The sequence below is a fragment of the Klebsiella sp. 64 genome (genome assembly GCF_018223915.1).
GTDB classification, from domain to species: Bacteria; Pseudomonadota; Gammaproteobacteria; order Enterobacterales; family Enterobacteriaceae; genus Klebsiella; species Klebsiella pneumoniae.
The window spans coordinates 55,654-112,077 of the sequence record NZ_JAGRQZ010000017.1 but is presented as its reverse complement, the minus strand read 5'-3'; the positions used below and the strand labels follow the sequence as shown (position 1 = coordinate 112,077).

At 58.0% G+C, this 56,424-nt stretch carries 55 protein-coding genes, 5 tRNA genes and 2 pseudogenes (2 of these 62 cut by a window edge); 38 read left to right on the top strand and 24 right to left on the bottom strand.

Going from position 1 to position 56,424, the window contains the following annotated elements; genetic code table 11:
• The 4 genes from KHQ23_RS13310 to plaP form a co-directional block, all read left to right on the top strand.
• On the top strand, positions 1-178 hold the end of the coding sequence (locus KHQ23_RS13310) for an SDR family oxidoreductase (protein ID WP_004152513.1). The gene continues 647 nt to the left of window position 1, outside the view; only the last 178 of its 825 coding nucleotides appear in the window; its start codon lies off the left edge, out of view; the stop codon is at positions 176-178.
• 38 nt (positions 179-216) lie between these two features.
• The gene (locus KHQ23_RS13305) at positions 217-1,107 is read left to right on the top strand and encodes a LysR family transcriptional regulator (RefSeq protein ID WP_040176051.1); all 891 of its coding nucleotides are present in this window, start codon (positions 217-219) and stop codon (positions 1,105-1,107) included.
• 237 nt (positions 1,108-1,344) lie between these two features.
• The gene (gene yoeI / locus KHQ23_RS26620) at positions 1,345-1,407 is read left to right on the top strand and encodes a membrane protein YoeI (RefSeq protein ID WP_096335043.1); all 63 of its coding nucleotides are present in this window, start codon (positions 1,345-1,347) and stop codon (positions 1,405-1,407) included.
• Positions 1,397-2,755: a putrescine/proton symporter PlaP gene (plaP, locus tag KHQ23_RS13295; protein WP_004148994.1), complete on the top strand. Its 1,359-nt coding sequence runs from the start codon at positions 1,397-1,399 to the stop codon at positions 2,753-2,755. The genes yoeI and plaP overlap by 11 nt, the downstream gene beginning before the upstream one ends.
• Before the next feature lie 182 nt (positions 2,756-2,937).
• On the opposite strand, the gene KHQ23_RS13290 is transcribed toward plaP, so the two are convergent.
• Positions 2,938-3,249, bottom strand: a complete 312-nt coding sequence (locus KHQ23_RS13290) for a helix-turn-helix transcriptional regulator (protein ID WP_002912109.1) — start codon at positions 3,247-3,249, stop codon at positions 2,938-2,940.
• A gap of 239 nt (positions 3,250-3,488) precedes the next feature.
• Here KHQ23_RS13290 and fusA point away from each other — a divergent pair, with 239 nt between their 5' ends.
• Complete coding sequence (gene fusA, locus KHQ23_RS13285) at positions 3,489-5,591, top strand: elongation factor G (protein ID WP_004180492.1); 2,103 nt, start codon at positions 3,489-3,491, stop codon at positions 5,589-5,591.
• A 223-nt stretch (positions 5,592-5,814) separates the two neighbouring features.
• Here fusA and sbcB read toward each other — a convergent pair whose 3' ends face one another.
• On the bottom strand, positions 5,815-7,239 hold the full coding sequence (sbcB, locus tag KHQ23_RS13280; RefSeq protein ID WP_023159160.1) for an exodeoxyribonuclease I: 1,425 nt from the start codon (positions 7,237-7,239) through the stop codon (positions 5,815-5,817).
• A gap of 180 nt (positions 7,240-7,419) precedes the next feature.
• Between sbcB and dacD the strand changes: the two genes are divergently transcribed.
• The 6 genes from dacD to cobT all read left to right on the top strand — a co-directional run bounded on the left by dacD (position 7,420) and on the right by cobT (position 13,031).
• Positions 7,420-8,583 carry a serine-type D-Ala-D-Ala carboxypeptidase DacD gene (dacD, locus tag KHQ23_RS13275; RefSeq protein WP_004153104.1) on the top strand — a complete coding sequence of 388 codons (1,164 nt, stop codon included), beginning with the start codon at positions 7,420-7,422 and terminating at the stop codon, positions 8,581-8,583.
• A gap of 176 nt (positions 8,584-8,759) precedes the next feature.
• On the top strand, positions 8,760-9,233 hold the full coding sequence (gene sbmC, locus KHQ23_RS13270; protein ID WP_002911889.1) for a DNA gyrase inhibitor SbmC: 474 nt from the start codon (positions 8,760-8,762) through the stop codon (positions 9,231-9,233).
• A gap of 98 nt (positions 9,234-9,331) precedes the next feature.
• On the top strand, positions 9,332-10,390 hold the full coding sequence (locus KHQ23_RS13265; RefSeq protein ID WP_002911885.1) for an FUSC family protein: 1,059 nt from the start codon (positions 9,332-9,334) through the stop codon (positions 10,388-10,390).
• Between the two features lie 167 nt (positions 10,391-10,557).
• Positions 10,558-10,881, top strand: a complete 324-nt coding sequence (locus tag KHQ23_RS13260) for a DUF496 family protein (protein ID WP_040176088.1) — start codon at positions 10,558-10,560, stop codon at positions 10,879-10,881.
• Positions 10,882-11,195: 314 nt separating this feature from the next.
• Positions 11,196-11,936 carry an adenosylcobinamide-GDP ribazoletransferase gene (gene cobS, locus KHQ23_RS13255; protein WP_004180482.1) on the top strand — a complete coding sequence of 247 codons (741 nt, stop codon included), beginning with the start codon at positions 11,196-11,198 and terminating at the stop codon, positions 11,934-11,936.
• A gap of 27 nt (positions 11,937-11,963) precedes the next feature.
• Positions 11,964-13,031: a nicotinate-nucleotide--dimethylbenzimidazole phosphoribosyltransferase gene (gene cobT, locus KHQ23_RS13250; RefSeq protein WP_211776884.1), complete on the top strand. Its 1,068-nt coding sequence runs from the start codon at positions 11,964-11,966 to the stop codon at positions 13,029-13,031.
• A 42-nt stretch (positions 13,032-13,073) separates the two neighbouring features.
• Here the strand turns inward: cobT and KHQ23_RS13245 are convergent, their stop codons facing one another.
• Positions 13,074-14,183, bottom strand: a complete 1,110-nt coding sequence (locus KHQ23_RS13245; protein WP_004200363.1) for an adenosylhomocysteinase — start codon at positions 14,181-14,183, stop codon at positions 13,074-13,076.
• Between the two features lie 198 nt (positions 14,184-14,381).
• Between KHQ23_RS13245 and KHQ23_RS13240 the strand changes: the two genes are divergently transcribed.
• Positions 14,382-15,113: an HPP family protein gene (locus KHQ23_RS13240; RefSeq protein ID WP_002911879.1), complete on the top strand. Its 732-nt coding sequence runs from the start codon at positions 14,382-14,384 to the stop codon at positions 15,111-15,113.
• Between the two features lie 21 nt (positions 15,114-15,134).
• Here KHQ23_RS13240 and KHQ23_RS13235 read toward each other — a convergent pair whose 3' ends face one another.
• Positions 15,135-15,524: a tautomerase family protein gene (locus KHQ23_RS13235; RefSeq protein ID WP_004175282.1), complete on the bottom strand. Its 390-nt coding sequence runs from the start codon at positions 15,522-15,524 to the stop codon at positions 15,135-15,137.
• Between the two features lie 115 nt (positions 15,525-15,639).
• Here KHQ23_RS13235 and KHQ23_RS13230 point away from each other — a divergent pair, with 115 nt between their 5' ends.
• Positions 15,640-16,596 carry a LysR family transcriptional regulator gene (locus KHQ23_RS13230; RefSeq protein ID WP_032426378.1) on the top strand — a complete coding sequence of 319 codons (957 nt, stop codon included), beginning with the start codon at positions 15,640-15,642 and terminating at the stop codon, positions 16,594-16,596.
• On the opposite strand, the gene KHQ23_RS13225 is transcribed toward KHQ23_RS13230, so the two are convergent.
• Positions 16,556-17,296 carry a lipoate--protein ligase family protein gene (locus tag KHQ23_RS13225; RefSeq protein ID WP_004184772.1) on the bottom strand — a complete coding sequence of 247 codons (741 nt, stop codon included), beginning with the start codon at positions 17,294-17,296 and terminating at the stop codon, positions 16,556-16,558. The genes KHQ23_RS13230 and KHQ23_RS13225 overlap by 41 nt on opposite strands.
• A 46-nt stretch (positions 17,297-17,342) precedes the next feature.
• Positions 17,343-18,509, bottom strand: a complete 1,167-nt coding sequence (shiA, locus tag KHQ23_RS13220) for a shikimate transporter (RefSeq protein ID WP_307851067.1) — start codon at positions 18,507-18,509, stop codon at positions 17,343-17,345.
• 459 nt (positions 18,510-18,968) lie between these two features.
• Between shiA and KHQ23_RS13215 the strand changes: the two genes are divergently transcribed.
• A complete protein-coding gene (locus KHQ23_RS13215) occupies positions 18,969-19,466 on the top strand; it encodes a molybdopterin-dependent oxidoreductase (RefSeq protein ID WP_004198821.1) in 498 nt (165 codons plus the stop codon).
• Between the two features lie 10 nt (positions 19,467-19,476).
• The gene (locus KHQ23_RS13210; protein ID WP_004196289.1) at positions 19,477-21,387 is read left to right on the top strand and encodes a bifunctional diguanylate cyclase/phosphodiesterase; all 1,911 of its coding nucleotides are present in this window, start codon (positions 19,477-19,479) and stop codon (positions 21,385-21,387) included.
• Here KHQ23_RS13210 and KHQ23_RS13205 read toward each other — a convergent pair.
• Positions 21,384-21,512, bottom strand: coding sequence for a hypothetical protein (locus KHQ23_RS13205; protein ID WP_014343288.1), 129 nt, complete (start codon positions 21,510-21,512; stop codon positions 21,384-21,386). The genes KHQ23_RS13210 and KHQ23_RS13205 overlap by 4 nt on opposite strands.
• 97 nt (positions 21,513-21,609) lie before the next feature.
• On the opposite strand from KHQ23_RS13205, the gene KHQ23_RS13200 reads away from it, so the two are divergent.
• Both KHQ23_RS13200 and KHQ23_RS13195 read left to right on the top strand, forming a co-directional pair.
• Complete coding sequence (locus KHQ23_RS13200; RefSeq protein WP_032434796.1) at positions 21,610-21,942, top strand: DUF1971 domain-containing protein; 333 nt, start codon at positions 21,610-21,612, stop codon at positions 21,940-21,942.
• 6 nt (positions 21,943-21,948) lie between these two features.
• Positions 21,949-22,284, top strand: coding sequence for a DUF1869 domain-containing protein (locus KHQ23_RS13195; protein ID WP_004148980.1), 336 nt, complete (start codon positions 21,949-21,951; stop codon positions 22,282-22,284).
• 5 nt (positions 22,285-22,289) lie between these two features.
• On the opposite strand, the gene KHQ23_RS13190 is transcribed toward KHQ23_RS13195, so the two are convergent.
• Positions 22,290-23,204 carry a LysR substrate-binding domain-containing protein gene (locus tag KHQ23_RS13190; protein WP_032434794.1) on the bottom strand — a complete coding sequence of 305 codons (915 nt, stop codon included), beginning with the start codon at positions 23,202-23,204 and terminating at the stop codon, positions 22,290-22,292.
• Between the two features lie 131 nt (positions 23,205-23,335).
• Between KHQ23_RS13190 and KHQ23_RS13185 the strand changes: the two genes are divergently transcribed.
• The 3 genes from KHQ23_RS13185 (at position 23,336) to KHQ23_RS13175 (ending at position 26,118) form a co-directional block, all read left to right on the top strand.
• Entirely contained in the window at positions 23,336-23,911 is a 576-nt protein-coding gene (locus KHQ23_RS13185; RefSeq protein ID WP_032434792.1) for a hypothetical protein, read from the top strand.
• Positions 23,912-24,103: 192 nt separating this feature from the next.
• Positions 24,104-24,940, top strand: a complete 837-nt coding sequence (locus KHQ23_RS13180; protein ID WP_040175300.1) for an alpha/beta fold hydrolase — start codon at positions 24,104-24,106, stop codon at positions 24,938-24,940.
• 206 nt (positions 24,941-25,146) lie between these two features.
• The gene (locus tag KHQ23_RS13175) at positions 25,147-26,118 is read left to right on the top strand and encodes a sensor domain-containing diguanylate cyclase (RefSeq protein WP_032434788.1); all 972 of its coding nucleotides are present in this window, start codon (positions 25,147-25,149) and stop codon (positions 26,116-26,118) included.
• On the opposite strand, the gene KHQ23_RS13170 is transcribed toward KHQ23_RS13175, so the two are convergent.
• Positions 26,115-27,218 (bottom strand): AarF/UbiB family protein, encoded by a 1,104-nt coding sequence (locus tag KHQ23_RS13170; protein ID WP_038992469.1) that lies wholly within the window; start codon positions 27,216-27,218, stop codon positions 26,115-26,117. The genes KHQ23_RS13175 and KHQ23_RS13170 overlap by 4 nt on opposite strands.
• Positions 27,219-27,359: 141 nt before the next feature.
• Between KHQ23_RS13170 and KHQ23_RS13165 the strand changes: the two are divergent.
• Positions 27,360-27,446, top strand: a pseudogene (locus KHQ23_RS13165) (type II toxin-antitoxin system PemK/MazF family toxin); the annotation flags it as partial.
• Positions 27,447-27,499: 53 nt separating this feature from the next.
• Here KHQ23_RS13165 and KHQ23_RS13160 read toward each other — a convergent pair.
• A tRNA-Asn gene (locus KHQ23_RS13160) sits at positions 27,500-27,575 on the bottom strand.
• Positions 27,576-27,580: 5 nt separating this feature from the next.
• Here KHQ23_RS13160 and KHQ23_RS26615 point away from each other — a divergent pair.
• From KHQ23_RS26615 to KHQ23_RS13150, 3 genes are all read left to right on the top strand, one after another.
• Positions 27,581-27,733 (top strand): DUF5951 family protein, encoded by a 153-nt coding sequence (locus tag KHQ23_RS26615; protein ID WP_004225945.1) that lies wholly within the window; start codon positions 27,581-27,583, stop codon positions 27,731-27,733.
• Positions 27,734-27,767: 34 nt separating this feature from the next.
• The gene (locus KHQ23_RS13155) at positions 27,768-29,204 is read left to right on the top strand and encodes an EmmdR/YeeO family multidrug/toxin efflux MATE transporter (RefSeq protein ID WP_004151469.1); all 1,437 of its coding nucleotides are present in this window, start codon (positions 27,768-27,770) and stop codon (positions 29,202-29,204) included.
• 128 nt (positions 29,205-29,332) lie between these two features.
• A tRNA-Asn gene (locus KHQ23_RS13150) sits at positions 29,333-29,408 on the top strand.
• Between the two features lie 161 nt (positions 29,409-29,569).
• Here the strand turns inward: KHQ23_RS13150 and KHQ23_RS13145 are convergent.
• Positions 29,570-31,024 (bottom strand): AMP nucleosidase, encoded by a 1,455-nt coding sequence (locus KHQ23_RS13145; protein ID WP_004148975.1) that lies wholly within the window; start codon positions 31,022-31,024, stop codon positions 29,570-29,572.
• A gap of 129 nt (positions 31,025-31,153) precedes the next feature.
• A complete protein-coding gene (gene pmrD / locus KHQ23_RS13140; protein WP_004141189.1) occupies positions 31,154-31,399 on the bottom strand; it encodes a signal transduction protein PmrD in 246 nt (81 codons plus the stop codon).
• 272 nt (positions 31,400-31,671) lie between these two features.
• Between pmrD and KHQ23_RS13135 the strand changes: the two genes are divergently transcribed.
• Positions 31,672-33,294, top strand: coding sequence for a carboxylesterase (locus tag KHQ23_RS13135; protein WP_032434785.1), 1,623 nt, complete (start codon positions 31,672-31,674; stop codon positions 33,292-33,294).
• Here KHQ23_RS13135 and KHQ23_RS13130 read toward each other — a convergent pair.
• The 3 genes and pseudogenes from KHQ23_RS13130 to KHQ23_RS13120 all read right to left on the bottom strand — a co-directional run bounded on the left by KHQ23_RS13130 (position 33,205) and on the right by KHQ23_RS13120 (position 35,935).
• The gene (locus tag KHQ23_RS13130) at positions 33,205-34,137 is read right to left on the bottom strand and encodes a nucleoside recognition domain-containing protein (protein WP_004184763.1); all 933 of its coding nucleotides are present in this window, start codon (positions 34,135-34,137) and stop codon (positions 33,205-33,207) included. The genes KHQ23_RS13135 and KHQ23_RS13130 overlap by 90 nt on opposite strands.
• A gap of 119 nt (positions 34,138-34,256) precedes the next feature.
• A complete protein-coding gene (locus KHQ23_RS13125; protein ID WP_229543882.1) occupies positions 34,257-35,177 on the bottom strand; it encodes an MDR family oxidoreductase in 921 nt (306 codons plus the stop codon).
• Positions 35,110-35,935, bottom strand: a pseudogene (locus KHQ23_RS13120) (TetR/AcrR family transcriptional regulator). The gene KHQ23_RS13125 and the pseudogene KHQ23_RS13120 overlap by 68 nt, the downstream one beginning before the upstream one ends.
• 589 nt (positions 35,936-36,524) lie before the next feature.
• Between KHQ23_RS13120 and KHQ23_RS13115 the strand changes: the two are divergent.
• Positions 36,525-38,159 (top strand): Na+/H+ antiporter, encoded by a 1,635-nt coding sequence (locus KHQ23_RS13115; protein ID WP_032434781.1) that lies wholly within the window; start codon positions 36,525-36,527, stop codon positions 38,157-38,159.
• Between the two features lie 93 nt (positions 38,160-38,252).
• On the opposite strand, the gene KHQ23_RS13110 is transcribed toward KHQ23_RS13115, so the two are convergent.
• A tRNA-Asn gene (locus tag KHQ23_RS13110) sits at positions 38,253-38,328 on the bottom strand.
• 330 nt (positions 38,329-38,658) lie between these two features.
• Between KHQ23_RS13110 and nac the strand changes: the two genes are divergently transcribed.
• From nac to ldtA, 3 genes are all read left to right on the top strand, one after another.
• On the top strand, positions 38,659-39,576 hold the full coding sequence (nac, locus tag KHQ23_RS13105) for a nitrogen assimilation transcriptional regulator NAC (RefSeq protein WP_002911729.1): 918 nt from the start codon (positions 38,659-38,661) through the stop codon (positions 39,574-39,576).
• Between the two features lie 106 nt (positions 39,577-39,682).
• Positions 39,683-40,633, top strand: a complete 951-nt coding sequence (gene cbl, locus KHQ23_RS13100; RefSeq protein ID WP_004180456.1) for an HTH-type transcriptional regulator Cbl — start codon at positions 39,683-39,685, stop codon at positions 40,631-40,633.
• 78 nt (positions 40,634-40,711) lie between these two features.
• Complete coding sequence (ldtA, locus tag KHQ23_RS13095) at positions 40,712-41,653, top strand: L,D-transpeptidase (RefSeq protein WP_032411441.1); 942 nt, start codon at positions 40,712-40,714, stop codon at positions 41,651-41,653.
• A 378-nt stretch (positions 41,654-42,031) separates the two neighbouring features.
• Here the strand turns inward: ldtA and KHQ23_RS13090 are convergent, their stop codons facing one another.
• From KHQ23_RS13090 to mtfA, 3 genes are all read right to left on the bottom strand, one after another.
• On the bottom strand, positions 42,032-42,784 hold the full coding sequence (locus tag KHQ23_RS13090) for a LysR substrate-binding domain-containing protein (protein ID WP_223369425.1): 753 nt from the start codon (positions 42,782-42,784) through the stop codon (positions 42,032-42,034).
• A gap of 352 nt (positions 42,785-43,136) precedes the next feature.
• Positions 43,137-43,212 (bottom strand) — tRNA-Asn (locus KHQ23_RS13085).
• Between the two features lie 100 nt (positions 43,213-43,312).
• Complete coding sequence (gene mtfA, locus KHQ23_RS13080; protein WP_072141170.1) at positions 43,313-44,113, bottom strand: DgsA anti-repressor MtfA; 801 nt, start codon at positions 44,111-44,113, stop codon at positions 43,313-43,315.
• A gap of 90 nt (positions 44,114-44,203) precedes the next feature.
• Here mtfA and KHQ23_RS13075 point away from each other — a divergent pair.
• A tRNA-Ser gene (locus tag KHQ23_RS13075) sits at positions 44,204-44,293 on the top strand.
• A gap of 272 nt (positions 44,294-44,565) precedes the next feature.
• Here KHQ23_RS13075 and ompC read toward each other — a convergent pair.
• Positions 44,566-45,711 (bottom strand): porin OmpC, encoded by a 1,146-nt coding sequence (ompC, locus tag KHQ23_RS13070; protein WP_002911596.1) that lies wholly within the window; start codon positions 45,709-45,711, stop codon positions 44,566-44,568.
• A 538-nt stretch (positions 45,712-46,249) separates the two neighbouring features.
• On the opposite strand from ompC, the gene drpB reads away from it, so the two are divergent.
• The 4 genes from drpB to KHQ23_RS13050 all read left to right on the top strand — a co-directional run bounded on the left by drpB (position 46,250) and on the right by KHQ23_RS13050 (position 49,233).
• On the top strand, positions 46,250-46,531 hold the full coding sequence (gene drpB / locus KHQ23_RS13065) for a cell division protein DrpB (protein WP_004151461.1): 282 nt from the start codon (positions 46,250-46,252) through the stop codon (positions 46,529-46,531).
• 42 nt (positions 46,532-46,573) lie between these two features.
• Complete coding sequence (locus tag KHQ23_RS13060) at positions 46,574-47,281, top strand: phosphohydrolase (protein ID WP_002911594.1); 708 nt, start codon at positions 46,574-46,576, stop codon at positions 47,279-47,281.
• Between the two features lie 76 nt (positions 47,282-47,357).
• A complete protein-coding gene (locus KHQ23_RS13055; protein ID WP_014343261.1) occupies positions 47,358-48,758 on the top strand; it encodes a DNA cytosine methyltransferase in 1,401 nt (466 codons plus the stop codon).
• A complete protein-coding gene (locus tag KHQ23_RS13050; RefSeq protein ID WP_004200342.1) occupies positions 48,739-49,233 on the top strand; it encodes a very short patch repair endonuclease in 495 nt (164 codons plus the stop codon). Before KHQ23_RS13055 ends, KHQ23_RS13050 begins: the two co-directional genes overlap by 20 nt.
• On the opposite strand, the gene yedA is transcribed toward KHQ23_RS13050, so the two are convergent.
• Entirely contained in the window at positions 49,208-50,119 is a 912-nt protein-coding gene (gene yedA, locus KHQ23_RS13045; protein WP_004184683.1) for a drug/metabolite exporter YedA, read from the bottom strand. The genes KHQ23_RS13050 and yedA overlap by 26 nt on opposite strands.
• Positions 50,120-50,302: 183 nt before the next feature.
• Between yedA and KHQ23_RS13040 the strand changes: the two genes are divergently transcribed.
• Positions 50,303-51,214 carry a DUF808 domain-containing protein gene (locus KHQ23_RS13040; protein ID WP_002911591.1) on the top strand — a complete coding sequence of 304 codons (912 nt, stop codon included), beginning with the start codon at positions 50,303-50,305 and terminating at the stop codon, positions 51,212-51,214.
• 115 nt (positions 51,215-51,329) lie between these two features.
• Positions 51,330-53,009, top strand: a complete 1,680-nt coding sequence (gene dgcQ / locus KHQ23_RS13035; protein WP_032434780.1) for a cellulose biosynthesis regulator diguanylate cyclase DgcQ — start codon at positions 51,330-51,332, stop codon at positions 53,007-53,009.
• 299 nt (positions 53,010-53,308) lie between these two features.
• Here dgcQ and KHQ23_RS13030 read toward each other — a convergent pair whose 3' ends face one another.
• The gene (locus KHQ23_RS13030) at positions 53,309-53,530 is read right to left on the bottom strand and encodes a YodD family protein (protein ID WP_002911589.1); all 222 of its coding nucleotides are present in this window, start codon (positions 53,528-53,530) and stop codon (positions 53,309-53,311) included.
• Between the two features lie 134 nt (positions 53,531-53,664).
• Here KHQ23_RS13030 and dsrB point away from each other — a divergent pair, with 134 nt between their 5' ends.
• Positions 53,665-53,856 (top strand): protein DsrB, encoded by a 192-nt coding sequence (gene dsrB / locus KHQ23_RS13025; RefSeq protein WP_002911586.1) that lies wholly within the window; start codon positions 53,665-53,667, stop codon positions 53,854-53,856.
• 32 nt (positions 53,857-53,888) lie between these two features.
• Here the strand turns inward: dsrB and rcsA are convergent, their stop codons facing one another.
• On the bottom strand, positions 53,889-54,512 hold the full coding sequence (rcsA, locus tag KHQ23_RS13020) for a transcriptional regulator RcsA (protein WP_002911561.1): 624 nt from the start codon (positions 54,510-54,512) through the stop codon (positions 53,889-53,891).
• 372 nt (positions 54,513-54,884) lie between these two features.
• Between rcsA and yedD the strand changes: the two genes are divergently transcribed.
• Entirely contained in the window at positions 54,885-55,319 is a 435-nt protein-coding gene (gene yedD, locus KHQ23_RS13015; protein WP_004189223.1) for a lipoprotein YedD, read from the top strand.
• 41 nt (positions 55,320-55,360) lie between these two features.
• Here the strand turns inward: yedD and amyA are convergent, their stop codons facing one another.
• Positions 55,361-56,424, bottom strand: partial view of an alpha-amylase gene (gene amyA / locus KHQ23_RS13010; protein ID WP_004189225.1) — the 3' portion only. 424 nt of this gene lie beyond the right edge of the window; the window shows 1,064 of its 1,488 coding nt (coding positions 425-1,488); its start codon lies off the right edge, out of view; it ends in the stop codon at positions 55,361-55,363.

The window sequence follows — 56,424 nt, the reverse complement described above, 5'->3', positions numbered from 1 at the left end:
CCACCCTGCGCGCGGCCTCTTTTATCCGCAGATGGCCCGCGAGCTCGGTCTGCCGCCGCCGGTGTTCAGCGACAGCCCGGACGGCGGCCAGGGCAAGATTGTGGATGGCAATCGTATCTGCAATGAGCTGGGGTTTGAGTACCAGTACCCCGATCCGCTGGTGATGCCGATGGAGTGATCCGCCAGCGGTGATTCGCATACCGTAAGGGGGTAGCGATGAAACCACTGCTGGATGTCCTCGTGATCCTGGATGCCCTGGAAAAAGAGGGGAGCTTTGCCGCCGCATCGGCAAAGCTCTTTAAAACGCCCTCGGCGCTGAGCTACACCATTCACCGCCTGGAAAGCGATCTCAATATTCAGCTGCTCGACCGCAGCGGCCATCGCGCGCGCTTTACCCCCAGCGGACAGATGCTGCTGGAGAAAGGGCGGGAGGTGCTGCATATCGCCCGCGAACTGGAGAACCGGGCGGTTAAGCTGCAGCAGGGGTGGGAGAATAGCCTTCGTCTGGCGGTGGACAGCACCTTTCCCGTGGCGCTGCTCTCGCCGCCAATCGCTGCATTTTATCAACAACAGCCGCTGACCCGGCTGCACTTCACGCTGAACCCCTCCCTGCTGGACTGGCGGCCGCTGACTGACGGGCAGGCCGATCTGCTGCTGGGGGCGCTCGGCGAACCGCCGCCGCTGAGCGGTTATGACTATCTCCCCCTCGGCGAGCTGGAGCTGCTGCTGGTCGTTGCCCCACAGCATCCGCTGGCGCGACACCGCGCACCGTTGAGCTGGCGAACCCTGCGCCGTTACCGGGCGGTGGCCACCGGCGAGGGCGGGGCGCTACTCAGCGATCAGGAGGCCCTGACGGTGTGTGACGCCGCGGGGCAGCTGGCGCTGCTGCGCCTGGGGCTGGGCTGGGGGTGCCTGCCGCGCTATCAGGTGCAGGGTCTGCTGGACAGCGGCGAGCTGGTCTGCATGACCGTGCGCGGGCTTTCGCCTCGTCAACGCGCGTGGATCGCCTGGAATGACGCCACCTGCGGTTTGGCTGGCAAATGGTGGCGGGAAACGCTATTAGCAAATAGTGCTATTTTTACAATTTATCATACGGAAACCGTATAGATATTAGCACGTTAAAAATTATGCTTACGCAATGAACTTCATAACATCTTGTCAACGCCGTTGAATTTGTTGCAAAATATGCGGCCTGAAAACCAGAGACTAGCCGACGCTTTTTTTTAAAGTGTCGGTTATTTTTTTGGTCGAAAGACACATCATTCAATACCAAGAGGCCGGGCTTCGTACCGGATAGATATTTACTAAAAACCGACAGTCGTTGTCGCTGAGGAATAGAAAGAAATGGGGCAATTTTTTGCTTACGCGCTGGCGTTCACCGTAAAAGGGGATAACTATGTCGCATAACGCTACTCCAAATACCTCTCGCGTGGAATTACGTAAAACGCTTACGTTAGTTCCGGTTGTAATGATGGGCCTGGCCTATATGCAGCCGATGACGCTGTTCGATACGTTTGGTATCGTCTCTGGTATGACCGACGGTCACGTGCCGACGGCCTACGCCTTTGCGTTAATCGCCATTCTGTTTACTGCCCTGAGCTATGGCAAGCTGGTACGTCGTTACCCGTCCGCCGGCTCGGCGTATACCTATGCGCAGAAATCCATCAGCCCGACCGTTGGCTTTATGGTGGGTTGGTCCTCGCTGCTCGACTACCTGTTCGCGCCGATGATCAACATTCTGCTGGCGAAAATCTATTTTGAAGCGCTGGTGCCTTCGATTCCGTCGTGGGTGTTTGTTATCGCGCTGGTCGCCTTTATGACCGCCTTTAACCTGCGCAGTATTAAATCCGTGGCCAACTTCAACACCGTGATCGTGGTGCTGCAGGTGGTGCTGATTGCCGTTATTCTCGGCATGGTGATTTATGGCGTGTTTGAAGGCGAGGGCGCCGGTACGCTGGCCAGCAGCCGTCCGTTCTGGTCCGGTGACGCGCACGTGATCCCGATGATTACCGGGGCGACGATCCTGTGCTTCTCGTTTACCGGTTTCGACGGCATCAGCAACCTGTCTGAAGAGACCAAAGATGCAGAGCGCGTCATCCCGCGCGCGATCTTCCTGACCGCGCTGATCGGCGGCCTGATCTTCATCTTTGCCACCTACTTCCTGCAGCTGTACTTCCCGGATATCTCGCGCTTTAAAGATCCGGATGCGTCACAGCCGGAAATTATGCTCTACGTGGCAGGTAAAGCCTTCCAGGTTGGCGCGCTGATCTTCTCCACCATCACCGTACTGGCGTCCGGTATGGCGGCGCACGCTGGCGTGGCGCGTCTGATGTACGTGATGGGCCGCGACGGCGTGTTCCCGAAAAGCTTCTTCGGCTACGTGCACCCGACCTGGCGCACTCCGGCGATGAACATCATCCTGGTCGGCGCGATTGCGCTGCTGGCGATTAACTTCGACCTGGTGATGGCGACGGCGCTGATTAACTTTGGTGCGCTGGTGGCGTTTACCTTCGTTAACCTGTCGGTGATTTCCCAGTTCTGGATCCGTGAGAAGCGCAACAAGACGCTGAAAGACCACTTCCAGTATCTGTTCCTGCCGATGTGCGGCGCCCTGACCGTTGGCGCGCTGTGGGTCAACCTGGAAGAGAGCTCGATGATTCTGGGCCTGATCTGGGCCGGTATCGGTCTGGTCTACCTGGCCTGCGTGACCAAAAGCTTCCGCAATCCGGTGCCGCAGTACGAAGATGTGGCCTAAGGCATAGCGTGATGTAAATAAGAAAAGCCGGAGGGAAACCTCCGGCTTTTTTTTCGTCTGCGCCGGTTCGACATCGAGGTCTGATTTTTTTGCAGGGCGGCGCTTGCCGGGCCTGGGGGACATAAGCTGACGGGAGGCCGCCGTAGGCCGGGTCAGGCGCAGCCGCCACCCGGCAGAAGAGCTTATCCTGCCTGCACCATAACTTTCAGCAGCGTATCCAGCAGGCCGGGAAAACGGGCGTCCAGATCTTCCCGGCGCAGCGAAATCATGTTCTCCCGTCCCTGAGGCCGTTGCCAGATCACACCGCTGTCGCGCAGGACGCGCCAGTGGTGGGTCATGGTGGACTTGGCCACCTCCTCCTGGCGCAGGGCGTTGCAGCTCAGCTCGCTGCCGTCGGCCAGCGTACGAATGATCTCCAATCGCAGTGGGTTACCGAGCGCGGAAAGGACATTTTCCAGGCGAATTTGTTCTCGTTCGGGGTGATTGGCGATCATAATAATCCTGTGTCGGCGGTGGCGCGGCGCATGGCAGCCGCAGCCCATATCGGCGGCTGGCGGCTACTATACCCAAACTCCGGTTCAGATACCACGCGCGCCGCCGCAACCTGCCCAATCGTAATGATAGCAAAAATAGTTCGAATATACTCGTACAGTTGTACTATGATAGACGCAGTTAAATGAACTGCGGATCATTTCGACCGCAGACTGACCGTCAAAACGACTAAGGACGCATCATGCCCCGACCCATCCCTCTCGAACGTTATCGCAACATCGGTATCTCCGCGCATATCGATGCCGGTAAAACCACCACCACCGAGCGCATCCTGTTTTATACCGGGATGAGCCATAAGCTGGGTGAAGTACACGATGGCGCGGCAACCACCGACTGGATGGCCCAGGAGCAAGAGCGCGGGATCACCATTACCTCGGCGGCGGTAAGCTGCTTCTGGCCGGGGATGGACCGCAGCTTCGAGCCGCACCGGATCAATATCATCGACACCCCGGGGCACGTGGATTTCACCATTGAGGTGGAGCGTTCCATGCGCGTGCTCGACGGCGCGGTGATGGTGTATGACTCCGTCGGCGGGGTGCAGCCCCAGTCGGAGACCGTCTGGCGCCAGGCGAATAAATACCACGTTCCGCGGCTGGCCTTCGTCAACAAGATGGACCGCCCCGGCGCGGACTTCTTCCGCGTGGTGCAGATGATGATCGACCGTCTGAAGGCTAACCCGGTGCCAATTGTGATACCTATTGGCGCCGAAGAACATTTCACCGGCGTCGTCGACCTGGTGAAAATGCGCGCCATCCTGTGGGATGACGCCACCCAGGGCATGACCTTTAGCTATGGGCCAGTCCCTGACGATCTGTTGGCGACGGCGCAGCAGTGGCGGGAGAAAATGGTCTCGGCGGCGGCGGAAGCCAGCGATGAGCTGATGGATAAATACCTGGAAACCGGTGAGCTGGACGAGGCGGAGATCGTCGCCGGTCTGCGCCAGCGCACGGTGAAGGGAGAGATCCAGGCGGTGCTCTGCGGGAGCGCCTTTAAAAACAAAGGCGTGCAGCGCATGCTCGATGCGGTGGTGGAGCTGATGCCGTCGCCGCTGGATATTCCGGCGATACAGGGCGTTGATGAGCAAGGCCAGCCGGCGGAACGCCATCCGAGCGACGATGAGCCGCTGTCGGCGCTGGCGTTCAAACTGATGACCGACCCCTACGTCGGCCAGTTGACCTTTATCCGCGTCTACTCCGGGACGCTGAAGAAAGGCGATGCGGTGTGGAACCCGGTGAAGGGCAAGAAAGAGCGCATCGGGCGTATCGTGCTGATGCAGGCCAACGACCGCCACGAAGTTGACGAACTGCACGCCGGGGATATCGCGGCCTGCGTCGGTCTGAAGGATGTGACCACCGGCGATACGTTATGCGACCCGGATGCGATCATTACCCTCGAACGGATGGAGTTTCCGGAGCCGGTGATTTCGCTGGCCATTGAGCCGAAGACCAAAGCGGACCAGGAGAAAATGGGCATCGCGCTGCAGCGGCTGGCGGCGGAAGATCCGTCGTTCCGTCTGCATACCGATGAAGAGTCCGGCCAGACGATTATCTCCGGCATGGGTGAGCTGCATCTGGAGATCATTGTCGACCGGATGAAGCGCGAGTTTGGCGTCGAGGCCAACATTGGCCGTCCGCAGGTCACCTACCGTGAAACCCTGCGCAAGAAAGTGACGGACGTGGAAGGCAAATTTGTGCGCCAGTCCGGCGGCAAAGGGCAGTATGGCCACGTCGTACTGACCCTGGAGCCGCTGGAGCCGGGCAGCGGTTTCGTCTTCGAGGACGCCACCAAAGGCGGGGTAGTGCCGCGCGAGTACATCCCTTCCGTGGAGAAAGGGCTGCGTGAAGCGATGGGCACCGGCGTGCTGGCGGGCTATCCGGTGGTTGACGTGAAAGCGACCCTGACCTTTGGATCGTACCACGACGTGGACTCCTCGGAGATGGCGTTCCGCATGGCGGCGATCTTTGGCTTCCGGGAAGGCGCGCGCAAAGCGGATCCGGTGATCCTTGAGCCGGTGATGCACGTCGAGGTGGAGACGCCGGAAGAGTACGCCGGGAATATTATGGGCGATCTCTCTTCCCGTCGCGGGATGGTGCAGGGGATGGAAGAGCGCTTCGGCAGCCAGATCATCCGCGCCGACGTGCCGCTGGCGGAGATGTTTGGTTATTCCACCACGCTGCGCTCGATGTCTCAGGGACGGGCAACCTACAGCATGGAGTTCCACCATTACGCGGAAGCGCCGCGTAATGTGGCGGATGAAATCATCGCCAGCCGCGCGAAAAGCTAAGCAACGTTCCCGGGTGCGACGCGAGGCGTCTTACCCGGGCTACTCTGGTACCAGCGCCCAGGCCCGGTAAGGCGAAGCCGCCACCGGGCAAAAAGGTAAGCACGAACTGGGGACGCAATGCCCGGCGGGGCTGCGCTTGCGCGGGCCTACGGTCAGGCGTCCTCCCCGGTCATCGTTTGTAGCCCGGGTAAGGCGTTAGCCGCAACCCGGGTATTTCAGCCAATCAGACAATATCCTGTGCGTACTGCCACAGCGCCTTCAGCTGCGCCAGCTTCTCTTTATCATCCGCATACTGTTGATACAGCATCTGCAGCTCATCGGCATAGGCTTGCAAAAACTCTGGCGTAAACACCTGACGACGGTGCTCTAACCAGCGCTGCTGCTCATGTTCATCGAGCGTGCCGGGGAAGTTGCGCGCCCGGTAGTTAAACAGCAGGCGTTCGATACGCTTATCGGCGAAGGTAATATCCAGCGCCGGCAGATTGCGCGGTTCGGTTTCCAGCACGATTTTCATCGCCGCGCGGTCGGCATCGCTAAAGAACCCATTGTAAAGCTGGGCGTCGACGTTTTCGGACGGCACGAACGGCTCGGCTTCGGCATAGACCGCCACCACTTTCTCCCGCACCTGCGGATTCGCCCGCAGCAGCTGGGCATTCTCCAGACAGCGCTGAATGGAGATCCCCAGCCGGTCGGCATCCTGCGGGCGCAGGGTATTGGCCTGAGCCAGCACCGGACATTTATTGAGATGCACCAGCTTGATCGGCGCCGCCGGCAGATCGCCAAGCTCGGCGCGCGGGGTGTAAAGCCGCTCGCGCAAGGCATCGGCATCGAGCTCCAGCAGCGGCGCCATATCGCCCGCCAGATCGACCATAATCACCGCATTGCGGTTTTCCGGATGCCAGGCCAGGGGCGCCACCAGGCTGGTGTTGCCGCGCGCGGCGCCAAACATGCCGGAGACATGCACCAGCGGTTTCATCTGCGGCACGTCGATGAGCGTCGCCAGCTTGCGCTTATTGCGGTGGCTGTAGAGATAATCAAACAGCCGCGGCTGCCGGGTTTTCACCAGCTTCGCCATGGCGATGGTGGCGTACACATCGGCCATCGCGTCATGGGCGTTCTGGTGTTCAATACCGTTGGCGACGGTCAGATGTTCAAGCCGGAAGCTGGGCAAACCCTCGTCATTCTCCGGCCAGGCGATCCCTTCCGGACGCAGGGCATAGCAGGCGCGCATCACGTCGAGCAGATCCCAGCGCGAGTTATCGTGCTGCCAGCTCCAGGCATAAGGGTCATAGAAGTTGCGATAGAAGATATTCCGCGTCACTTCGTCATCAAAGCGCACGTTGTTATAGCCGACGATACAGGTTTGCGGCACCGTGAACAGATCGTGGATGCGGCGGGCAAACGCGGCCTCATTATCCCCTTTGGCCAGCGCTTCCTGCGGGGTGATCCCGGTGATCATCACCGCCTGCGGCTGCGGCAGATAATCGTCAGCGGGCTTGCAGTAAAACACCTCGGGCTCGCCGATCACGTTCAGCTCCGCGTCGGTGCGGATGGCGGCGAACTGCGCCGGTCGGTCGAGGGAAGGGCTGGTGCCGAAGGTTTCATAATCGTGGAATAAAAATCCGGGCTGGTTGACGCTATCTTGCATAGTCTGTTCATTATCCGTGGTGGCGTGCGACCGATATGGTAAACGATTTGCCCGGTCATCAGAAGGGTCGCGGCAAGCAACTTCCTCTGCTGTGTCATATTTTCTTGCAATTAAACCCTGATATGAAACGCGAAGTTCCGTAAAAAGGACGGCGGATCTGTAAATCTAGAGGATATGCCGTTGAAAGGCCGTTTGTTTATTGCTGTATCTTTGCTCGCTTCGAGCGTTTCCTGCGCATTTGCCGTCGACTTACCTGCTACGGTCGCGCCGCCTTCCATTCAGGCTGGCTCCTGGGTGCTGATGGATTACACCACCGGTCAGGTCCTGACCGCGGGTAACGAACATCAGCAGCGCAATCCTGCCAGTCTGACCAAACTGATGACCGGCTACGTGGTCGATCGCGCCATCGACAGCCATCGTATCACCTTTGACGATATCGTCACCGTGGGTAAAGACGCCTGGGCGAAGGGCAACCCGGTGTTCGACGGGTCATCGCTGATGTTCTTAAAGCCAGGGGATCGCGTCAGCGTTCGCGACCTCAGCCGCGGGCTGATTGTCGACTCCGGTAACGACGCCTGCGTCGCGCTGGCCGACTATGTCGCCGGCGGCCAGCCGCAGTTTGTCGCCCTGATGAATCAGTATGTCGAAAAACTGCACCTGCGGGACACCCATTTCGAAACCGTCCACGGCCTCGACGCTCCGGGCCAGCACAGTTCGGCCTATGACCTCGCGGTGCTCTCGCGGGCGATTATTCATGGCGAACCAGACGTCTACCACATGTACAGCCAGAAAAGCCTGACGTGGAACGGGATCACCCAGCAAAACCGTAACGGTCTGCTGTGGGATAAAACCATGAACGTCGATGGCCTGAAAACCGGCCACACCTCGGGGGCCGGGTTCAACCTGATCGCCTCGGCGGTGGATGGCCAGCGCCGGCTGATCGCCGTGGTGATGGGGGCGGACAGTCCGAAAGGCCGCGAGCAGCAGGCCGCTAAACTGCTGCACTGGGGGCAGCAGAACTTCGACACCGTGCAGGTGCTGCAGAAGGGGCAGAAGGTCGGCACCGAGCGTATCTGGTACGGCGATAAAGAGCAGATTAAGCTCGGCACCGATCAGGATTTCTGGTTAGCCCTGCCGAAGGCGGAAGTGTCGCGCATTAAAGCGAAATATGTGCTGGATAAGAAGGATCTTGAGGCGCCGATCGCCGCCAATCAGCGGGTTGGCGAGATTTCACTGTATGACGGCGACAAGGTGGTGGGGCACTATCCGCTGGTCACCCTCGAAAGCATCAATAAAGGCGGAGTGTTCTCGCGAATGAGCGATTACCTGCATCACGAGCTGTAACCACGCCAACCGCCTCTTTGCAGGCGGTTTTTTTTCGTCTGTCGCTCGTGCTGGCGGGGCGCCTGTTTTTACAGCAGTGTGGTGGCGACTCTGTGAATTCGCGCACATACTGAGGGGGGATCTCCTGTTAAATTAACTGTATATTCATACAGTAATTTATCTCCAAAGGAGGCAAGATGAACTACAGCATTACCACCCTCGGCAAGAAAACCATCGCCGGTTTCCATCTGGTCGGGCCCTGGGATCACACGGTCAAGCAGGGGTTTGAGCAACTGATGATGTGGGTTGAGAACCACCAGGTGCCCGCCCGCGAATGGGTGGCCGTCTACTACGATAACCCGGAGGAAGTGCCGGCGGAAAAACTGCGCTGCGCGACAGCGGTCACCGTGGACGAGGATTATGTCATTCCCGCCAACAGCGAAGGGGTGATCCTGGCGGCGATTGCCGGCGGGGATTACGCCTGCGCCCGCGCGCGGGTGGTGGATTACGACTTCGCCACCCCGTGGATGCAGTTTTTTGACAGCCTGCAGCAGAGCACGGCGTATCGCATCGCCCCCCAGCCCTGCTTTGAGGTCTATCTTAACGACGGCAACCACGACGGCTACTGGGATATCGACATGTATGTTCCCGTTGAGCGCGTCGCGTCGTAGCAGTTTACCCCTGTTCCGGACAAGGTTTTTTACATTCCCGGCATGCTCCGGGCGAAAAAGCAGTTACAATTGGCCTTTTCGTTTTGCCGGAGAGGGTTGTGCGCGCTGATAAATCACTCAAGCCATTTGAGATCCGCTTGTATCGCCATTATCGGGTGGTGCATGGTGTGCGGATTGCGCTGGCCTTTGTGCTCACTTTTTTGCTGGTGCGGCTGCTGAACGTGCCTGAGGGAACCTGGCCTCTCATCACTCTGGTGGTGGTGATGGGGCCGATCTCCTTCTGGGGTAACGTCGTGCCGCGGGCGTTTCAGCGTATCGGCGGCACGATCCTCGGTTCGGCGCTGGGGCTGGTGGCGCTGAAGCTTGAGCTCATCTCTCTGCCGCTGATGGTCCTCTGGTGCGCGGCGGCGATGTTCCTCTGCGGCTGGCTGGCGCTGGGCAAGAAACCCTATCAGGCGCTGCTGATCGGCATTACTCTGTCGGTGGTGGTCGGGGCGCCGCCCGGCGATATGCATACCGCGCTGTGGCGAAGCGGCGATGTGATCTTCGGCTCGCTGCTGGCGATGCTGTTTACCGGCATCTGGCCGCAGCGGGCGTTCATCCACTGGCGCATCCAGATGGCCAGCTATGTCACCAACTTTAACCGCCTCTACCAGGCCGGCTTCTCGCCAAATCTGGTGGATCGACCGCGGCTGGAAAAGCATCTCCAGCAGGCGCTGAACGACGTGGTTAAAATGCGCGGGCTGATCACCCCCGCCAGCAAAGAGACGCACATCCAGAAGGCGATCTTCGAGGCTATCCAGACCGTCAGCCGCAACCTCGTCTGCATGCTGGAGCTGCAGATCAACGCCTGGTGGGCAACGCGTCCGGGTCACTTCGTGATGCTCAATGCGCACACCCTGCGGGAGACGCAGCAAATGACCCAGCAGACGCTATTGTCCATCGCCCACGCGCTGTACGAAGGGAACCCTCAGCCTGTGCGCGCCAACAATGAAAAGCTGACTGAGATCGTCCTCGAACTGCGCCAGCTGCTGAAAGAGCAGGGTGATGACGGCCTGGCGGAAACCCCGGTCCATGGCTATGTTTGGCTCTCAATCGAACTGGCGCGCCAGCTGGAGCTGCTCTCGCATCTGATCTGCCGCGCGTTGCGCAAATAAACACCAGATGCACCGGGTAACCACATGGGTTGTTTCGATTCAGCAGCGTTTAGGGTTATGATAAACGCAAAGGAAAAAACATTGTCATCAGCGGCTGCTAGCAGTTATGTTAGCCCTATAACGCAGTCGCTTTACGAATCCGAATCTCAATTATTAGGGGTGTAAAAATGGAAACAACTAAGCCTTCTTTCCAGGACGTACTGGAGTTTGTTCGTCTGTACCGTCGTAAGAACAAACTGCAGCGTGAAATTCAGGACGTTGAGAAAAAGATCCGTGATAACCAGAAGCGCGTTCTGCTGCTGGACAACCTCAGCGACTACATCAAACCGGGCATGAGCGTGGAAGCCATCCAGGGCATCATCGGCAGCATGAAGAGCGATTACGAAGATCGCGTTGATGATTACATCATCAAAAATGCCGAGCTGTCCAAAGAGCGCCGCGACATCTCGAAAAAACTGAAAGTGATGGGCGAAGCCAAAGTCGAAGGCTAAACCCTGCCGGTCCGGCGGCGTTAAGCGTCGCCGGGCTGTTCCGCGTTTCCCTCTCTTTCCTGCTTTTTTCTGCGAAAACTTTGTTCCGGCAACTGCCTCTCCTCACCGACACTTTGCTATACTGGCCCGCGAAAAACGTATTGATATCGGAAAGGTTTCTCTCATCCTGGCCGGGCATCTGACGCAGCGGCGTCAGGGCGATATCTCAACACCTCTCACCTCTCCGACGATCGATTCGCCAGAAGACAAACTCAGGTGCTGACCGGGCGCGACAGAACTCTTCCGCTGCTTTCGCCGACAGGAGTCAACCTCACGTGATTAAGTCATTCTTTGCTGCACTCTCGTTTATCAGCCGCCTGCCGGTCCCGGCGCGGTTATCTCAGGGCCTGGAGATCGAACAGTACCAGCGCAGTATCGTCACCTTTCCGCTGGTCGGTTTACTGCTCGGCGCCATCGCCGGCGCGGTGGCGCTCCTCCTGCAGCCGTGGTGCGGCGTCCCGCTGGCGGCGCTGTTCGGCGTGCTGGCGCTGGCGCTGCTCACCGGCGGATTCCACCTTGACGGGCTGGCTGATACCTGCGACGGCATTTTCTCCGCCCGCACCCGCGATCGGATGCTGGAGATCATGCGCGACAGCCGGCTGGGCACCCACGGCGGGCTGGCGCTGATCTTCGTGCTGGTGGCGAAAGTGCTGGTGGTTGGCGAGCTGCTGCTGCGTGATATCCACCCCATCGCAGCCCTGGCGGCGGCCTGCGCCGTCGGTCGCGGGATGGCGGTGCTGCTGATGTATCGTCATCGCTATGCGCGGGAAAAGGGGCTGGGCAATCTGTTTATCGGCAAAATTAGCCTGCAGCAGACGCTGGTGACGATGGCGATGGCGATCGCGCTGGCCACCGCCCTGCTGGGGCTGCAGGGGCTGCGCGCCGCGCTGATCACCCTGGTGCTGATTTGGGGTCTGGGATGGGCGCTGAAGCGAACTCTCGGCGGGCAGACCGGGGATACCCTCGGGGCGGCGATTGAGCTGGGCGAATTACTCTTTTTACTGGCGCTGCTGTAAGGCCTGACGCCAACGGTGAGGAACAGAATGGTAACACTTTCGGCGTTACTGGCTGCCATTCCGCAGCCCGATGTGGCGGGCATGGCGCGCGCTCAGCAGCATATTGATGGCCTGTTAAAGCCGCCCGGCAGCCTTGGCCGTCTGGAGACGCTGGCGGTGCAGCTGGCCGGTCTGCCTGGCTTGCAGGGGCAGCTGGCGCTGGCGGAGAAAGCGATTGTGGTCATGTGCGCCGACCATGGCGTCTGGCATGAAGGCGTGACCCCTTCGCCGCAGGGGGTGACGGCCATTCATGCCGGCAATATGATGCGGGGCAACACCGGCGTCTGCGTGCTGGCGGCGCAGGCCGGGGCCAGGGTGCAGGTAGTGGATGTCGGCATCGATGCCGACCCGCTGCCGGGCCTGATTAACCTCAAAGTGGCCCGCGGTAGCGGGAATATCGCCCGGACGGCGGCGATGAGCCGCCAGCAGGCGGAGACGGTGCTGCTGGCCAGCATGCATCTCACCCGCCAGCTCGCTGCCGACGGGGTGAAAGCCTTCGGCGTCGGCGAATTGGGAATGGCCAATACCACCCCGGCCGCAGCGACGATCAGTGTCCTGACGGGCAGCGACCCTGACGCGGTGGTGGGCTGTGGGGCCAATCTGCCGCTGGCGCAGCGGGGCCATAAGGTGGCGGTGGTGCGCCAGGCGATAGCCCATAATCAGCCGAACCCGGCCGACGGGCTGGATGTCCTGGCGAAGGTGGGGGGTTACGATCTGGTGGGCATGACCGGGGTGATCCTCGGGGCGGCTTCCTGTGGCCTGCCGGTGGTGCTGGATGGCTTCCTCTCCTATGCTTCTGCCCTGGCCGCCTGCCGCATGGCCCCGTCGGCGCACCCTTATCTTATTCCTTCACACCTGTCGGCGGAGAAAGGGGCGCAGATCGCCCTCGACGCGCTGGGTCTGCGGCCGTATCTCGATATGGACATGCGCCTGGGAGAGGGCAGCGGCGCCGCGCTGGCGATGCACCTGCTGGATGCCGCCAGCGTGATGTACAACCAGATGGGAACGCTGGCGCAGAGCAATATTGTGTTGCCCGATAGCGCGCCGTCATCCTGATGGTGGAGCGCATCGTCCCGCGATGGGGGCGATGCGCCGGGTTTACAGGGCCTGCTGCCAGACCGCCTGGGGCAGGAGATAAACCTTCGCCGGGGCGCGCATGCCGTCGGTGACAATATGACGGATGCCGCTGGCCATCACCGCCAGGGTGACGTCAAAGGCGTTCAGGCTGTCGCCGAAGCCCGCGGTCAGATTGAGCATTGAACCATTGGCCAGCAGATAGACGGTTTTGTCGGCCATGCGGTAGGCGTTGATATACGGCATCACCTCTTCCTGGGGGTACTGGCGCAGGTAATCGCCGTCGATCTCTTCCGCCACGTGGCCGACGTTAAGGATAAATACTCCCGCTTTCGCGCGGTCCAGCGCCTGGCGATTAACCACGTTTTTACCGCCTGTCGCCGTGGCCACCACGTCCGCCGAGGCGATAGCCTCCTGGAGGTCCACCACGTGCCAGCCGTCGTAGGCCGCCTGCAGACGGCGGGCAGGATCGATCTCCGCCACCATCACCTGACCGCCAAAAGCTTTTGCCGCCGCCGCGACGCCCTGGCCGACCAGGCCGTAGCCGATCACCAGCACTTTTTTCTCATGCAGGGTGAGGTGAGTGGTCTGGAAGAAGGTGTGCCAGGCAGTGAGACCGACCATATGGCGGTTGTGCAGCCCCTCTTTGACCGGCAGATCGTCCCAGTTAAAGATCGGATAGCCTGGCTGAATATCCCCCAGCCGATTGACGCCCGAGCCGGTGGCTTCCAGACCCGCCACGATGTTCCCAAACTCGCCGCGCTGGTGGAGCAGGGTGGTGATATCGGCGCCCATCTCGCACAGGTGAGTGGGCTGCCAGGCAATCGCTTTTTCCCATGACTGTTGCCAGTCGGCATCGCTCATATTGCGCCACGCGCAGGCCTCGGCGCCGCGCTCCACCAGCCAGGCCACCACGTCGTCCTGCACGGTGGTGGGGTTACAGGTGGTTAAAAAGACCTGAGCGCCCTTGTCGAGGATCCCCTGCACCAGCGGGATCATTTTCATGTCGAGGTGCATACAGCAGGCCAGACGCACGCCGCTGAGGTCGGGCAGCGCGGCGACCTGACGCAGGGTACGCGGCATATTCTGGCTGGCCCATGCCACTTCTTTCGCTAAAGAGATTTTATTATTCACTGGGTTATGACCTTCAATTCGCAAAAGGGGTATCCCCCTGACCGAAAAGGGATTCTATCAGCCCCCGCGAGAATTCACAGCACAATGCCGTCGGACATCGCCGCCCGCGCTATCCCCTGCGAAAGACAGGGTTGTTAATTTAAGGTTAAAAAAAGAAAATAAAATATAAGTAATTCCTATGATTTGAGCGATGAAGCGATGTTGAGTGTTATTCCTGCGGGGATATTTTCACGGCTGCGGATTTTCCTTGGCCGCCTGAAGCCGCACGCGCTGCCGGTGGCCCGCCGGCATATCGTGCTGGGATCCATTGGCGCCGGCACCGGACTGGCGGTGACCAGCATGTTCAGCCACTGGCTGCTCGGCGAAGTCAATCTGTGGTTTATTGCCCCGATGGGGGCCTCGGCGGTACTCCTGTTTGGCGTACCGAGCAGCCCGCTGGCGCAGCCGTGGTCGATTGTCGGCGGCAACGTGCTGTCGGCGCTGATCGGCGTCACGGTGGGTATGCTGGTCCCCGATGCGGCGCTGGCCTGCGGTCTGGCGGCGGCTCTGGCCATCGCCGGGATGTATTTTCTGCGCTGTCTGCATCCCCCCGGCGGCGCGGTGGCCCTGACGGCGATCCTCGGCGGCGCCGGGGTGCACAGCGAAGGCTATCACTTTGTGCTGACCCCGGTGCTCCTCAACTCGCTGATGCTGGCGCTGCTGGCTATTGTGTTTAATAACCTGGTTGGCCGCCGTTATCCGCATCCGCTGGCGGCAGAGGAGGTCAAATCCAGGGCGGTGCCGCTGGGTATTTCGGTCACCCGGGAAGATATTCACGCCGCGCTGCTGGAAGGCCAGTTCCTCGACATTGATGAAGACGATGTCCAGGAGCTGCTGGAGAATATCGAGCAGCAGGCGCGGCAGCGTATCGCGACGGCAGCCCGCCGCTAAGGGCGTGCTGCGGGCTGCGGGTTACAGATCGCCGGTAAGATACTGCGCGACCCCGCGGCCAAAGCTCCAGTCGCCTTTCTGGTTACTGATAATCGACACCATCAGATCATCGCCGCTCAGGCCGCAGTGTTCCGCCAGCTCCTCCTGCAAAATGGCGAAGAAGCGCTGCTTCTGCGCCTCGCTGCGCGGGCTGGTATAGACCCGCACCACCACCAGATCCCGCGTGCGGGTCAGTCCGAGGCCGGTATCTTCAATCACCATATGGTGGGCTTTGTTTTCATGAACAATCTGGTAACGGTCGCGTTCTGGTACCTCGAAGGCGCGCAGCACGGCGCGATGGGCGGCATCCAGCAGGGTTTTGACCTCCTGTTCCGTACGGCCTTCAATCAGGTCAAATGTCAGTAATGGCATGCAGGTGCTCCTTATCGTTAGGGAATAATGATGGGCTCAACAAGATGCTAGCCGATGCCGCCGCCGGCAAAAACCGCTATAGTTGAATACATTGTTTTTACTGGTGAACAATCACATGAGCGAGAGTCGTCCGGAGAGTTACTGGATCCATCTGTACTGGCTGACGGTGCTGGAAGAACAAAAAAGCTATACCCGGACCGCGGAAAAGCTGGGGATCAGCAAGTCGGCTATCAGCCAGAAAATCAGCGAGCTGGAGCGGGTGACCGGTAAAACCCTCGTCCATCGCACCACCCGCAGCGTGAGCCTCAGCGACGACGGACTGCGGCTGGTGGCGGAGCTCAACGAGCCGTTTGGTCAGCTGCGGGATATTTTCACCGGCGCCTGCGATGAGGGCGGGCCGCTGCGGGGAACGCTGCGCCTGACCGCGCCGGTGGCCTTTTCCCGCCAGCAGCTGGTCCCGGCAATCGCGCCTTTTTTGCATCAGCATCCCCAGCTGCATCTGCAGCTTGAGGTCACCGACCGGCTGGTCTCTCTGGCCAGCGAAGGGTTCGATCTCGCCATCCGCCACTGTCGACGCGAGGCGCTCCCGGATACCCACGTCGCCTGGCCGCTGTGTCACACCGCGACGCTTACCGTCGCGTCCGCCGACTATATTCGCCGCCATGGCCGCCCGGAGACCCCCGAAGATCTGCGCCACCACCAATGCCTGACCTATCCCCGTGGGCCACAGCGCCCGCAGTGGACGTTCGCCTCCCGTCAGTCGCCCGATGCTCGGGTGACCATCAACGTGCAGGGGCCATTCGCCACCAATAACAGCGAGTCGCTACGTGATGCAGTGCTGGCGGGGCTTGGGGTGGCGCTGTTGCCGGATTTCAGCGCCCGGGAGGCCATTGGCCGCGGGCTGGTGCAGGAGCTGCTGCCGGCGTGGCAGCCAGTAGAGGTGTTTGCCGATCGGCTGTACGTCATCCGGCCCTATACCCCGCGCGTGTCGCGCGCGGTGGAAACCTTCAGCCGCTACCTGAAAGCGACCTTCAGCGAGACGCGTCCAGCTCCTGCGCCAGCGCCTCGCTAAAGCGGGGCAGCAGATGGCGCTCGCCGGGAAGCAGCTGCGCGAGAGTCACGGTCTTGTCAGCGCAATAGACCCGCTCGCTGCCGAGCTGCGCTTCAAAGGCGTTCGCCGCCTGATGCGCCGCGCTCAGATCGGCGTCAATAAGGATCACCGCATGGGCCAGCACCACGTGGCCGCCGCCCGCCGCCAGCGGCCGCCAGTACTGGGCGGTACCGACAATCTTGCGCGCCTCCGCGCCTTCTCCGCAGGCAAGATTATACCGGCCATCGCAAAAGGAACCGCTCACCGCCCGGGGGTGGCTGGCAACGCCGAAGCGCGCGAGGGTGCGCTGCAGCACAGCGCACAGCGAATGATAGATTGGTTCGGCGGCTTCGCCGAGCGGCTGCTGCACCGGCCAGGCGAGGCTAAGGTTGATAATGCCCGGCCCCTGGGGCACCAGACCGCCGCCGGAGCGGCGAAGCCATACCGGCCAGCCGCGCGCGGCAAAATGCGCGCTGACCGCCGGCAGATCCGTAAACTGACGATAGCTCCCCGGCACCACCAATCCCTGCGGCGCCTGCCAGAGCTGGGCGACGGCCTCGCCGGCGCTGGCTTTGGCAAACAGCGGCTGTTCCGCCTGGGTGGGATCCTCGCAAAACTGCAGCGCCAGCGAAGAGGGGGAAAAACGGCGAGGCCAGCAGTCGGCCAGGGTTAACTGAGACATGTATTCTCCTTACCGGAGGGCGCGGGTTACGCCCTCCGCTGGTGGGTCAGTCGACGGGGTGCTTTTTCATCATCAGCGCGGTGAGCGCTGACAGCAGGCATCCTGCGGTCAGATAGAGGGCCACGCTGTGCCACGATCCGCCTGAGAAGGTGACCAGCGCCGCGGCAATAAACGGGGTAAAGCCGCCGCCGACCACGCTCGCCACCTGGTAGCCGACGCCGGCGCCGCTATAGCGATAGCTGGCGCCGAACAGCTCGGTAAACATCGGCTGCTGGACGCAGACCACCATATCATGGGCGATATTGGCCAGCATCAGGGCGAAGAACAGGATCCAGAAAACGGACTGACTCTCCAGCGCCATAAAGAACGGGAAACCGCTCAAAGTGCCGATCAGCGCCCCGGTGATATAGATCCGCCGACGGCCAAAGCGGTCTGCCAGCCAGGCGAAGCAGGGGATAGTCAGGCAGCTAAGACCGCCCACCAGCAGGCCAATGTTGAGAAACAGCTCGCGCGGCAGGCCGAGGTTTTGCGTGGAGTAGTTGAGGGCGAAGGCGGTGACGATATACATCGTCAGCAGCTCACACAGACGCAGGGCGATAATCAGTAAAAACGCTCCCGGATGGCGAAGCAGCGCTTCCACTACCGGTAGCCGCTTTTTCTTCTGCGGCGCGTTGTCCTGGCTCTGCTGCGCTTCAAACTCCTGCGATTCCGCCATGCCGTTACGGATCCACAGCGCAATAAGGACCAGCGCCACGCTGAACAGGAACGGTAAGCGCCAGCCCCAGCTGAGGAACTGCTGGTCGCTGGTCAGGCTGCTAATCAGCGATACCAGCCCGGTAGAGAGCAGGAGGCCGACGCCGTAGCCCACCTGCACCCCGCTGCTGTAAAAGGCTTTTTTCCCCTGTGGGGCATTCTCCACCGAGAGCAGCGCCGCGCCGCCCCATTCGCCGCCGACGGCGAATCCCTGAACCGCTCGCAGGAACACCAGCAGCACCGGCGCCCACCAGCCGATCTGGTTGAACGAGGGGAGCAGGCCGATGCAGGCAGTGGCGATACCCATCATCCAGACGGTCATCATCAGCATCCGTTTCCGCCCGAGGCGATCGCCGAAGTGGCCAAAAATAATTCCGCCGAGCGGCGAAAAAGAAACCCAACGCCGAAGGTGGCAAAGGCGGCAAGCGTTCCCATCGCCGGGCCGATTTGCGGGAAAAATTCGCGGTTGAACACCAGCGCGGCGGTAATGCCATAGAGAAGAAAATCGTACCAGTCGACCACCGCGCCGGCAAAACTACCCCAGGCCGCCCGCCGGGCCCGATGTAGTGAATCTGGCGCCTCGCCGGGCTGCACGCTTATTGTTGAATCCATACCCTGTCCTGTCAGTCACGTACTTCATTGTTATTGGAATGAGACGCTTTTACCGTTGCGTCTGCTCTGAGACTACCGCGCAGCGGCCGTAGAGGAAAGTAGTTTGCCTGCTAAGCGGGGGAGATGGCGCAAAAAAGAATCGATGGGAAAGGCGGGCGAAATCACACCCTGGACTTAACATTCTGGCAATTTGCCATCCAGCTTATACTTTTAATTAAATCAACGGATAACAAAGATGGACACCTTTTAAGAATCGACGTAAATGGTTTACACTTAACGTGTCTCCCTCTCTGGAATGGTGAGTAAAATGCGTCTACTTCTTGCAGTTTTATTTTGTTCTGTCATGTTGCCTTCTGCTTATGCTGAAAAACTGCCTGCGCCGACAGGAAAACCTGTACTGACCATTTCCGGAAAAATCGGAAATATGAATGTCGGCGACAAGGCCGTTTTTGATCTCGCAATGCTGGAAAAACTGGGGATGAAGACGATAGAAACCACCACCCCCTGGTACACCGGCAAGGTTCGTTTTGACGGCATTCCCCTTAGTAAACTCATGGATTTAGTCGGCGCGAAAGGCACATCGGCCCGCGTGCTGGCGCTGAACGACTACACCACCATTATCCCGATTGATGATTTTTATAAATTCCCGGTCATTATGGCGTTAAAAATGAACGGTCAATATATGCGCATTCGTGATAAAGGCCCGTTATTTATTGTCTACCCTTACGACAGCAGTGCTGAATTACAGAACCAGATCTATTATTCCCGATCGGCCTGGCAAGTTTCAAAGATGATTATAGAATAAGGGTTGGATCTTGAATCGAATACTCACGGCTATTATTTTGTCGTTATTTGTTGTCACCGGATATATTACTTATCTGGTGCATGAGCGACAAAGTGAGTTGCAAAAATTTACCCGCTATACGGACTCGTGGTCAATGTCGCAAATGGTGTCGGAATATATGCGGCTGGAGTCTCGTCTGGCGGGAATGGCGATTGGGGCCGAAGGGGCGGACCACGATGAGGTGCGCCTGCGTCTTGAGATCATGATGAGCCAGATCGAGCTTCTGCAGGAGGGCGATCTGGGTAAATTTATCAATAAAAGCGAGCAGCGGAAGACGGTGGTTGCGACACTGATTCGTAATCTTCATCTGCTCGATAAACAAGTTGATACCATGACGCCGGAGCAGGTCAGACAGATCCTGCCGGTGTTAAGCGAGCTGGATGGTCCGCTGACCTCAATGGCCGCCGCCACCCTGACGCAAGATATCAATATCGTTAATATCACCCATGATAAAATCCAGCATCTCTATTATATCTACTCGGTGATCTCCATTCTGCTGATCGCCATGTGTATAACTCTCGGTCTGCTGATGCTCCGACAGAATAATAATCTGCGTCGCGCCCATGTTCGTATGAAAACGCTGGCCAACGATCTGCAGGCCTCGAAAGAGAAGCTGCAGGTGCAGAACCGCCGACTGCAGTACGATGCCTACCATGATTCGCTGACCGGTATGCCCAACCGTCTCTCTTTCTGGCAGCGGCTGCAGGAGATCGTCAACCAGGTGCGTCCCTATAAGGGATGCGCCGTGGTGATGCTTTTCGACCTCGACAGCTTTAAGGATGTGAACGATACCCTTGGCCATGATGCTGGCGATAAGCTGCTGCAGGATCTGGCCAGTCGCCTCTCTTTTTTCCGCAAAACCTCCGAGACGCTGTATCGCCTTGGCGGTGATGAGTTTGCGATGCTCTCCTACGATCTCACTGAGGAGATGGCCCTTGAGCGGGCCAATGTTATCCGGGAGAAGATCAGCCAGCCCTATCAGATCTACGATGCGCAGATTAATATCGACGCCTGCATTGGGATCGTGATCTCTGACGGTGAAAGTCGTACCGATTATCTGTACAAGTGCGCCGACCTCGCGCTGTATGAGGCGAAAAAAGAGGGTAGCGGCCATGTGCAAATCTTCCGGCCGGGGATGCTGCAGCGCCTGCAGGAGAACAAATCGTTTGAAGACGATCTGCTGCAGGCCCTGGCCCATGACGAGTTCAAAGTCTACTATCAGCCGATCGCCGATACCGTCACGCGCGAAATCTACGGCTATGAAGCGCTGGTTCGTTGGTTCCATCCGGTGCGCGGCGCCGTGCCGCCGACGGTGTTTATTCCGGTGGCAGAGAAAATCGGTCTTATTAATGCCCTTGGCGAATGGGTGCTGAAAACCGCCTGTGCCGAAGCGGCCAGCTGGGCGACGCCGCTGAAGGTCTCGGTCAACGTTTCACCAATTCAGTTGATGAATACATCGCTGACCGACACCATTATCGAGGTGCTGCATCAGACCGGCCTCGATCCGCGACGTCTTGATCTGGAGATCACCGAGTCGGACGTATTCAATGAGAACACCCGTTCGCTGGAAATTCTCAGCCAGCTGCGCGAGCAGGGCATTCAGATCTCCATCGATGACTTTGGTACCGGCTATTCTTCCCTGTCCCGTTTAAGCTACTTCCCGTTCGATAAAATTAAAATCGACCGCTCGTTTGTCATCAATATTCCGGAACAAAAAGACGATCTGGATATCGTCCGCCTGATTATCAGCATGGGAAAGAGCCTGCATATGCGCATTGTGGCGGAAGGTGTAGAGACCGAAGAGCAGTTGGCTTCGCTGCAGGCGCTGGGCTGTGACCTGGTTCAGGGATATTTAATCGGCAAACCGAGTCCGCTGCGCTAACAAATTTTTAACGTGTCTACTTTTATTCTCCCGGGCGATTTCAGGATCCTGAAATCGCCTTTTTTATTTTCTCTTAGCGCTAATCCCTGCGAGGTATAAAAAGGAGTAGGCGTAAAATTCCACAACAAAATAATATCCTTAACGTTTAAAAGGGGTATATGATATGCATCATATAGGCTATTTCTGAACGTCGCGTTTGAGACGGTAAAGTGAGGCACAATTATGCAGCAAATCATTATTCCCACCCATTACGTTCACACCCGCAGCACGCCGCTGTGGACCAAAGAGACCGCCCCGGCCTCTATCTGGCGCCGCCATCTGGATGCCGGCACCCGGCAGGGCGTCTACCCTCGTCTCTCGGTGATGCAGGGGGCGATCCGCTATCTCGGCTATGCCGATGAAACCAGCCCCGAGCCCGTTGAAACCCTGACTATTGAAGCCGGCCAGTTTGGCGTCTTTCCGCCGGAGAAGTGGCACTGTATTGAGGCCCTCTCAGAGGACACGGTTTTTAATGTCGACTTTTATGTTGATCCAAAAATTCTCATCGAGGGATAACAAGAGATGACCAGTGAAAATAAAGGTTATACCTTAGCGCTAGAGAATGGCCGACTTCACCAGAAGCAGGAAAAAATATTTCTCAAACCAATGGTGTTGTATATTCCACAGCAGGCGGTGGAGGCCGTTAATGACCTGCTGAGCAAGTTGCCGGACGACAGGGAAGAGGGGGAGTTTCTGTTGACGGTCACCAATAACAATAACGGCGTCTCGGTTGATAAAACCTTTTCCTCGCTGGCGGCGCTGCGCGACCCGCTCACCGCCGCTGATACGGTGAAGGATCTGATCAATATCGTTCGCGGCTACGAGTCCGATGAAGAGACCAACGTTTGCGGCTGGTAAGCCCGCTACTCTTCCGCCGGATGGCGACCGTCACCTAATGCCATCTGGCCGACCAGCCACTCCCGCAGATTGAAAATATCCGCCCGCTGCGCCGCAGCCTCGGTGGTGACCAGGTAGTAGCGGGCGCCAGGCAATGCGTTGCTGAACGGCGCGGATAATACGCCGCGCTGCAGCAGATCCCGCGCCAGCAGTTCGCTGGCGATCACCACTCCCTGACCGGCCACCGCCGCCTGCAGGGCATGGGTTTCATCGCTAAAGGTTAACCCCGCATCAATATTCAGCGTCGGCGGTCCATAGCGCCGACGCCAGTTCTCCCAGCTCGGCGAATCAGCTGGCACGCGCCGGTTGGCAACGTGAAACAGCGTCACCCGCTGCAGATCTTCAGGCCGGCTGAGGCCCAGAGTCGGGCTGGCGACCACGATAAAGCGATCCTCATACAGCAGCGTGCAGTACAGGTCCGGCTCCGGCGTTTCACGATAGCGAATCGCGGCGTCTACCGTGCCCAGATGCAGATCCACTCGTTCGACGCTGGTGTGTAGCCGCAGGTCGATAGCCGGAAAGCGGGCGGTGAAATCCGCCAGCCGCGGCACCAGCCAGTGGGTGAGAAAATTGGAGGTGGTGGTGACGGTTAAGGATGGCGGCTGACGGGCATGAGCGATCTGGACGACGGCCTGTTCCAGGGCGCTAAAGGCGCGTTGGGTGGCGGCGTAAAGGATCTCGCCATCAGCGGTCAGACTGACGCCCTGCGCGCTGCGTTCGCAGACCCGGCACTCCAGCACCGACTCCAGCAGTTTAATCTGATGGCTGACCGCCGTCGCGCTGACGCCGAGCGCCTCGGCGGCCTGTTTAAAACTGCGGTGGCGGGCGACGGCATGAAAAGCGCGTAGCGCCCCCAGCGGCGGCAGACGGGGTGGTCTCATGGCTGAGTTTTTCTCATCTATGGCTGAAAACTATGCGTTTGTGTAAGGCAATATAGTGGCGATAGGCTACGGGCATGTAAAGACAATGACATGAATTAAATTCATGCATCTTCGCCTGTCAGGAGTCAACTATGCACGTTGTAAGCCGCTACACCGCCGCGGAAGCCGCGGCAACGATCGACCCCCGCGGCCGCGCTATCGCCCTTAGCGTGGTCATCGCCGCCGGGGCCTTGCTGTTAATCATGCCCCCGGTTATCGGGGTGACCGGCACGCTGAGTCTGCTGACGGCGCTGATTGCGGCCTTTGGCGTCGGGTGGGGATTCACTCGCGGACAATCCTGGCTTTATCGCTCACCCCTGGCGGCGACGCGCTGGGCCTTTCTGCTGTCAGCGGCCGGCTGGCTGCTGGCGCTGGTGGCCTGGTATGGCGGGCAGGACTGGCCGGCACTGCTGCCGGGCGTGGCGTGCGGTGGGGCGGGAGCGGCTGTCGCCTGGCGCATTGCGGCGGTTAGGACGGCGCTGCCGGGGATGCGGGTCAGCGGCGCCACGGTGCTGAGCGTAGCTATCGCCATCGCGGCGACGCTACTGACCTGGCATACTGCGGGAGGAGGACGCCATGGCGTCTGCTTTGCCTTCGCCGTGCTGCTTGACTGGGCGCTGCTCGGCGCGCTGATGGTGCGGATCCGCCAGCAGGAGAGTGCGGCCTGATACCAGACGCGGTCTGGTCCAGGATCGGCGAATCAAGCGAGACAGGGTAAGTTGTCCCGCCCGGCGTTAAATATCTTCTACACTGTTACAGGCATCACATTCCTGTGCGGTCGGCACTCCTGCCGGCCGCCGTCGGCGTTCAGCCCAGGCACGGGCCTGCAGGCTGGTTATCCTGAAAGAGGAGTCTGTAATATGGCATTTGTCACCACCCAAGACGGCGTCAATATTGACTTTAAAGACTGGGGTCCAAAGGAAGCTCAGCCGATTGTTTTTCATCACGGCTGGCCGTTAAGCGCTGACGACTGGGATAACCAGATGTTATTTTTCCTTGCCGAAGGGTTCCGGGTCATCGCTATCGATCGTCGGGGTCATGGCCGCTCCGATCAGGTTAGCGAGGGGCACGATATGGACCATTACGCGGCGGACGTCTCGGCGGTGGTGGAGCATCTGGATCTGCACAATGCGGTCCACGTCGGGCACTCCACCGGCGGCGGCCAGGTCGCACGCTACGTCGCCCGCTATGGTCAGCCGCAGGGGCGGGTGGCGAAGGCGGTGTTAATTAGCGCCGTCCCGCCGCTAATGGTGAAAACCGAGCAGAACCCGGGCGGGACGCCGATCGAGGTGTTTGACGGTTTCCGCAAAGCGCTGGCGGCGAACCGCGCCCAGTTCTATCTCGACGTCGCCTCTGGCCCGTTCTATGGCTTCAATCGTGATGGAGCAGAGATATCCCAGGGAACGATCCAGAACTGGTGGCGACAGGGGATGATCGGCAGCGCCAAAGCCCATTATGAAGGCATTAAGGCGTTTTCAGAGACCGACCAGACGGAAGACCTTAAGTCGATCACTTTGCCGGTGCTGGTGATGCAGGGAGATGACGACCAGGTGGTCCCCTATAAAAATGCGGCCATCCTGCAGGAAAAGCTGCTGCCGAACAGCCAGCTGAAAATTTATCCTGGCTTCCCGCACGGGATGCACACCTCCCACGCCGATACCATCAACGCCGATCTGCTGGCGTTTATCCGCGCCTGATCTGCCCTCTTTGCCGGGCAGAGTGCCGTTAATGGCATTCCGCCAGCGCCCTGGCCGCCAGTCGCCTGGGGCGCGCCGGTTGACGTGCAGAGGAAATCTGCTTAACTCATGGGGTACCTGACGACTATTTTCCCCTCGCAGGATAAAACGCCGGGTTTCTCTGCGGAAACCCGGCGGAATTCTGCGCAAGAGACAAGTGAGAGACAATGAAATTAGCCGGACTTCATCCCGACGAGCAGCGTCGCCTGCAATCGCTACGCTCTTCCGGGCTGTTGAATAGCGGAAAAGAAGAACGCTTCGATCGCCTGACCAGGCTTGCCCGTTCGCTGTATAACCTGCCGGTGGCGTCCATCAGTCTGGTGGGGGAAGATCTCCTGCATATCAAGTCCTGTGCCGGTCTCGATGTGGACACGGTGCCGAGAGATATTTCATTTTGCGCCCATACCATTCTGCAAACCGACCCGCTTATCGTCAACGACATGCAGCAGGACGAGCGCTTTCACGATAACCCGCTGGTCATTGAGGCGCCGTTTATCCGCTTTTACGCCGGGTATCCGGTGCAACTGCCGGATGGCGCGACCGTCGGGTCGTTCTGCCTGATGGATCACCAGCCGCGATCGTTTTCCGCCCATGAAATGCAGATCTTAAGCGATCTGGCGGCGATCGTGGAGGATGAGTTCAAGGTGCTGGATGCGGCAACCTCGGATGAGCTGACGGGACTGTTTAATCGCCGGGGATTCCTCACCCTGGCAGAGTATGCCCTGCTGACGGCCCAGCGCCGCCATGAGCCGGTGAGTCTGGCGTTTGTCGACCTCGATCGCTTCAAGCACATCAATGATACCTGGGGGCATGAAGAGGGCGATCGCGCGCTGATCGCCATCGCCGACTTGATGAAAGCGGCCTTCCGCGAGTCCGATATCCTCGCGAGGCAGGGGGGGGACGAATTTATCATTCTGTTCGCCAATACCAGCCGCCACGATGCCGCGGCGGCAATGGAGACGCTCAGCCACAACGTGGCGCGTTTCAACCAGCAGGCGGCCAATCCCTGGCAGCTGGCGTTCTCCTGGGGCTGCGTCGAATATGATCCCGCCAGCCATCCCAGTCTCAACGCGCTGGTGGCCACCGCTGACCGCCTGATGTACCAGGCGAAGCAGAAGCAGGGACGCGAGCGCCGTTAATCCTTTGCGGCGGTGGCACTCAACAGGTACTGCTGCGCCTGCTGCCGCTTCTGCGCATAGCTGCTGAGCAGCGCCTGCTGCGATTTCCCTTCGTTATCGTAAAACAGGCCGCCTTCGTCGGTGATAAAGCGATAATGCTGTTCCAGCTGGTTTATCACCCAGTCAATGCGTTGCAGGGTGAGTAAGGTACAGGACTGACCATGCAGGTCGTCTTCAATATCCAGCACATGTGAGCGAAAGGCCTCTACGGCAAACAGCCGGCTCAGCGCGGCAGGGTCCGCCAGCGCCGACTCCCAGCGCGCCGTCAACTGCTGAAAGTGAGCCAGCACCAGCGGGTCAGCGCGCCGGGCGCGAAGCCAGACGAGCTTCCGGCGGTAGCTTTCGACCGCCAGCCGCTTCATCTCGCGATATTGCGCCAGCTGCTGTTCGGCGTCAGGGATCCGGGTCATCAGCCAGCTAAAAAAGAAGCGAGTCTCAAAACGTTCGACAAAGTGGAACAGCGGGTCGGCCAGACCATTGCTGTTGAATTCTCTCAGCGGGTCGAAGGGATACATATAGCCAAAATCGAACAGCCATAACTGCTCCTGCCGGTCCACCAGCAGATTCCCGCTACAGAGATCCCACTCCATCAGCCCCTGTTCTTCGCAGGCTTCCAGAGTAGTAAATAGCTGGGCGATCAGCGGCGGGGTCAACTGGTGTATCGGCTCGCCATCGATCCAGGGGGAGAGCAGGATGCCGAGGCGATAATCGGCATACAGCGTTGGGACGATGTGGGTGAAGCGCGGCGCGGTGACCGGGTCATCCTTCAGCTGTTGCAATGCCTGCCGACGCTGTACCTCATTTAAAAACGACAGCTGGCCGTTGAGGTTGGCAACGCCGGCGACGGCGCGACGTTTCTTTAAATTGTACTCCTTGCCGGCGATGCGCAGACGATAAACCTCGCCGGTCAGGCCTGAGCCGTATACCTGCACCACATAGGGGGAATCGGGGCCCAGTGCGGCGAGGGTCTCCGGCGGCAGCGGGCAGTGGCTGACGTTGCCGACGATAAGAGGTTCCCCGCTGCGATCGAACGCCTGCTGTTGCTGTTGTCTGAGGTTCATGGTGCCTCCGGGTATAACGTTAGACAGAGTGGATAATCCACGCTATCTCACCCGCAAACGGTAGTGAATTCATCCTACTGGCAGGCGCTTTTTCAGGCTGAGCTGGGGTGCGTTCACGGAGGACACGCGGGGCGTAGGGAGGCGGTAGGGAACGGCAAGCGTCTGGAACGCATACCTGACGTCGTTGTCAACGAGGTGCTTGCCAGGCTGGATGCGATGCTGAGTTAACGTCAGCGACGCAAAAAAGCAAAAAGCCTGCTCGAAAGCAGGCTTCTTAAATTTGGCTCCTCTGACTGGACTCGAACCAGTGACATACGGATTAACAGTCCGCCGTTCTACCGACTGAACTACAGAGGAATCGTGTGGAGTCGTATCTTAGCGGCGAAAAAACTTTTGTCAAACATCAATTCGCCTGTTCAGGTGCAACTGCCGCTTCCATCGACAATTTGTTGTCATTTCCGACAATTATTACGGAAAATACTTTGCAGGATATCCATTTCTCAATCATCATTTGAAATGTTGTTTCAACATCTCTCACTAAGGTCTCTCTTGAACGTCACCTCCGCCGTACGCCAGGCTGTCGAACGGACATCCTGGTTTAAAAAACGTCAGCGTTATCGTGTGCTGTACTGGCGCGAAATCAGCCCTCTCGCTGTGCCCATTCTGCTGGAAAATGCCTGTGTGCTGCTGATGGGGGTGTTGAGCACCTTCCTTGTCAGCTGGCTGGGAAAAGAGGCCATGGCCGGTGTGGGGCTGGCCGATAGCTTTAACATGGTCATCATGTCCTTCTTTGCCGCCATCGATCTGGGTACCACGGTGGTGGTGGCCTTTAGCCTCGGCAAGCGCGATCGGCGGCGGGCGAGGGCGGCCGCGCGCCAGTCGCTGGCTATTATGACCCTGTTTTCCATTTTGCTGGCGGGGGTGATCCATGCCTTTGGCCAGGAGATTATTGATTTTGTCGCCGGCGATGCCACCGCCCAGGTCAAGGACCTGGCGCTGACCTATCTGGAACTGACGGCGCTGAGCTACCCGGCGGCGGCGATTGCGCTGATCGGCAGCGGGGCGCTGCGCGGCGCCGGCACCACCAAAATCCCGCTGCTGATCAACGGCGGGATGAATATCCTCAATATCTTAATCAGCAGCGTGCTCATCTACGGCATCTTCTCCTGGCCGGGGCTGGGGTTTGTCGGCGCCGGGCTTGGGCTGACCATTGCCCGCTATATTGGCGCGATAGCCACGATCTGGGTGCTGATGGTGGGCCTCAATCCGGCGCTGCGGCTGTCGCTGAAGGGTTACTTCAAACCCTTTAACTTCGCCATTATCTGGGAGGTGATGGGGATCGGCATCCCGGCCAGTATCGAATCTGTCCTGTTCAATGGCGGCAAGCTGCTGACCCAGATGTTTGTCGCCGGGATGGGCACCAACGTTATCGCCGGCAACTTTATCGCCTTTTCGGTGGCCTCGCTAATTAACCTGCCGGGCAACGCCCTCGGCTCCGCCTCGACGATCATTACCGGCAAGCGGCTGGGAAAAGGGCAGATTGGTCAGGCTGAATTCCAGGCCTGGCACGTATTTTGGCTGTCGACGATTATTCTGACGCTGATCGCCTGGGGCAGCGCCCCCTTCGCCGGCTTTATCGCCTCGTTCTACACCCATGAAGAAGATGTAAAAGAAGTGGTTAAACAGCTGCTGTGGCTCAACGCCCTGTTTATGCCGATCTGGTCGCTGTCGTGGACTTTACCCTGCGCTTTTAAAGGCGCCCGTGACGTACGCTACACCATGTGGGTGTCGATGCTAGGCATGTGGGGCTGCCGGGTGGTGGCGGGCTATACCCTGGGCATCGTGCTGGGGATGGGGGTGATTGGCGTCTGGTTAGGGATGGTGCTCGACTGGGCGGTGCGCGGCGTGCTGTTTTATTTCCGCATGGTGAGCGGCCGCTGGCTGTGGAAATATCCGCGCGTGAAGGCTTCATCGGAGGAAAGCTGAGCCGTTTGCGAGGCTAAACGCCATTTTTTGCGCAAAGTGAAGAATAATTCGGCAAACGATTCATTTTATTGAAAACAGGCTTTGACAGCGCCGGGCGTCATCGATAATATGCGCCCCGTTCACACGATTCCTCTGTAGTTCAGTCGGTAGAACGGCGGACTGTTAATCCGTATGTCACTGGTTCGAGTCCAGTCAGAGGAGCCAAATTTAAGAAGCCTGCTTTCGAGCAGGCTTTTTGCTTTTCTGTCTACCGCCTTTCTTCCGTGGACAAACACCGCCGGGTCGTTTGTTTCGCTTCTCCGGACGCTGACGCTCCCCAGCGGGTAACGTCAGCGTTTATCTCACGATTCCCACGTCATCGACGATTAACGGAACGGCGGCTCGTTGAAGGTGCGCAGCTTACGCGAGTGCATGTGATCTCCCTCGGCGCGCAGCAGGTCAATCGCCCGGATGCCTATCTGCAGATGCTCGGAGATAGCGCCCTCGTAAAAGCGGTTAGCCTGGCCGGGGAGCTTGATTTCACCGTGCAGCGGCTTGTCCGAGACGCAGAGCAGCGTGCCGTAGGGGACGCGGAAGCGATAGCCCTGGGCGGCGATGGTCGCGCTCTCCATATCGATAGCTACCGCCCGGCTGAGATTAAAGCGCAGCGCCGAAGCGGAATAGCGCAGCTCCCAGTTACGGTCGTCGGTGGTGACCACCGTCCCGGTACGCAGCCGCTGCTTAACCTCTTCGCCGGGCATCCCGCTCACCTGCTTGGTGGCGTCGTAGAGGGCGCGCTGCACTTCGGCAATGCTGGGGATCGGAATATCTGGCGGCAGCACCGCATCCAGTACATGATCGTCACGCAGATAGGCGTGGGCCAGCACATAGTCGCCGATGGCCTGGCTTTCGCGCAGGCCGCCGCAGTGGCCGATCATTAACCAGACGTCCGGCCGCAGTACCGCGAGATGATCGCAGATGGTTTTGGCGTTAGCCGGGCCGACGCCAATGTTAATCAGGGTGATCCCTTTGCCGTCGTGGGTGATCAGATGCCAGGCCGGCATCTGGTGCTTCTTCCACGCCAGATCGGAAATGGCCTGTTCCGGCGCTTCGGTCTCGGCGGTGATCCAGATCCCGCCGGCGCAAGAGAGAGCGATATAGGGGCTGTCGGGATCGAGGATCTGGCTGCAGCCCCAGCTGACGAACTCATCCACGTAGCGGGTATAGTTGGTGAACAGCACGTAGGGCTGGAAGTGTTCCGCCGGCGTGCCGGTGTAGTGTCGCAGACGCGCCAGCGAAAAATCGACGCGGCGGGCGTCAAAGTGCGACAGCGGATAGAACTCGGTGGGATGGAACAGGCCATCCGCGGTCTCATCGCCAATTTGTGACAGCTCGGTGGTAGGGAAATAGCGCGTCAGACCGGCGCTCATCGAGCGGTCGAGTGTCAGGGTGGAACCATCGATCACGTAAGGATAGGGGATCTCATGCTGCGACAGCTCGACGCTGATATGCGCGCCATAGTCCTGATACAGCAGGGTCAGCTGTTCCAGCAAATAGTTGCGGAACAGTTTCGGATTCGTAATGGTGGTGGTATAGCAACCGGCATGGGTGAAACGTCCCCAGGCGCGCGTTTTGAGGGCTTTATGATCGGCGCCGTCCCAGGAGACCGACAGCTGCGGATAGACAAAAAGACCTTCCGCGCGGGCTTCGGTATCGGGGAGCGTATTATGGTCGATATAGTCGCCGATGGCTTTGCGTAACGCCGTGACCGAGGCTTCATAGCGCGCTTCCAGCTCGGCAAGCGCTTGTTCCGGGGTCAGACTGGCGGCCTTGATATTCATGATTCGCTCCTTGTTTCAGGTCTGCTGACATTCCCGATAGTATGTCACAGCGGGAAAAGGGCGAAGGAGAATTTATCTGTCAAATGCGACGATACTCAGACCATAACCAGTAAAGGGAGCGGGCTCGTGTTATTTGCCGGCGTTTGTCCAACGCTCGCTGCTATAATGAGTGGCGTTGCGGATCTTCAAAGTTTGCGTCGGATTATTATTCAGACAATAGCGCGCATCGGCCAGCGGAGTGAGTTTATCCCCTTCCCGCAGGCGGAGGCGACAGGCTTCAATCTCTGCGATCATCTCCAGCGCACCGCTCTGAAGCACGACGCGGCAGAGGCTGGCCGAAGCGTTGTCCTGTACTTTTTTTACCCACCACTCCATCTGTTTTTTATCCTCTCATAGCGACATGTGCGTCGATAATTCATGTTTCTTAAAAATCTGACAATAAGATTATCCCCTTGGTTTATGCAGTGTTTAAAAATACGCAACCGATTGTTGATCTGTGCGCTAGGTTTTTTTATGCCGGGGGGCAATGATCTGCCGGGTTTAATTTGCAGGAAGCGATGACTATGCTGAAAAGCAGTCCGTGAGAATAGCCTGTCAGGAAGAGGGCTGATAAGTCCGGCTACGCAATAAATATAAGAGAGAGCGTCATGAAGCATCTATTTCGACACTGGCGAACGTCGGGCGCCGTTATCGGCTCACTGCTGAAAAAAGGGAGCATTGCGGTACTGGCGCTGCTGGTGGTCTTTCTCGCCGGGCGGATCTATGAGTCCCAGCGCGGCCCGGCCCTGCATCGCTGGCATACCTGGAGTGGCAACGAGATGTCGGCCGAAGAGATCGACCAGGCGACCTTTGCCCAGTATCTGGCGCGGGAGAAGACGATTTTCGCCGATCTCCAGCGTGAGGTGACAGAGGCTTTGCCGGAGGAAGATAAAACCCCGGTCAACCGCTTTTATCGTCACAGCCGGGTCTGGCCGGGGCAGTTTAAGCAGGACTGGAACCGTTCTTTTGTGCTGATGCCGCTGGGCAAGCCGCGCGGCGGCGTGGTGCTCCTCCATGGCCTGACCGATTCGCCCTACAGCGTGCGCTATCTGGCGCAACTCTGGCAGCAGCGGGGTTATGTGGCGGTGGCGCCGCGTTTGCCGGGACACGGCACCGCGCCGGGGGCGTTAACGGCGGTTGACTGGGAGACCTGGCTGGCGGCGACGCGTCTGGCGGTACGCGAAGCGACCCGCCTTGCCGGGGCGGACGTGCCGCTGCATCTGGTCGGCTACTCTAACGGCGGCGCGCTGGCGCTCAAGTATGCCCTCGATAGCCTGGAGGATAGCCACCTGCGTCAGCCGCAGCAGATTATTCTGCTGTCGCCGATGATCGGCGTGACCGCGTTTGCCCGTTTCGCCGGCCTCGCCGGGCTACCGTCCGTCTTCCCGGCGTTCGCCCGCGCGGCCTGGCTGAACGTGGCGCCTGAGTTTAATCCGTTCAAGTACAACTCCTTTCCGGTCAAGGCGGCGAGACAATCGTGGTTATTGAGCCAGGCGCTGCAGCAGCAGATTATCCGCGCGGCCCGGCAGGGCGAGCTGAAAGCGCTGCCGCCGATCCTCACCTTTCAGTCGGTGATGGATTCCACGGTCAGCACCCGCGCGGTGGTGGAGTCCCTGTATCGTTATCTACCGGATAACGGCAGCGAGCTGGTGGTGTTCGATATTAACCAGGCGGCGGATCTCCGGGTCCTGTTTCGCCCTGCGCTCTATGCGGCGGTGAATACGCTGCTGCCCCCGGCGCCGCGGGCCTATACCACCACGGTGGTGACCAACGCGACGGCGCACACGCTGCAGACCGTCGCCCGGACCACGCTGGCCCAAGATCGGGAAGAGCATCGTTATCCTTTACACCTGGCCTGGCCGGCGGATATGTACTCTTTGTCGCATGTGGCGGTGCCGTTTCCCCTGAGCGATTCGCTGTATGGTCGCGAGCCGGACGAGAAGAACCGCTACGGCATTAGCCTGGGCACCATTTCACTGCGCGGAGAGACCGGGACGCTGAGCGTGGGGCTGGAGACGTTAATGCGCGTCACCTCCAATCCATTCTTTCCATGGATGATGACGCGCGTCGATGAGCGCATCGCCTGCGGCGAACAGGCGGCGGTGGCGGCCTGCCTGAAAGCGCAGGCCAGAGCAGAGGCGTTAAAACAGGATCAGGTGCAGAACGGTACGCAGCAGGATACCGACGATCGCCGCGGGAGCCACGAAGCGGAACAGGCGGACAAACCGTGAGCTGATGCCAAGAAAAATGCCGATACCGGGAAGATCAAAGGTCTGGATCAGTAGACCTGCCGAGGCGTTGACCTGGTCCACGGTGACTTTGCCCTGCTGGATCAGCTCGGAAATGACGCCAAAGTAGGCGGTGCCCCCGGCAACGCACTTCACCAGCGCCGGCAGCACAAAGTTCTGGGGGATGTGCAGCCAGCTGAGAAGCGGCTTCAGCAGCTGCTGCAGCAGGTCGATAGCCCCGGCGCCCTGCAGCAGCCCGACGATGGTTAACGACAGGATCAGCATTGGCACCGCGCCGAGCGCCAGGCGGATGGCGTCGGAGCCGGCGCTGTTAATCACGGCCAGAATTCCCTGGCTGTTCTGCTCGGCGTTCGGCAGCGCTTCCGCGCGGGGATTCTCGGCGACCGATAAGCGCCGTCCGGTGACGTGCCAGGCGACGGCGGCCGCGCACAGGCCGCCGACCACCGAGATAACGATCGAGGCCAGCCAGTGCAGACCAAAAGGGGTAAGAGGATAGAAGACGTTGCCTTGCCCCATGGCGAACACCATGGCCAGCGTGGCGGCCATTTGTCGGTCCGAGACGCCGCGTTTATCCATAATCGACAGCGTGGCGAGCGGGGCGGCAAAGCTGACAAAGTTAATCTGGATCAGGGCGAAGGCGCTCATCCCGGTTAAGCCGAAGGGCTTCAGCAGCGGGGCCACCCAGCGAACAATCACATCGAGGATACCGCGGACCTCAAGGTATTTCATGATGATCAGCATGATCACCATGATCGGCAACAGCGTATACAGCGCGACGTCAACGGACGACTTGCCCGCCGCCATAATGATGCTTATGACATCCATTTACTTTTTTACCACTCGCAGAGCTATTCGTTCGCGTCATCATAATCCCGTGGGGAAGGAAATGATATGCCTTGATCCCTCTCGGGATCCGGCGCCGCACGGGCGCCGGGAGAAGAGGATTACTGACCGATATTGACCAGCGTCCGACCATGAATATTATTGCTGAGGAAATCTGCGGCATACGCTGGCGCCTGCTCCAGCGTGATTTCAGTGGCCGCCTGCTGGTAGTAGCTCTCCGGCAGAAGCTGGGCCAGACGCTGCCAGACGGCGTCGCGTTCAGCGGTCGGCACCATCACCGAATCCACCCCCTGCAGACGCACATTGCGCAGAATAAACGGCATCACGGTGGTCGGCAGATCGAAGCCCCCGGCCAGACCGCAGGCGGCGACGCAGCCGCGATATTGCGTTTGCGCCAGCACTTTGGCCAACACCGGGCCGCCAACGGTATCCACCGCGCCCGCCCACAGCTGTTTCTCCAGCGGACGGGTCTCCGCGAAGTCGCTGCGCGGCAGGATCGTATCGGCGCCCAGCTGGCGAAGGTAATCGTGTGTCGATTCCCGGCCCGATACGGCCGTCACCCGGTAGCCAAGGGCTTTCAGCAACACCACGGCGGTGCTGCCGACCCCGCCGCTGGCGCCGGTGACCAGGATATCCCCGCTATCAGGGGTGACACCCGCACTAACGAGAGCATCAACGCATAGCATCGCGGTAAAGCCGGCGGTGCCGATGATCATTGCCTGGCGCGCGCTGAGCGTCTCCGGCAGAGCAACCAGCCAGTCGCCTTTAACGCAGGCGTCGGTGGCCAGGCCACCCCAGTGGTTTTCACCGACGCCCCAGCCGGTAAGGATCACGGCCTGGCCGGGAACAAAGCGCGGATCGCGGCTTTCTTTCACCTGACCGGCAAAATCAATGCCCGGCACCATCGGAAACTGACGGATAATTTTGCCTTTGCCGGTGATCGCCAGGGCGTCTTTATAATTGAGACTCGACCAGTCGATGGCGACCCGGACGTCGCCTTCGGCAAGAGCGGGCAGGTCGATATCTTTGACGGTGGCGACGGTGCGGTTGTCGATCTGGTCCAGAACTAATGCTTTCATGACAGAGTATTCCTCGTCGGAAGGGGGTTATCGGCGCTAGCGCCGTCCTGTGCAGGTGTTTTTGTTGTCATACTGTGCGCAAAAAAATCCCAGTACTGGTTAAGCGGTGCGGCAGACTGGACCAGCCTGGCGCGCATCACCGCGCCTTCCCAGCCGATCCAGAACACCTGGGCCAGCGCCTGCGGTGAGGCGTCGCTGGCGATGGCCCCGGCTGCCTGCGCTTCGCGCAGGCAGCGCGCCACGCGCGACTCCCATGCCGCCAGGATAGCCATCAACCGTTGGGGAAACGTCTCGGGTAACAACGGGGCTTCCTGCAGCAGGTTGCCCACCAGGCAGCCGCGGCGAAACTGGAATTTCTCCATTCCCTGACCGGCATGACGCACAAAGGCCGCCATCCGTTCCAGCGGCGGCACGGCGTCGTCCAGCAGGAATTTATCTAATTTATGCGCAAAGAAGTCGCCATAGGCGGCAAGCACGGCGAGGCCAAAGGCCTCTTTGCTTTTAAAGCAGTGATAAAACGACCCCTTTGGCACGGCGATATTCTTGATCACCGCATCAATACCCGCCGCGAGATAGCCCGTTTCGGTCAGCACTTCAAGGCCTGAGCGAATCAGCGCCTGACGCGTATCGTCAAACTGGCGATCGACCTTGGGTGGACGGCCGCGGCGGGGCTTCAGGACGGTGGAGGTATCGGGATTCATGATTTAGACCGTGTGGTTTAATTGTAGGTCAGGGTACGCCCAATTCAGGGGTAGGGCAAGCATTGCGCGTAGCGTAAGGCTGGCTGACCAATCATTCTGAACTGGGGGCGTTAAGAATTATTTATCGCAAATACGTGGTTCGCACTGCCGGCGGGGGCACGAAATATAACTCTGCCGGGTATATTAGACTGGTCATTAATATCCATATTCACAATGCATAATACGAATTAATAATATTGGGAATATATAAACAGCGGGGGGCTGGAGCGGTTGAGTGGTTTTGTCCATGTGAAGAGGCTAATTTGCGAAGTCCCCGGTCGACAGTCCCGTGAGGACTTCTCCCCGGAATGCCGGCCGGCGATGATTTGCAGACGATAGCGGATTGACAAACGCGGCTTGATAAAAGACATTGTCACCCCTGATCCGGCACCGGTTGCCACCTCAGTTTAAATATTATCGCCGGCAGACAATGACGTCTGTCTTAAATTATCGGTGACTGGGTAAATAATCTGTTACCGAAACAACACCTGCGAAAAAGGATTAACAGTCTGATGTACAGAATGAATATTGCCGTCAGAGGAGGGGATGAATGTCGCTAATTGCTATCGTGCTGGTCTTTATTATGGCCATCGTGGTGACCGTGTTCCTGTCCCATCTTCTGCCCGTTAAAGTGCCGCTACCGCTGATCCAAATCGCCGCGGGCGCCGCGCTGGCCGCCAGTGGCTTTCAGGTCGATTTTGACCCGCATATTTTTTTACTGCTGTTTATCCCGCCGCTGCTGTTCCTCGATGGCTGGCGCATCCCCAAAGACGCTTTTTTCCGCGATATGAAGCCGATTTTATCGCTGGCGATAGGCCTGGTGATGGTGACTATTCTCGGTATTGGCCTGTTTATTCACTGGCTGATCCCGGCTATCACCGTGGCGGCAGGGTTCGCCCTCGCGGCTATTCTGTCGCCTACCGATCCGGTGGCGGTATCGGCAATGACCGCCAGCTCGCCGCTTCCCTCAAGGATGGCGCATATTCTCGAAGGGGAGTCGTTGTTAAACGATGCTTCAGGCCTCGTCGCCTTTAACTTCGCCATCGCCGCGGTGCTGACCGGCAGCTTCTCCCCGGGAGACGCGGTGGTGAAATTTTTCCTGATGGCCTTCGGGGGCATCCTCAGTGGCCTCGTGGTGGTGTGGGTCACCGGCAAATGTAATAACTTTCTGGTTCGGCGCACCCGCGAGGAGCCAGCCATCCAGATCCTGATCAGCCTGCTTATCCCTTTCGCCGCCTACCTGCTGGCCGAGGCGTTCCATGTCTCGGGCATTCTTGCCGCCGTCGCCGCCGGCATTGCGATGCATTATGAGCAGCTGTCGGGGCCCCGGCTTCCGGCGACGCGCATGAAAAGCAGCGCGGTATGGTCCATGCTGCAGACCACCCTCAACGGGATGATCTTTCTGATGCTGGGCGAGCAGCTGCCGCGCATGCTCAGGACGCTGCCGGCGGTAGCCAGCCAGGCCGGCGTCTCTTCGCCCTGGTATCTGCTGCTGTACGCCGTGGCCATCACCCTGGCGCTTGGTCTGATGCGCTTCGCCTGGGTATGGCTGTCGATGAAGCTGACAATTTTTCGCCGCAAACGTCGGGGCAAGGCCATCACCGTCCGTCCACGCTTCAGTATCCTCGCCGTCATGGCGCTGGCGGGAGTGAAGGGCTCTGTGACCCTCGCCGGTATTCTGACGCTGCCGGTGGTGCTGGCAGATGGTTCGCCGTTCCCGGGCCGTGAACTACTGATCTTTCTTTCGATGGCGGTGATCCTGATGTCGCTGGTGGTGGCGGCTATCGGTTTGCCGTTTATGACTCGTTATCTTGCCGATGATCTACCGCATGACACCGGTAAGGACGACATTGGCGCCGTGATGACCGAGGTGGCCATTAACCGTCTTAACGCGCTACTGGACGAGCCGGTGGAGGATCCCAGTGAGCAGGCCCTGCGGGCCGATGCCGGCAATATGCTGCTCGAGACCTATCAGCGGCGGCTTCACTATAACGACAATGACGAGGGGCAGGATGTCGGGCTGGAGCTGGCTAAGCGCGCCAGGCTGGAGAAATATATGCAACGAGAGGTCATTATCGCCCAGCGTCAGGAGCTGTTCCGGCTGCGCCGCGCCCATAACATCAGCGATATCACTTTTTATGAGGTGCTGCGGGAGATAGATCTGAAGGAAGAGAGTTTACACTAAAGCCGCAATCGCCGGAGGGTGGCCATTCGCCTTCCGGCAGAAGTACCGGCGCTGAAAAGCAAAAAGCCTGCTCGAAAGCAGGCTTTTTAAATTTGGCTCCTCTGACTGGACTCGAACCAGTGACATACGGATTAACAGTCCGCCGTTCTACCGACTGAACTACAGAGGAATCGTGTGAACGGGGCGCATATTAACGATGCCATCCGGCCTTGTCAAAGCCTGATTCAAAGAATTGCGTTCGACTGCTGACAATTTCAGCAATCGCCATCCATGCGCTGTTTTTTTCACCATGTTGCACCGTTGTAGTGCGAATGTACCCCTAATGGGGCATACCACAATCTGCTTACCGGGCAAATAAAAACCGAATTGCTATCACTATCCCTTATAACACTGCCTGCGGCGGGCGACAGCCGAGGAAATGCAAAGCTGGCAAGCAAATTGCAAAAGCCAGTGCATCATACTCCCAGCGTTGACGCTGGCGTTCCTTACAGGAGGCAAAATGAACTTAAGACGACTGAAATATTTTGTGAAAATCGTCGATATCGGCAGTCTGACCCAGGCCGCTGAAGTCTTGCATATCGCCCAACCGGCCCTCAGCCAACAGGTCGCGACCCTGGAAGGTGAAATGGACCAGCAGTTGCTGATACGCACCAAGCGAGGGGTCACGCCAACGGAAGCCGGTAAAATTCTCTACACCCATGCGCGCACTATCCTGCGCCAGTGCGAGCAGGCGCAGCTGGCGGTCAATAACGTCGGCCAGACGCTGCGTGGTCAGGTGTCGATCGGCCTGGCGCCGGGCACCGCGGCTTCCGCCATTACCATGCCGTTGCTGCAAACGGTGCGCAATGAGTTGCCCGAGGTGATGGTCTATCTGCAGGAGAGCAGCGGCACAGCGCTGAATGACAAGCTGCTGGCGGGCCAGCTGGATATGGCGGTGCTCTATGAGCGTTCGCCGGTGGCAGGCATCGTCAGCCAGCCGCTGCTGAAAGAAGACCTTTACCTGGTCGGCACCCGCGACTGCCCGGGGCAGAGCGTGGATCTCACGGCGGTGGCGGAGATGAACCTGTTCCTGCCGCGCGATTACAGCGCAGTGCGGGCGCGGGTCACCGAGGCATTCACCCTGCGTCGTCTGTCGGCGAAAATTATCGGCGAGATCGAATCCATCACCACCCTGACCGCGGCCATCGCCAGCGGCATGGGGGCGACGGTGTTACCGGAATCCGCTGCCCGTTCCCTGTGCGGGGCGGCGAACGGCTGGATGGCGCGGATCAGCACGCCTTCAATGAGCCTGTCGCTGTCGCTGAACATGTCGGCTCGCGGCAGTCTGTCGCCGCAGGCGCAGGCGGTGAAAGAGATCCTGCTGTCTCTGGTGAGCCGCCCATCGCTGGAAAACCGTGAGCTGCAGCTGGTCAGTTAGGGTATATTCTCTTAAGAAATAAGTTGCTGGTTTTTATTATTTGTTACCTGGGACAACAGACTTTAACAATAGCAGATACGTTAAGTCCATTGGCCCGGAGGAAAGGGTGAACTTCCAGCAGCTGAAAATTATCCGTGAGGCGGCCCGTCAGGATTACAACCTGACGGAAGTCGCGAATATGCTCTATACCTCGCAGTCAGGCGTCAGTCGCCATATCCGGGAACTGGAAGAGGAGCTGGGGATTGAGATCTTTATCCGCCGCGGCAAACGCCTGTTAGGCATGACCGAGCCGGGTAAAGCGCTGTTATCGATTGCCGAGCGGATCCTCAATGAAGCCAGTAACGTTCGGCGGCTGGCGGATCTCTTCACTAACGATGCGTCAGGCGTCTTAACTATCGCCACCACCCATACTCAGGCGCGCTACAGCCTGCCGCCGGTCATTAAAGCTTTCCGCGAGCTGTTCTCAGATGTTCGCGTCGAGCTGGTGCAGGGTACCCCGCAGGAAATCGAAGCGCTGCTGCATAACGGCGGAGCGGATATCGGCATCGCCAGCGAGCGCCTGAGCAACGATCCGACGCTGGCGGCTTTCCCCTGGTTCCGCTGGCATCACAGCCTGCTGGTGCCGAAGGATCATCCTTTGACGCAGGTTTCTCCCCTGACGCTGGAGGCGATCGCCCGCTGGCCGTTAATCACCTACCGCCAGGGGATCACTGGCCGTTCGCGCATTGATGAGGCGTTCAACCGCAAGGGGTTGATGCCGGATATCGTGCTGAGCGCGCAGGATTCCGATGTGATCAAGACCTACGTGGAGCTGGGGCTGGGCGTCGGGCTGGTCGCCGAGCAGTCCGGTGATGCCCGGGAAGCGGACACCTTTACGCGTCTTGATACCCGCCATCTGTTCGATGCCAATACCGTGTGGTTGGGACTGAAGCGGGGCCAGCTGCAGCGGAATTACGTTTGGCGCTTTATCGAATTGTGCAATGCCGGACTGTCGCTGGATGAGATTAAGCGTCAGGCGATGGAGCCGGAAGAGGCCGCAATCGACTATCAGATTTAAGGAAATGCTGGCCAGCGGGTCGGGGAGTGGAAATAACGCTATAATTCACACACGTGAGTCGCGACTGAGGAAGGGAAAATGACGATGCGGCGTGTGAAATTACTCTGTACGGCGCTGATGCTGCTTGCCAGCCACGGCGCGCTGGCCGTCAGCTATCCGCTGCCGCCGGAGGGGAGCCGTTTGGTGGGCAGCGCATTTACCATTGCCGTTCCGGACAATAACACCCAGCCGCTGGAAAGTTTTGCCGCCCAGTACGGCCAGGGGTTAAGCAATATGCTGGAAGCCAACCCCGGGGTCGATGTCTATTTACCGCACTCCGGTTCGACGCTGACTATTCCGCAACAGCTGATCCTGCCTGACACCGTGCGGGAGGGGATCGTCATCAACGTCGCCGAGATGCGTCTCTATTATTACCCGCCGCTGGGCAATAGCGTGGAAGTCCTGCCAATCGGCATTGGTCAGGCCGGACGCGAAACGCCGCGTAACTGGGTGACGGCAGTAGAGCGTAAGCAGGAAGGCCCCACCTGGGTGCCAACCGCCAATACCCGCCGCGAGTATGCGAAAGAGGGCAAAACGCTGCCGGCGATGGTGCCCCCCGGGCCCGATAATCCGATGGGGCTGTATGCGATCTACATCGGCAGGCTCTACGCCATCCACGGTACCAATGCCAACTTTGGTATCGGGCTGCGCGTCAGCCAGGGATGCATCCGCCTGCGCAATGACGATATTAAATTCCTGTTTGATAACGTGCCGGTTGGGACGCGGGTTCAGCTGATCGATCAGCCGGTGAAGTACAGCGTGGAGCCGGACGGCAGTCACTGGCTGGAGGTGCACGAGCCGCTGTCGCGCAACCGCGCGGAGTTTGAATCCGACAGAAAAGTCCCCTTGCCGATGACCTCGGCGCTGCGCGACTTTACCCAGGGGCCGGGAGTGAGCCCTGCCCAGGTCGAGCAGACCCTGCAGCGCCGCTCCGGCATGCCGGTGAATATCAGCGCCACAGCGGCGCAGGGAAGTTTGTAGCGGGTCGTTTAGTCTGATTAACGGCTATTGTAAGAAGGCTCTTTTGCTGACGATGCATTCAACGTTGTTGGGAATAAGGATCGGGAAACCGATCCTTAACTTATCAGCAGTGGCGGTGATGGCGTTTTAATGAGGGCGCCAGGAGATGCTCAGGAGGGGATGATAAAGTCTGCAAATATGCCTATGGACTTAATCTTGTTACTGAGGATTTTTTTTTGGGCTGCCATTGTCCATGAAAGCGAAGATCCCCTTTATGATAGCCATTATCCAGAATATAAGACGGATGAGTTCTGCTGAATCCCTATTGTCAAAACAGGCCTGACCACAGCCACTACCGCTGACCCCCATCGTCGTTGATCAGCGAATCAGGGGATGTCGTTACTTATTGTTGGTAATGGGGACATGCTGCAGCATCACTTCAACGATCCAGTCAATAAAAACGCGCAGCTTGGCGTTGACATGGCGGTTCGGTGGAAACGCCAGGTACAGAGGCATTGGGCTAATCCGCCATTGTGTAAATAATGGAATCAAAGCGCCAACGGCCTGATGCGCTGCCGCCATATAGTTGGGCAGCGCAATCACGCCTAAGCCAACTAACCCAGCTTCGAGGTAAGCATTGCCATCATCCACGGCAAGTACGTAGTTGCCCGTGATTTCAATACGTTCATTCTCACTGCACAGTACCAAAGGATCAATCTTACTGGTGCGCGAGGACAAGAATCCCACTATGCAATGGTCAGTATTTTGCAGCTCGCGCGGGTGTGCGGGAGCGCCAAGGCGTTCCACATAGCTGGGGGCGACGTAGACGCCGATTTGCAAATCGCCGACATGGCGTGCGATTAGGGACTGGTCGGTGATTTGACCACCGCGCAGAACGCAATCCACGTTGTCGCCGATCAGATCCACTTCCCGGTCGCTCACACCCATGTCGATCTGGATATCAGGGTAGCGGGCGTGGAAAGCCGGTAGCGCCGGCACCAGAATAAGACGGGCCAGCGGACTCGGTACATCCACCCGTAGCCGTCCCCTGGGCGTCATCGCCGCACTGGACAGGCTGTTTTCAGCATCCTCCATGTCTGCTACGCAGCGGCAGACCCAGCGGTTACCGCCGGATCGAAAGTCTGTAGCCATAAGGTTGGGAGCAGCATCGCTGCTTTTCACCTGCGGGGATCACATACGGAACCTTGGACGGTACCTACGGTACGATGCTGCTTATACCCGCTGGCGGAGAGATGTCAGAAGCGGCGGTGTTGCCGATCTTTTTTGGAACCGCGCATTATTGCCTTACACCCAGGTATGGTCCGGCACGGTTAAACCGCCTTTATTTAAGCCTTTGCGGGAGCGTGGGGCTCACGGCCGTTCAGCTTGCCTCATAGCAAGAAAATAGCACCTACACCAGGATAAGATTGCATGCTTGGGGAGCGGAGAGGATCACGGAAAGCAAAAATCCCGCTCAGGTTTCCCTGAGCGGGATTTTTAAATTTGGCTCCTCTGACTGGACTCGAACCAGTGACATACGGATTAACAGTCCGCCGTTCTACCGACTGAACTACAGAGGAATCGTGTGAACGAGGCGCATACTACTGGCCTCGCATTTTTGTGTCAACACTAAAATTAACCTGCTGATTCAAATGGCTAAATTTAGCTCAACACGTTGTTTTAGTGAACAATGCGCCGATCGCCTTCGTCCTGCAGGCCATTCTCACGTCTACGCGCCAGCGGATCCTGGCGGTAAAAGTGGCAAAAACGCTGCCACAGGGCCGGGAAGCGAGGCGCGAACAATTCAGGCGCACTGAAAAAATATTCCGAGAGGACAGCAAAGCATTCTGCGGGATCGGTGGCGGCATAGGCGTCAATACTGGCGGCGCTTTCGCCTACCAGATCGATCTCATCCTGAATGTTGTTCATCGCGGCGTGGAGATCATGCTCCCAGCCGGCAACTTCACGCAACGGGATAAGCGGCACGCCGCTGGCCCGGTCGCCGTTCCGCGTATCAAGCTTATGCGCCACTTCATGCACCACAAGGTTAAAGCCTGACGCATCAAAAGAGTCTTGAATATCCAGCCAGTTCAGCACTACAGGACCCTGTTGCCAGCTTTGTCCCGACTGTACCACCCGCTGGTTGTGGACCAGACCAATATCATCCTCCCATTCATCATCAACGATGAAAGGGGCAGGGTAGATCAGCACTTCATGGAAGCCATCCAGCCACTCAATGCCCAGCTCAAGCACCGGCAGACAAAAGAGCATAGCAATGCGCGCCTGATGCAGCGGGGTCAGCTCCAGCCCCTGCAATGCCACCAGCCGCTTTTGCTGTAAAAAACGGGCAGCCATCTGCGTGAGCTTGTGCTGCTCAGCGGACGAAAGATGGGCTAAAACCGGAATGGCAAGCGCTTGCTCCCAGGGCATCTCTGCGTTGCCGGACTCATCATCTGCTTTCCAGGGCCATTTAAACATCATATTGCTCGCAAAGTCGTCACTTGAACACAATTACCGAAACGGGAGCTATTAAAATGCCAAAGATCCTGGCATTATAGCAACCATCACAGCGGAGAGATGCCGGAGCGGCTGAACGGACCGGTCTCGAAAACCGGAGTAGGGGTAACTCTACCGGGGGTTCAAATCCCCCTCTCTCCGCCACTTTTCTTGCTCTAACCTACCCTTCAATAACACCGTTAGCTTCAGGTATAACGCCTGCGCTGGGGTATCACCATCATCATCGTCCTGGTTTCAGCGTAGAGTCGCGGTAGCGCGCTTTATCCTTTTGGCACCTTATCGCCGCTTTTAGCCCGAACGAGCTTAAACGCATCATAAAGAGGGAAGGTACGCCTGGAAAGCGGCAATGTCGAAAAGAGTGATCTCAACGGAGCGGGAACATAAAAAAGCCCGCTGAACGCGGGCTTTGACGGGGATCAGAACTGATAGACCAGGCCGAGGGCGACGATATCATCGGTCGCGATACCGCTGTTTTTGTAGAAGCGGTCGTCTTCATCCAGCAGGTTGATTTTATAATCCACATAGGTGGACATATTTTTGTTGAAGTAGTAGGTCATGCCCACGTCGACATACTTGACCAGATCCTTGTCGCCGTAGCGAGAATAGGCGTAGAGATCTTTACCCTTCGACTGCAGATAGGCCACGGACGGACGCAGCGGTAAATTAAAGTCGTCGAACTGATACTGCGCGACCACTTCGAAGTTCTGCGTTTTGTTGGCAATTCCGCCAAAACTATCGTTGCCATAGAAGGTCATGTTGCGGGTCTCAGCATACATGGCGGCCAGATAGATGTTATTGGCGTCATATTTCGCGCCGACGGTCCAGGCATCGGCTTTATCGCCGTTGGCATAACGCTGGCTGCTACGCGCGGCCGCCAGCTGGTTATGGGTACGGTCAGAAGACGAATACGCTGCCCCGAAGCTGATGCCCATATCGAGATCGTAGTAGCTGGAGATACCAAAACCGTCGCCATTTTCCCGCGCCAGCTTACGTTTCCCACCGTTATTAGTGCCTTCGCCAGAACCGGCGTTTTCATTATTACCCTGATACTGCAGGGCGAAATGCAGGCCGTCGACGAGGCCGAAGAAATCGCTGTTACGGTAGGTGGCCACGCCGTTAGTACGGCCGGTCATGTAAACGTCGGTCTGGGTGTAGGTATCGCCGCCGAATTCCGGCAGCATATCGGTCCAGGATTCAATGTCGTAGACCACGCCGTAGTTACGGCCATAGTCCAGCGACCCGCAGTCGGCAAACTTCAGGCCGGCAAAGCCGAGACGGGTCCAGGAATTCGCACCTTCTTTTTCGCTAGTGTTCGCCTGAATGTTGTATTCCCACTGACCGTAGCCGGTTAACTCGGAAGTAATCTGCGTTTCGCCTTTCAGACCAAAGCGAACATAGGTCTGGTCGCCGTCCTCTGAAGCGTCGTCAGAGAAGTAATGCAGGCCGTCAACTTTCCCGTAGAGGTCCAGTTTATTACCGTTTTTGTTATAGATTTCGGCGGCATTAGCGGCGCTAGCCATTAATAATGCCGGAACCATAAGTGCCAGTACTTTTCTTTTCATTATATATTCCCTTTTAATAATAATTTCTATGAATTATGACAATCCCTCCAGAATGACGATCCGATACTAACGACTAAGTTCATCTTTATTTAAAATAAAATATGTAAATAAATAATGTTAAACATTTCAAAATATTTCTAAGTGGTTCTTTATATTAAATTTTGATGTTTGTGCAAAATTCATTATTTTCTTATATAGCAATGCTTTATTGTATATTTGGTAGGTTGTTGTTAATTTTATGAAATAAATTGCACAAATAATAATCAAGTACATTATTCATTATGGGAATTTATTTTGTGTGAATGTAAATATCCAGGGGATTATCAACCCAGCTTGCGATAATTAAGTAATGAATAGCTTTAAGCGTACGGGAGATAATAAGGACATCTCTTCAGCCTGTGCGCATTGGCAGCATAAGTCGCGAGAAGGCGCAGAAGACGAAGATGAAACTGCTGCCTGTGACGCAGGTTAGCGGTATAATGTGATGCGTGTCACGTTTTGAGTGACAATAGTCTGTTGTGTCACGGAGAGGAATGAGATGGAAGAGCAGGCAAAACGCAGCCCGGGAGGGAAACTTGCGCTCTGGGCGTTGTATGCTTTTTGCGGATATTGTGTCTGGGTCATTGTGCGTTACTGGTGGGTAGTGGGAAAAATTCACAGCGTTCCCGGCGCCAGCGTGGAGGGTGATTTTGGAACAACGGCCGGGAAATGGCTTGGCGCCCTGTTGGGTATGCTGGTCCTCGGCGGCATTGGCTCTATTCTCGGCGCGGTCGTCTGGTATACGCGTCCATCCCGCGGCGAGCAGGATCATCAGCGCTAAAATTGCTATGCTCGAGGCTGACCCTCAGATAAAGGAAAGCCTATGGACCTGGTTGACTGGCAGCAACGATTTGAGCGCTGGATACTGACGCACCATGCGCAGGATGACGCCGCACACGATCTGTCCCATTTTCGTCGCGTCTGGGCGACCGCCACTCAGCTGGCCGCGGGGGAGGAAGTCGACCGGCTGGTACTCCTCACGGCCTGCTATTTTCATGACATCGTCAGCTTGCCAAAAAATCATCCGGAGCGAAGTCGATCCTCGATGATGGCCGCCGAGAAAACCCTCGCCATTCTGCAGTCGGCCTTTGCTGATTTTCCTGCGGATCGTTACCCGGCGGTCAGCCATGCCATCGAGGCGCACAGCTTCAGCGCGGCGATCCCACCGCGCACGCTGGAGGCGAAAATAGTTCAGGATGCCGATCGACTCGAGTCGCTGGGAGCCATTGGTCTGGCGAGGGTCTTCGCTGTCGCCGGCGCCCTGAATACCATCTTGTTTGATGCCGAAGATCCTTTTGCTGATCGGCGGGCGCTGGATGACCGCAAATATGCCCTCGACCATTTCCAGTGCAAACTTCTGCGCCTGCCGGAAACCATGCAAACTGACAAGGGGAAAGCGATGGCGCAGCATAATGCCCGTTTTCTCGTCGAATTTATGGCTAAGCTCAGCGCGGAGCTGCAGGGGGAGCCGCTGGCGCTGGATGAAGCGGTTTTGCGCCGCTTTGCACCGCAGGCGTCAACCGACCGGTGATTTATGGTACTCTCTGCCAAAATCGTCCGCGTTGGTTGAGGATATGCCGCAAAAGTTAAGCAAGGAACACAGGTCGTTGTCGTTGGCTGAACAGGCCGGGGAAGACGCTGAGGCGCTGCTGCGTCAGCTGATGACGATCTACGATGTAAAAACGCTGGTTGCCGAACTGGTGAGCGTCGGCGAACAGCACTGGAGCGCGGCGATCCTCAAGCGCGTGGCGGCGCTTGGCCGCGCGGCGGAGCGTTTGCGCCCGCAGGAAGTTGCTCATCTGGCGACGCTCCTGCCTTCGCCGCCGGCCCATCATCCGCACTATGGGTTCCGTTTTATCGATCTGTTTGCCGGTATTGGTGGGATCCGCAGTGGTTTTGAAGCCATCGGCGGACAGTGCGTTTTCACCAGCGAGTGGAACAAGCACGCGGTACGCACCTATAAGGCCAACTGGTACTGTGATCCGCAGCAGCACCGTTTTAATGAAGATATCCGCGATATTACCCTCAGCCAACGCTCTGACGTTAGCGACGAGGAGGCGGCGCGGCATATTCGTGAATCTATCCCTCAGCATGATGTGCTGCTGGCTGGCTTCCCCTGCCAGCCTTTCTCGCTTGCCGGCGTCTCTAAGAAAAATGCGATGGGCCGTGCGCATGGCTTTGCCTGCGAAACCCAGGGAACGCTGTTTTTTGACGTGGTGAGAATTATCGCGGCTCGTCAGCCAGCGATTTTTGTGCTGGAGAATGTCAAAAACCTCAAAAGCCACGATCAGGGGCGCACCTTCCGTATCATCATGCAGACGCTGGATGAGCTGGGATATGAAGTAGCTGACGCGGGGCATACCGGGCCGGATGACCCGAAGGTGATTGACGGGCGCCATTTCTTGCCTCAACACCGGGAGCGCATCGTGCTGGTGGGTTTCCGTCGCGATCTGCAGCTGCATGCTGGATTTACGCTGCGCGACATCGCGGCGCAGTACCCGGCGGTGCGGCCAACATTTGGCGAGCTACTGGAGCCGACGGTCGATGCGAAATTTATTCTTACGCCGGTGCTGTGGAAATATCTTTATCGTTATGCCCGCAAGCATCAGGCGCGGGGCAATGGCTTTGGTTATGGCCTGGTTGACCCCGCCAATCCCCACAGCGTGGCCCGGACGCTTTCTGCCCGCTACTATAAAGATGGTGCCGAAATTCTCGTCGATCGCGGCTGGGACCGGCCGCTCGGTGAGAAGCATTTTGACGATCCGCTGAATCAACAGCGGCGCCCTCGCCGGTTAACGCCGCGCGAATGCGCCCGGCTGATGGGCTTTGAATCCCCGCAGGGGGCGCGTTTTCGCATCCCGGTATCGGATACGCAGGCCTATCGTCAGTTTGGCAACTCGGTGGTGGTTCCGGTCTTCGCCGCGGTGGCGAAACTCCTGGCGCCGCGCATCGCTCAGGCGGTGGCGCGCCGCGAAGCGGATGATAATGATGGCGGATGTTCACGATAAAGCGACGCGCAGTAAAAATATGCGGGCGATCGCCACGCGCGATACGGCGATTGAAAAGCGGATAGCGGCGCTGCTGACCGGGGCGGGATTCACCTTTGTCGCCCAGGATCGCGCGCTGCCGGGACGTCCCGATTTCACTTTACCCGACTACCGTTGCGTTATCTTTACTCACGGCTGTTTCTGGCATCACCATGACTGCTATCTGTTTAAGGTGCCGGCCACCCGCACGGCATTCTGGCTGGACAAAATCGCCGGTAACGTGGCGCGCGACGCCCGCGACCGGCAAAAGCTGGCCGAAGAGGGCTGGCGGGTATTAATCATCTGGGAATGCGCCCTGCGCGGGCGCCTTAGGCTGAGTGATGCGGCGCTCACCGAACGTCTGGAAGAGTGGATCTGCGGCGCCGGACACGACGCGCAGATCGATACGCAGGGGATCCGCGAACTGACGACTACTTCGACGCCTTACAAGGAGTAGCCTCGCTGCGGACGGGGAAGAGATATTTCCCCAGCGTCACCAGCACTACGGCGAAAATAATCACCGCCAGCGCCAGCCACTCAATGAGCGACAGGCTCTCGCCGCCGAACCCAGTACCGAGGAGCACCGCGACCACCGGATTAACATAGGCGTAGCTGGTGGCGACCGCCGGGGTGACATTGCGGATTAAAAACATGTAGGCGTTAATGGCGATCAGCGAGCCAAAGATGGCCAGATAGGCCAGGGCGGCGATCCCGGACCAGGAAGGGACGCGGGTTAAGGTTTCACCGCTCAGCCATGAGGCCGCCAGCAGGACGATCCCGGCGGCGAGCATCTCGATTGCCCCCGCCATCATGCCGGTCGGCAGTACGATTCGCGAACCGTAAACCGAGCCGAAGGCCCAGCTTAGGGAACCAATCAGGATCAGCAGTGCGCCCCAGGGGTTGCCGTTCAGGTTGCCTCCGCTGTTGAGCATCACGATACCCGCAAGGCCAATGGCAATGCCCAGCCACTCCAGTTTACGGGTGGCGATGCCGAAAAAGCGGCTGAAGCATAAGGTGAACAGCGGTACGGTGGCGACCATCACCGCCGCGATGCCGGAGGGGACATGCTGATGTTCAGCCAGCGTCACGAAGCCGTTGCCAACCGCAAGCAGCAACACGCCGATCAGCGCAGCGTTAAGCAGCGGACGACGCGCCGGTAGCTTATGGCCGGTGGCCAGTAGCCACCCCAGCAACAGCACGCCGGCAGCGAGAAAACGAATGCCGGCCATCATTAGCGGCGGCCAGCTGGCGACCCCGACGGCGATAGCGAAATAGGTAGAGCCCCAGATGATATACAGCGCAAACAGCGCCCCGATGAGCGGTAAAAGCTGACGGGTAGACATACTTCCTCACGACGGTGCAGAGATAGAAAGGGGACATATAGTAAACGTGAAAACTATCGTGCTGGCGAGTGGTTAATTTGCGTCAGGTTGTTAAATTTATATTGACTAATTGTACCTTGGGCACCGGCCGTTTTTTAACGCATACTCGAGGGAGACATTGATGAAAAGAGAAGGAAAATCATTTTGGCAGGAAGTAGTCTTTTAACATTACTTGATGATATCGCCACGCTGCTGGACGATATTTCCGTGATGGGCAAGGTAGCGGCGAAAAAAACGGCGGGGGTGCTGGGCGACGATTTGTCTCTCAATGCCCAACAGGTTACCGGCGTGCGGGCGAATCGCGAGTTGCCCGTGGTCTGGGGAGTGGCGAAAGGGTCGTTCGTTAACAAAGTGATCCTCGTGCCACTGGCTTTGTTGATCAGCGCCTTCATCCCCTGGGCGATTACGCCATTGTTGATGCTGGGCGGCGCGTTTCTCTGTTTCGAAGGGGTGGAGAAGGTACTGCACAGTCTGGAAGCGCGGAAACACAAAGAGGATCCTGAACGGCGGCAGCAGCGTCTCGCCGCGCTGGCGGAGCGCGATCCGCTGGCCTTTGAGCGTGACAAAGTAAAAGGCGCGATTCGCACCGATTTTATTTTGTCCGCGGAAATTGTCGCCATTACCCTCGGCATCGTGGCGGAAGCTCCGCTGCTTAACCAGATCCTTATTCTCTCGGGGATTGCGATTCTGGTCACTATCGGGGTGTATGGCCTGGTGGGGGTGATCGTCAAGCTGGACGACATGGGTTACTGGCTGGCGGAAAAACGTAGTGCGCTGGCGCAGTGGCTGGGTAAAGGGCTCCTGGCCGTCGCTCCCCGCCTGATGAAGGTGTTGTCTATCGTCGGGACGCTGGCCATGTTCCTCGTCGGCGGGGGGATTGTCGTTCACGGTATTGCGCCGCTGCATCATGCCATCGAGCACTGGAGCGCGGGGTTGGGTGGGGTGATGGCCTCCACGCTGCCGGTCGTCGCCAACCTGGTGCTGGGTTTTATCATCGGCGCGGTGGTGCTGGCGGGCGTTAAGGCGGTGAGCAGCCTGCGTGGCGCTGGAAAGTAGCATGGCGAAACGCAGCGTAACGGCGCCGCGTGTTCTACTCTGAAAACGCCCCGGGTATCGACAGAGACCGGGGCGCTGACGCCGCGAGGTTTGCGCAACGTACTGCGAGAGAAAGATGGATAAGCCACTGCGGTTGAAGTTAAAAAAGTGCTACCACCTGGCTCGCCCGGGGCATGTGGTTAACGCTTGTTTTATCGCAGTGCTGTTTTTCTCCACGCTGCTGATCTGGCGTGAAATCAATGTCCTGGAAGAGGCCTACGTGGCCAACCAGCGTAACAATCTGGCTAACGTCGCTCATGAAATGGATGGGCTGTTGCAGTTCAACATCGACAGAATGATGTTTTTTCGCCATGGGATGCAGGCGGCGCTCGAACAGCCGCTTGATATCGATGTATTGCGTAAGGCCAGCCAACGCTATCTGAGCCAGCGCCATCAGCAGGCCTGGCGGGTGGCGCTACCGAACCGGCGTACGCTGCCGGTGTTTGACATCTCGGGCAGCGTCGCTGGCGACAACCCTATCCTGCTGGTGGACGATCCGCTGGCGGCTGATGAACTAATGGCGACGCTCGAGCTGGGTTATCTGCTAAATCTGACGCAGCACGATCGCGATTTCGCCGAGCGGATGCAGTATATCTCTCGTAGCGGCTTTTTTACCTCGACCCTGCCGCTGCGGGATGAGTCGCAGGTGATAACGCACTATTCCCAAGCCCTCGGCGCTCCGTGGTTTACCCGCCAGACCCAGCGAAATAATCCGGGGCGAGGTGTTATCTGGCAAACCTTTCCTGACGATGACCCGCAGCTGGAAGAGCAGGTGGTCACCGCTTCGATACCGTTGGATTTTGCCGGTTACTGGCGCGGCGTGCTGGCGATGGATTTCTCAGTCAGTGAAATCAAAGCGTTTTTGGTTAGCGCCATGCAGGGGGGACAAGAGGGAGAGTACCAACTTTATGATAGCCATTTGAACCTGCTGGCTTCTTCCGCGCCGGGGAATGTCCTGACCCTGCTGTCCCCGCGCGAGCAGGAGCTGCTGAGCCGCGCGTTTGTCCATGATAACCAGGGAGGGCTGCGTCTGCTGACGCGCTATATCAGCTGGGCCAAACTGCGCAATTTTGACGGCGTGCTGCTGCGGATCCACACTCTGCGGGAAGGCGTCCGCGGGAACTTTGGCACCATCACCATCGCCCTGACCCTGATGTGGGTCCTCTTCACCTTGATGCTGTTGCTCTCCTGGCTGGTGATCCGCCGCATGGTCCGCAACATGAGCGTTCTGCAAACCTCTCTGGAGTGGCAGGCATGGCACGATGCCTTGACCCGCCTGCTCAATCGCGGGGCGCTGTTTGAACAGGCGATGGCGGTAGCCAGCGACTGCCAGCGCAGCGGACGGCCGCTGGCGGTGATCCAGCTCGATCTGGATCATTTTAAGCACATCAACGATCGCTATGGTCATCAGGCGGGGGACAGGGTGCTGTCGATGGTGGCCAGTACGCTGTCCAGCGCGGTTCGGCAGGGCGATCTGCTGGGCAGAGTGGGCGGAGAAGAGTTTTGTATCGTGATACCGAATACCACCCTGCAGGAAGCAGCGGCGGTGGCGGAGCGATTGCGCCAGCGTATCCAGGGACGGGAAGTCTTTTTGCATAACAACGTGACGCTGCGGGTTAGCGCCTCGTTAGGGGTGAGCGCCAGCGAAGAGCGGGGGGAGTATCAGTTTGAAGCGCTGCAGTCGGTGGCCGATGGGCGACTCTATCTGGCCAAGCAAAATGGGCGTAACCAGGTCTGTTTTCGCAGCGCAGCGTGAGTAAAACGTTTCGATGCCGATTGGCAAAATGAGAATTATCTTAAAGTGATCGCAGGCGATCGCGCTATCGAATGAAACCGGTTTGCGGCTAAGCCTTCTCACATCAGCCTTGCAGCCCGATAAGTCATCAAGCGCCAACATTCTCAATATTTTGCGTCATGAATATCTCTTGTCATGCAAAATAATTGAGGATAATGTTTCAACGCATCGGATTTCCCGGTGTAACGAATTTTCAAGTGCTTCTTGCATTAGCAAGTTTGATCCCGACTCCTGCGAGTCGGGATTTTTTTCGCCTGCCGCTAACGGTTGGCTTCACTGGCGCTGAAATCGTGAATATCGAGTTCGAATGCCTCCGCCAGCTCACGCCAGGTATGTGACCCGCGGCCATCGATGCTGGCGCGCTGCGGGTCGTCCAGCGTGCGATGGACTTCGCTTTCGCTGATCTCATTAATTGCCGCCAGCAGGGCATCTACGTTGACATCAAGGTCGTCCCCGGTCTGGCCTGTTAATTGGTGCTTCATCATTACCCCCCTCGCTGAGCGTTGCTCAAGCCTCTCTAAGTATAGTCGGTCTAAAAAAGCGCCAGTCACGTGCCGCGACGCTGCGAGTTGCGTGGTTTTGTTCTACACTGGCTGAAAATATAGAGGAGATGATTATGCAGGTGAACGATCGTGTCACGGTGAAGACCGACGGTGGCCCACGTCGATCGGGGGTAGTGCTGGCGATTGAGTCGTTTAGTGAAGGAACGATGTATCTGGTTTCACTGGAAGACTATCCTCTGGGGATCTGGTTTTTTAATGAAATAGGCCACCCGGATGGGATTTTCGTGGAAAAAGAGGTCTCGTAAAACTGAACTGGCGGGAGCGCCGCCAGTTTGTTTCAGCGCATATTTACCTGAATACCGGAGGTGATGTTTTCGGTCAGCCGAACGATATGATAAATCACCTGCTTATTATGCGTTTGTATTTTCTTTTTAATATTGCCTTTATGCGACGATACCGTCTTCGCTTTGATGTTCATTTGCGTTGAGATTTGCGAAGTACCATGCCCGGCCATCCACATTTGCAGCATATTTGATTCTGTTTTACTCAGTGACAATGTCGGTAAAGTTAACTGCCCTACACTGGTGTTTTTGTATTTAAGATAATTAACCAGAATAACATCAAGGTCTTTTGGGGTTATCGATTTTGAACTGATTAGCAGATTCTTCCGTACCCGCAAATAGCGGTCAAAATGGATGTTCGCCAGCGACATAAAGATAACAAACAGCGTCGCCGGGTTTTGCGTAATGATCTGGCGAATAATGCCATTACTTTCATCATCATGCACGAAACAGTCTTCATTCAGAAACACCACCGCCGGGCAACACGACGTACAGTGTTTCTGCAGATCCGCAGCACTGTTGACCTCAACGATTTCCTGTTTTTTAATTCCCCGACTGGTCAGATATCCCGTCAATCCCAACCGGGTATAGCTGCACAAATCCATAATCATCGTTGACATGACCCATCCTCAATCAACACGTAACGATATACACTTCGCACTGGCTGTGCGAAGCAGTCCTTGCGGGCGATAATAATAGTAGGTTTAGAAAGAACCCATTAGCTCCATTAAACTATTCCGCATCTATGCATATAATTTGCCAGGAAAACTCTTAAAGTAAAGTCAAGAACCGGTAGTGTGACCGAATTAAAAACAAAAAGTGCCCATAGATGCTATGGTTACGCGCCCAGTATTCTTTTACTTTCAGAATTTCCTTACTTCAAATGAAACCCACGTTAGCGGTTGCTGGCTTGCTCGCTTATCCCTTTGCGGTGGGGGTGGAAGGCTTAACGCTTTAATGCCACAATACTTTTTTATCGGCTTGTGGGATGAATGATGAAAAAGTTATTTTTTGCTGGCATGGTGGTGGCGCTGGCCGGTTGCGTACAGGTTGATCGTTATGAGGACGTCGTTAAAGCGCCGGCGCCGGCTGGCCTTGCAGGTTTCTGGCAAACGAAAGGGCCGCAGAGCGCGATGATGAGTCCTGACGCCATTGCCAGCCTGATTGTCACCAAAGAAGGGGACACCTTCGACTGCCGCCAGTGGCAGCGCGTGATTGCGCAGCCGGGGAAACTGATGAATCGTGACAGTGAGATCTACAACGTGACCGCTTCCCTGGACATCTATCCTGTCGAGCGCGAGGGCAACACAATCTCCTACGATCGGATGACGTTGTCCCGTGTTGAACGTCTCACTCCGGAGTGCGAGAAGGCGTGGGCCAAAGCGCGAGCGACGGGGCCCGTCAGCGCGCCGGCCTCCACGCGCTGAGATTTTGGCGGGCCATAGCTGGCCCGCCCGGCGTCAGGGAACTACAGCACCTCCTCTAATACCCACACGCTCACGCTCCCCCCGTTACAAGTAAAAGTCGCGCAGCCTTCGCCATCGGTTTCGACAATCTCTTCCCGGTTACCGAGAAAATCCCGCCAGCGTTTGTTGCCATAGTTTTCGCCCAGCGTCAGCGTCTTTTCGCCCTCATCGCCATTGGACATGATCACCACGCAGCCTGGATCGTCGTCAGTACCGCTACGACTAAAGGCGATGCAGTTAGGATGATCGAACCAAAGGGTTTGCACGCCATGGGCAAAACGCTGACGGGCGTCGATCAGCTCGTGGAGTTGTTCGATAACGGGCATCTCAATGGCATAGGTCTCTCCGTCGCCGCCGGTATCCTCATAGGAAGCGCCGAAGAGATCGGCATAAAAGACCGAGGGCACGCCATTCTCCCGCAGCAGGATCAGCGCATAGGCGAGGGGCTTGAACCAGGGTTCAACCGGCGCCTCGAGGGCCTGCAGCGGCTGCGTATCATGATTGGTGACCAGAGTGACGGCATGGAAAGGGTCGGCTTCGACCAGCGTCCCGCTGAAAATCTGGCTCATGTCATAATCGCGGCCCTGGCGCGACGCTTCATGAAATTTCATCTGCAGTGGGGCATCAAACAGCATCGTTTTGCCCTCGACCAGGTCGATATACTGCTGGAGCTTCTCCACTTCATGGGACCAGTATTCCGCTACAATAAACAGCGGCTGCGGGGCCACCTCCTGAACATGCTCGATCCACGCTTTATAAAACCAGGCGGGGATATGCTTGACCGCGTCAAGACGAAAACCGTCGCAGCCGGTCTGCTCCATTACCCAGCGCGCCCAGTATTTGATCTCCTCGGTCACTGCATGATTGCGGAAATCGATATTGGCGCCCATCAGATAGTCAAAGTTGCCGAGCTCATCATCGACCTGTTCATTCCAGCCTTCGCCGGTGTAATCGTTGACGATTTTAAACACACCGTCTTCCGTCGGGTTCTCGATGTGGTCAATGCCGCTAAAACATTTGTAGTCCCAGACAAACTGCGAATACTGTCCGGCGCGCACCGGGAAGG

Coding starts and splice junctions, on each gene's coding strand:
- KHQ23_RS13305 (WP_040176051.1), top strand. CDS start 217: ATGAAACCACTGCTGGATGTCCTCGTGATCCTGGATGCCCTGGAAAAA.
- plaP (WP_004148994.1), top strand. CDS start 1,397: ATGTCGCATAACGCTACTCCAAATACCTCTCGCGTGGAATTACGTAAA.
- KHQ23_RS13290 (WP_002912109.1), bottom strand. CDS start 3,249: ATGATCGCCAATCACCCCGAACGAGAACAAATTCGCCTGGAAAATGTC.
- fusA (WP_004180492.1), top strand. CDS start 3,489: ATGCCCCGACCCATCCCTCTCGAACGTTATCGCAACATCGGTATCTCC.
- sbcB (WP_023159160.1), bottom strand. CDS start 7,239: ATGCAAGATAGCGTCAACCAGCCCGGATTTTTATTCCACGATTATGAA.
- sbmC (WP_002911889.1), top strand. CDS start 8,760: ATGAACTACAGCATTACCACCCTCGGCAAGAAAACCATCGCCGGTTTC.
- KHQ23_RS13260 (WP_040176088.1), top strand. CDS start 10,558: ATGGAAACAACTAAGCCTTCTTTCCAGGACGTACTGGAGTTTGTTCGT.
- cobT (WP_211776884.1), top strand. CDS start 11,964: ATGGTAACACTTTCGGCGTTACTGGCTGCCATTCCGCAGCCCGATGTG.
- KHQ23_RS13240 (WP_002911879.1), top strand. CDS start 14,382: ATGTTGAGTGTTATTCCTGCGGGGATATTTTCACGGCTGCGGATTTTC.
- KHQ23_RS13235 (WP_004175282.1), bottom strand. CDS start 15,524: ATGCCATTACTGACATTTGACCTGATTGAAGGCCGTACGGAACAGGAG.
- KHQ23_RS13230 (WP_032426378.1), top strand. CDS start 15,640: ATGAGCGAGAGTCGTCCGGAGAGTTACTGGATCCATCTGTACTGGCTG.
- KHQ23_RS13225 (WP_004184772.1), bottom strand. CDS start 17,296: ATGTCTCAGTTAACCCTGGCCGACTGCTGGCCTCGCCGTTTTTCCCCC.
- KHQ23_RS13215 (WP_004198821.1), top strand. CDS start 18,969: ATGCGTCTACTTCTTGCAGTTTTATTTTGTTCTGTCATGTTGCCTTCT.
- KHQ23_RS13200 (WP_032434796.1), top strand. CDS start 21,610: ATGCAGCAAATCATTATTCCCACCCATTACGTTCACACCCGCAGCACG.
- KHQ23_RS13195 (WP_004148980.1), top strand. CDS start 21,949: ATGACCAGTGAAAATAAAGGTTATACCTTAGCGCTAGAGAATGGCCGA.
- KHQ23_RS13190 (WP_032434794.1), bottom strand. CDS start 23,204: ATGAGACCACCCCGTCTGCCGCCGCTGGGGGCGCTACGCGCTTTTCAT.
- KHQ23_RS13185 (WP_032434792.1), top strand. CDS start 23,336: ATGCACGTTGTAAGCCGCTACACCGCCGCGGAAGCCGCGGCAACGATC.
- KHQ23_RS13180 (WP_040175300.1), top strand. CDS start 24,104: ATGGCATTTGTCACCACCCAAGACGGCGTCAATATTGACTTTAAAGAC.
- KHQ23_RS13175 (WP_032434788.1), top strand. CDS start 25,147: ATGAAATTAGCCGGACTTCATCCCGACGAGCAGCGTCGCCTGCAATCG.
- KHQ23_RS13170 (WP_038992469.1), bottom strand. CDS start 27,218: ATGAACCTCAGACAACAGCAACAGCAGGCGTTCGATCGCAGCGGGGAA.
- KHQ23_RS13145 (WP_004148975.1), bottom strand. CDS start 31,024: ATGAATATCAAGGCCGCCAGTCTGACCCCGGAACAAGCGCTTGCCGAG.
- pmrD (WP_004141189.1), bottom strand. CDS start 31,399: ATGGAGTGGTGGGTAAAAAAAGTACAGGACAACGCTTCGGCCAGCCTC.
- KHQ23_RS13135 (WP_032434785.1), top strand. CDS start 31,672: ATGAAGCATCTATTTCGACACTGGCGAACGTCGGGCGCCGTTATCGGC.
- KHQ23_RS13130 (WP_004184763.1), bottom strand. CDS start 34,137: ATGGATGTCATAAGCATCATTATGGCGGCGGGCAAGTCGTCCGTTGAC.
- KHQ23_RS13115 (WP_032434781.1), top strand. CDS start 36,525: ATGTCGCTAATTGCTATCGTGCTGGTCTTTATTATGGCCATCGTGGTG.
- nac (WP_002911729.1), top strand. CDS start 38,659: ATGAACTTAAGACGACTGAAATATTTTGTGAAAATCGTCGATATCGGC.
- ldtA (WP_032411441.1), top strand. CDS start 40,712: ATGACGATGCGGCGTGTGAAATTACTCTGTACGGCGCTGATGCTGCTT.
- KHQ23_RS13090 (WP_223369425.1), bottom strand. CDS start 42,784: ATGGCTACAGACTTTCGATCCGGCGGTAACCGCTGGGTCTGCCGCTGC.
- mtfA (WP_072141170.1), bottom strand. CDS start 44,113: ATGATGTTTAAATGGCCCTGGAAAGCAGATGATGAGTCCGGCAACGCA.
- ompC (WP_002911596.1), bottom strand. CDS start 45,711: ATGAAAAGAAAAGTACTGGCACTTATGGTTCCGGCATTATTAATGGCT.
- drpB (WP_004151461.1), top strand. CDS start 46,250: ATGGAAGAGCAGGCAAAACGCAGCCCGGGAGGGAAACTTGCGCTCTGG.
- KHQ23_RS13060 (WP_002911594.1), top strand. CDS start 46,574: ATGGACCTGGTTGACTGGCAGCAACGATTTGAGCGCTGGATACTGACG.
- KHQ23_RS13050 (WP_004200342.1), top strand. CDS start 48,739: ATGGCGGATGTTCACGATAAAGCGACGCGCAGTAAAAATATGCGGGCG.
- yedA (WP_004184683.1), bottom strand. CDS start 50,119: ATGTCTACCCGTCAGCTTTTACCGCTCATCGGGGCGCTGTTTGCGCTG.
- dgcQ (WP_032434780.1), top strand. CDS start 51,330: ATGGATAAGCCACTGCGGTTGAAGTTAAAAAAGTGCTACCACCTGGCT.
- KHQ23_RS13030 (WP_002911589.1), bottom strand. CDS start 53,530: ATGAAGCACCAATTAACAGGCCAGACCGGGGACGACCTTGATGTCAAC.
- dsrB (WP_002911586.1), top strand. CDS start 53,665: ATGCAGGTGAACGATCGTGTCACGGTGAAGACCGACGGTGGCCCACGT.
- rcsA (WP_002911561.1), bottom strand. CDS start 54,512: ATGTCAACGATGATTATGGATTTGTGCAGCTATACCCGGTTGGGATTG.
- yedD (WP_004189223.1), top strand. CDS start 54,885: ATGATGAAAAAGTTATTTTTTGCTGGCATGGTGGTGGCGCTGGCCGGT.